59 protein-coding genes and 11 tRNA genes (1 of these 70 running past the window's edge) are annotated in these 56,396 nt (G+C 40.8%); 18 read left to right on the plus strand and 52 right to left on the minus strand.

The annotated features are described in order from the left end of the window. The first annotated feature begins 515 nt into the window (after positions 1-515). Complete coding sequence (locus AC2HW8_RS06270) at positions 516-1,148, plus strand: cytidylate kinase-like family protein (protein ID WP_021883264.1); 633 nt, start codon at positions 516-518, stop codon at positions 1,146-1,148. A gap of 292 nt (positions 1,149-1,440) precedes the next feature. On the opposite strand, the gene AC2HW8_RS06275 is transcribed toward AC2HW8_RS06270, so the two are convergent. From AC2HW8_RS06275 to AC2HW8_RS06315, 9 genes are all read right to left on the minus strand, one after another. Continuing rightward, entirely contained in the window at positions 1,441-2,169 is a 729-nt protein-coding gene (locus AC2HW8_RS06275; protein WP_021883263.1) for a M23 family metallopeptidase, read from the minus strand. A gap of 120 nt (positions 2,170-2,289) precedes the next feature. Beyond that, positions 2,290-2,706 (minus strand): hypothetical protein, encoded by a 417-nt coding sequence (locus AC2HW8_RS06280; protein ID WP_015522772.1) that lies wholly within the window; start codon positions 2,704-2,706, stop codon positions 2,290-2,292. Positions 2,707-2,741: 35 nt separating this feature from the next. Further along, positions 2,742-4,079 carry a glucose-6-phosphate isomerase gene (locus AC2HW8_RS06285; RefSeq protein ID WP_101069533.1) on the minus strand — a complete coding sequence of 446 codons (1,338 nt, stop codon included), beginning with the start codon at positions 4,077-4,079 and terminating at the stop codon, positions 2,742-2,744. A gap of 181 nt (positions 4,080-4,260) precedes the next feature. Next, on the minus strand, positions 4,261-5,409 hold the full coding sequence (locus AC2HW8_RS06290) for a serine hydrolase (protein ID WP_313710025.1): 1,149 nt from the start codon (positions 5,407-5,409) through the stop codon (positions 4,261-4,263). An 81-nt stretch (positions 5,410-5,490) separates the two neighbouring features. After that, positions 5,491-5,964 (minus strand): 2-C-methyl-D-erythritol 2,4-cyclodiphosphate synthase, encoded by a 474-nt coding sequence (gene ispF, locus AC2HW8_RS06295; protein WP_015522769.1) that lies wholly within the window; start codon positions 5,962-5,964, stop codon positions 5,491-5,493. Between the two features lie 19 nt (positions 5,965-5,983). Continuing rightward, positions 5,984-6,682, minus strand: a complete 699-nt coding sequence (ispD, locus tag AC2HW8_RS06300) for a 2-C-methyl-D-erythritol 4-phosphate cytidylyltransferase (protein ID WP_293639470.1) — start codon at positions 6,680-6,682, stop codon at positions 5,984-5,986. A 57-nt stretch (positions 6,683-6,739) separates the two neighbouring features. Beyond that, entirely contained in the window at positions 6,740-8,011 is a 1,272-nt protein-coding gene (locus tag AC2HW8_RS06305) for an O-acetylhomoserine aminocarboxypropyltransferase/cysteine synthase family protein (protein WP_288201714.1), read from the minus strand. 64 nt (positions 8,012-8,075) lie between these two features. Continuing rightward, positions 8,076-8,606 carry a hypothetical protein gene (locus tag AC2HW8_RS06310; protein WP_484327310.1) on the minus strand — a complete coding sequence of 177 codons (531 nt, stop codon included), beginning with the start codon at positions 8,604-8,606 and terminating at the stop codon, positions 8,076-8,078. Between the two features lie 412 nt (positions 8,607-9,018). Next, complete coding sequence (locus AC2HW8_RS06315; RefSeq protein ID WP_484327311.1) at positions 9,019-10,434, minus strand: hypothetical protein; 1,416 nt, start codon at positions 10,432-10,434, stop codon at positions 9,019-9,021. 185 nt (positions 10,435-10,619) lie between these two features. Between AC2HW8_RS06315 and AC2HW8_RS06320 the strand changes: the two genes are divergently transcribed. Next, entirely contained in the window at positions 10,620-10,844 is a 225-nt protein-coding gene (locus AC2HW8_RS06320; protein ID WP_117520626.1) for a helix-turn-helix domain-containing protein, read from the plus strand. A gap of 349 nt (positions 10,845-11,193) precedes the next feature. Beyond that, positions 11,194-11,403, plus strand: coding sequence for a helix-turn-helix domain-containing protein (locus tag AC2HW8_RS06325; RefSeq protein WP_021883256.1), 210 nt, complete (start codon positions 11,194-11,196; stop codon positions 11,401-11,403). Positions 11,404-11,467: 64 nt separating this feature from the next. On the opposite strand, the gene AC2HW8_RS06330 is transcribed toward AC2HW8_RS06325, so the two are convergent. The 8 genes from AC2HW8_RS06330 to AC2HW8_RS06365 all read right to left on the minus strand — a co-directional run bounded on the left by AC2HW8_RS06330 (position 11,468) and on the right by AC2HW8_RS06365 (position 16,620). Next, entirely contained in the window at positions 11,468-13,117 is a 1,650-nt protein-coding gene (locus AC2HW8_RS06330; protein ID WP_484327312.1) for a leucine-rich repeat protein, read from the minus strand. 119 nt (positions 13,118-13,236) lie between these two features. Continuing rightward, positions 13,237-13,809, minus strand: a complete 573-nt coding sequence (locus tag AC2HW8_RS06335) for a dipicolinate synthase subunit B (protein WP_021883254.1) — start codon at positions 13,807-13,809, stop codon at positions 13,237-13,239. After that, the gene (gene dpsA / locus AC2HW8_RS06340) at positions 13,806-14,681 is read right to left on the minus strand and encodes a dipicolinate synthase subunit DpsA (protein WP_484327313.1); all 876 of its coding nucleotides are present in this window, start codon (positions 14,679-14,681) and stop codon (positions 13,806-13,808) included. Before dpsA ends, AC2HW8_RS06335 begins: the two co-directional genes overlap by 4 nt. A 127-nt stretch (positions 14,682-14,808) precedes the next feature. Further along, positions 14,809-14,979: a hypothetical protein gene (locus AC2HW8_RS06345; RefSeq protein ID WP_021883252.1), complete on the minus strand. Its 171-nt coding sequence runs from the start codon at positions 14,977-14,979 to the stop codon at positions 14,809-14,811. 148 nt (positions 14,980-15,127) lie between these two features. Then, positions 15,128-15,928, minus strand: coding sequence for an SDR family NAD(P)-dependent oxidoreductase (locus tag AC2HW8_RS06350; RefSeq protein ID WP_015522760.1), 801 nt, complete (start codon positions 15,926-15,928; stop codon positions 15,128-15,130). A gap of 104 nt (positions 15,929-16,032) precedes the next feature. Further along, positions 16,033-16,185 (minus strand): hypothetical protein, encoded by a 153-nt coding sequence (locus AC2HW8_RS06355; RefSeq protein WP_181979504.1) that lies wholly within the window; start codon positions 16,183-16,185, stop codon positions 16,033-16,035. A 225-nt stretch (positions 16,186-16,410) separates the two neighbouring features. Next, positions 16,411-16,500, minus strand: a tRNA-Ser gene (locus tag AC2HW8_RS06360). 31 nt (positions 16,501-16,531) lie between these two features. Next, a tRNA-Ser gene (locus tag AC2HW8_RS06365) sits at positions 16,532-16,620 on the minus strand. Between the two features lie 162 nt (positions 16,621-16,782). On the opposite strand from AC2HW8_RS06365, the gene AC2HW8_RS06370 reads away from it, so the two are divergent. Then, a tRNA-Arg gene (locus AC2HW8_RS06370) sits at positions 16,783-16,859 on the plus strand. Between the two features lie 223 nt (positions 16,860-17,082). On the opposite strand, the gene AC2HW8_RS06375 is transcribed toward AC2HW8_RS06370, so the two are convergent. From AC2HW8_RS06375 to AC2HW8_RS06400, 6 genes are all read right to left on the minus strand, one after another. Further along, entirely contained in the window at positions 17,083-17,784 is a 702-nt protein-coding gene (locus tag AC2HW8_RS06375; RefSeq protein ID WP_015522721.1) for a response regulator, read from the minus strand. After that, the gene (locus AC2HW8_RS06380; RefSeq protein WP_303793181.1) at positions 17,777-19,753 is read right to left on the minus strand and encodes an ATP-binding protein; all 1,977 of its coding nucleotides are present in this window, start codon (positions 19,751-19,753) and stop codon (positions 17,777-17,779) included. The genes AC2HW8_RS06375 and AC2HW8_RS06380 overlap by 8 nt, the downstream gene beginning before the upstream one ends. Positions 19,754-19,821: 68 nt before the next feature. Next, positions 19,822-20,076 carry a hypothetical protein gene (locus AC2HW8_RS06385; RefSeq protein WP_046433723.1) on the minus strand — a complete coding sequence of 85 codons (255 nt, stop codon included), beginning with the start codon at positions 20,074-20,076 and terminating at the stop codon, positions 19,822-19,824. Between the two features lie 15 nt (positions 20,077-20,091). Then, positions 20,092-20,739 carry a potassium channel family protein gene (locus AC2HW8_RS06390; protein WP_021882969.1) on the minus strand — a complete coding sequence of 216 codons (648 nt, stop codon included), beginning with the start codon at positions 20,737-20,739 and terminating at the stop codon, positions 20,092-20,094. A 15-nt stretch (positions 20,740-20,754) separates the two neighbouring features. Beyond that, positions 20,755-22,092, minus strand: coding sequence for a TrkH family potassium uptake protein (locus AC2HW8_RS06395; RefSeq protein ID WP_484327314.1), 1,338 nt, complete (start codon positions 22,090-22,092; stop codon positions 20,755-20,757). A 602-nt stretch (positions 22,093-22,694) separates the two neighbouring features. Further along, entirely contained in the window at positions 22,695-23,228 is a 534-nt protein-coding gene (locus AC2HW8_RS06400; RefSeq protein WP_117951154.1) for a histidine phosphatase family protein, read from the minus strand. Between the two features lie 155 nt (positions 23,229-23,383). Here AC2HW8_RS06400 and AC2HW8_RS06405 point away from each other — a divergent pair, with 155 nt between their 5' ends. Continuing rightward, on the plus strand, positions 23,384-23,884 hold the full coding sequence (locus AC2HW8_RS06405; protein ID WP_117521252.1) for a cysteine hydrolase family protein: 501 nt from the start codon (positions 23,384-23,386) through the stop codon (positions 23,882-23,884). A 427-nt stretch (positions 23,885-24,311) separates the two neighbouring features. Here the strand turns inward: AC2HW8_RS06405 and AC2HW8_RS06410 are convergent, their stop codons facing one another. Together AC2HW8_RS06410 and AC2HW8_RS06415 are read right to left on the minus strand one after the other, a co-directional pair. Beyond that, positions 24,312-25,412 (minus strand): LEM-3-like GIY-YIG domain-containing protein, encoded by a 1,101-nt coding sequence (locus AC2HW8_RS06410; protein ID WP_304017089.1) that lies wholly within the window; start codon positions 25,410-25,412, stop codon positions 24,312-24,314. A 159-nt stretch (positions 25,413-25,571) separates the two neighbouring features. Then, a complete protein-coding gene (locus AC2HW8_RS06415) occupies positions 25,572-26,114 on the minus strand; it encodes a stage V sporulation T C-terminal domain-containing protein (protein ID WP_015522712.1) in 543 nt (180 codons plus the stop codon). A gap of 283 nt (positions 26,115-26,397) precedes the next feature. Between AC2HW8_RS06415 and AC2HW8_RS06420 the strand changes: the two genes are divergently transcribed. Then, positions 26,398-27,801, plus strand: coding sequence for an ATP-binding protein (locus tag AC2HW8_RS06420; RefSeq protein ID WP_484327315.1), 1,404 nt, complete (start codon positions 26,398-26,400; stop codon positions 27,799-27,801). 198 nt (positions 27,802-27,999) lie between these two features. Next, complete coding sequence (locus tag AC2HW8_RS06425) at positions 28,000-28,371, plus strand: TnpV protein (RefSeq protein WP_278867880.1); 372 nt, start codon at positions 28,000-28,002, stop codon at positions 28,369-28,371. 131 nt (positions 28,372-28,502) lie between these two features. On the opposite strand, the gene AC2HW8_RS06430 is transcribed toward AC2HW8_RS06425, so the two are convergent. From AC2HW8_RS06430 to AC2HW8_RS06465, 8 genes are all read right to left on the minus strand, one after another. Next, positions 28,503-29,168 carry a DUF4405 domain-containing protein gene (locus AC2HW8_RS06430; RefSeq protein ID WP_418517421.1) on the minus strand — a complete coding sequence of 222 codons (666 nt, stop codon included), beginning with the start codon at positions 29,166-29,168 and terminating at the stop codon, positions 28,503-28,505. 8 nt (positions 29,169-29,176) lie between these two features. After that, on the minus strand, positions 29,177-29,626 hold the full coding sequence (locus tag AC2HW8_RS06435) for a flavodoxin family protein (protein ID WP_418517420.1): 450 nt from the start codon (positions 29,624-29,626) through the stop codon (positions 29,177-29,179). 102 nt (positions 29,627-29,728) lie between these two features. Further along, positions 29,729-30,388, minus strand: coding sequence for a flavodoxin (locus AC2HW8_RS06440; protein ID WP_484327316.1), 660 nt, complete (start codon positions 30,386-30,388; stop codon positions 29,729-29,731). 23 nt (positions 30,389-30,411) lie between these two features. Then, positions 30,412-31,257: an aldo/keto reductase gene (locus AC2HW8_RS06445; protein WP_484327317.1), complete on the minus strand. Its 846-nt coding sequence runs from the start codon at positions 31,255-31,257 to the stop codon at positions 30,412-30,414. Between the two features lie 66 nt (positions 31,258-31,323). Then, a complete protein-coding gene (locus tag AC2HW8_RS06450; protein WP_418517416.1) occupies positions 31,324-32,493 on the minus strand; it encodes an iron-containing alcohol dehydrogenase in 1,170 nt (389 codons plus the stop codon). After that, a complete protein-coding gene (locus AC2HW8_RS06455; RefSeq protein WP_418517415.1) occupies positions 32,486-33,262 on the minus strand; it encodes an EFR1 family ferrodoxin in 777 nt (258 codons plus the stop codon). Before AC2HW8_RS06455 ends, AC2HW8_RS06450 begins: the two co-directional genes overlap by 8 nt. 15 nt (positions 33,263-33,277) lie before the next feature. Next, the gene (locus AC2HW8_RS06460) at positions 33,278-33,904 is read right to left on the minus strand and encodes a flavodoxin family protein (protein ID WP_484327318.1); all 627 of its coding nucleotides are present in this window, start codon (positions 33,902-33,904) and stop codon (positions 33,278-33,280) included. Positions 33,905-34,009: 105 nt separating this feature from the next. After that, the gene (locus tag AC2HW8_RS06465) at positions 34,010-34,906 is read right to left on the minus strand and encodes a LysR family transcriptional regulator (RefSeq protein WP_418517423.1); all 897 of its coding nucleotides are present in this window, start codon (positions 34,904-34,906) and stop codon (positions 34,010-34,012) included. Between the two features lie 488 nt (positions 34,907-35,394). Here AC2HW8_RS06465 and AC2HW8_RS06470 point away from each other — a divergent pair, with 488 nt between their 5' ends. The 5 genes from AC2HW8_RS06470 (at position 35,395) to AC2HW8_RS06490 (ending at position 38,912) form a co-directional block, all read left to right on the plus strand. Then, a complete protein-coding gene (locus AC2HW8_RS06470) occupies positions 35,395-35,604 on the plus strand; it encodes a hypothetical protein (protein WP_484327319.1) in 210 nt (69 codons plus the stop codon). Between the two features lie 96 nt (positions 35,605-35,700). Beyond that, on the plus strand, positions 35,701-36,036 hold the full coding sequence (locus AC2HW8_RS06475) for a replication initiator protein A (protein WP_227143464.1): 336 nt from the start codon (positions 35,701-35,703) through the stop codon (positions 36,034-36,036). A 96-nt stretch (positions 36,037-36,132) separates the two neighbouring features. Continuing rightward, entirely contained in the window at positions 36,133-36,966 is an 834-nt protein-coding gene (locus tag AC2HW8_RS06480) for a ParB/RepB/Spo0J family partition protein (protein WP_484327320.1), read from the plus strand. Continuing rightward, positions 36,963-37,136 carry a transposon-encoded TnpW family protein gene (locus AC2HW8_RS06485; RefSeq protein WP_178573970.1) on the plus strand — a complete coding sequence of 58 codons (174 nt, stop codon included), beginning with the start codon at positions 36,963-36,965 and terminating at the stop codon, positions 37,134-37,136. The genes AC2HW8_RS06480 and AC2HW8_RS06485 overlap by 4 nt, the downstream gene beginning before the upstream one ends. An 87-nt stretch (positions 37,137-37,223) precedes the next feature. Then, entirely contained in the window at positions 37,224-38,912 is a 1,689-nt protein-coding gene (locus AC2HW8_RS06490) for a recombinase family protein (protein ID WP_484327321.1), read from the plus strand. A gap of 113 nt (positions 38,913-39,025) precedes the next feature. On the opposite strand, the gene cytX is transcribed toward AC2HW8_RS06490, so the two are convergent. The 5 genes from cytX to thiM are packed head-to-tail and all read right to left on the minus strand — an operon-like array spanning position 39,026 to position 43,171. After that, positions 39,026-40,222 carry a putative hydroxymethylpyrimidine transporter CytX gene (gene cytX / locus AC2HW8_RS06495; protein ID WP_118101844.1) on the minus strand — a complete coding sequence of 399 codons (1,197 nt, stop codon included), beginning with the start codon at positions 40,220-40,222 and terminating at the stop codon, positions 39,026-39,028. Beyond that, complete coding sequence (gene thiD / locus AC2HW8_RS06500; protein WP_021882611.1) at positions 40,219-41,037, minus strand: bifunctional hydroxymethylpyrimidine kinase/phosphomethylpyrimidine kinase; 819 nt, start codon at positions 41,035-41,037, stop codon at positions 40,219-40,221. Before thiD ends, cytX begins: the two co-directional genes overlap by 4 nt. A 26-nt stretch (positions 41,038-41,063) precedes the next feature. Then, positions 41,064-41,726 carry an HAD family hydrolase gene (locus AC2HW8_RS06505; protein ID WP_117951149.1) on the minus strand — a complete coding sequence of 221 codons (663 nt, stop codon included), beginning with the start codon at positions 41,724-41,726 and terminating at the stop codon, positions 41,064-41,066. Beyond that, positions 41,719-42,363 (minus strand): thiamine phosphate synthase, encoded by a 645-nt coding sequence (thiE, locus tag AC2HW8_RS06510; protein WP_444446913.1) that lies wholly within the window; start codon positions 42,361-42,363, stop codon positions 41,719-41,721. Before thiE ends, AC2HW8_RS06505 begins: the two co-directional genes overlap by 8 nt. Then, positions 42,350-43,171, minus strand: coding sequence for a hydroxyethylthiazole kinase (gene thiM / locus AC2HW8_RS06515; RefSeq protein ID WP_015522707.1), 822 nt, complete (start codon positions 43,169-43,171; stop codon positions 42,350-42,352). Before thiM ends, thiE begins: the two co-directional genes overlap by 14 nt. A 410-nt stretch (positions 43,172-43,581) precedes the next feature. Here thiM and AC2HW8_RS06520 point away from each other — a divergent pair, with 410 nt between their 5' ends. Next, positions 43,582-44,418, plus strand: coding sequence for a zinc ribbon domain-containing protein (locus tag AC2HW8_RS06520; protein ID WP_117968115.1), 837 nt, complete (start codon positions 43,582-43,584; stop codon positions 44,416-44,418). A gap of 244 nt (positions 44,419-44,662) precedes the next feature. On the opposite strand, the gene AC2HW8_RS06525 is transcribed toward AC2HW8_RS06520, so the two are convergent. The 12 genes from AC2HW8_RS06525 to sigG all read right to left on the minus strand — a co-directional run bounded on the left by AC2HW8_RS06525 (position 44,663) and on the right by sigG (position 49,130). Further along, positions 44,663-44,738 (minus strand) — tRNA-Gly (locus AC2HW8_RS06525). Positions 44,739-44,745: 7 nt separating this feature from the next. Then, positions 44,746-44,821, minus strand: a tRNA-Phe gene (locus AC2HW8_RS06530). Positions 44,822-44,827: 6 nt separating this feature from the next. Beyond that, positions 44,828-44,904: transfer RNA gene (locus AC2HW8_RS06535), tRNA-Asp, on the minus strand. A gap of 5 nt (positions 44,905-44,909) precedes the next feature. Next, positions 44,910-44,985: transfer RNA gene (locus AC2HW8_RS06540), tRNA-Val, on the minus strand. 697 nt (positions 44,986-45,682) lie between these two features. Further along, positions 45,683-45,758 (minus strand) — tRNA-Gly (locus AC2HW8_RS06545). A 7-nt stretch (positions 45,759-45,765) separates the two neighbouring features. After that, positions 45,766-45,841 (minus strand) — tRNA-Phe (locus AC2HW8_RS06550). A 6-nt stretch (positions 45,842-45,847) separates the two neighbouring features. Further along, positions 45,848-45,924, minus strand: a tRNA-Asp gene (locus AC2HW8_RS06555). Between the two features lie 5 nt (positions 45,925-45,929). Continuing rightward, a tRNA-Val gene (locus AC2HW8_RS06560) sits at positions 45,930-46,005 on the minus strand. 163 nt (positions 46,006-46,168) lie between these two features. Further along, a complete protein-coding gene (gene hslO / locus AC2HW8_RS06565; RefSeq protein ID WP_015522705.1) occupies positions 46,169-47,059 on the minus strand; it encodes an Hsp33 family molecular chaperone HslO in 891 nt (296 codons plus the stop codon). Positions 47,060-47,064: 5 nt separating this feature from the next. Continuing rightward, complete coding sequence (locus AC2HW8_RS06570; RefSeq protein WP_117967679.1) at positions 47,065-47,841, minus strand: class I SAM-dependent DNA methyltransferase; 777 nt, start codon at positions 47,839-47,841, stop codon at positions 47,065-47,067. Beyond that, entirely contained in the window at positions 47,841-48,143 is a 303-nt protein-coding gene (locus tag AC2HW8_RS06575; protein ID WP_021883585.1) for a YerC/YecD family TrpR-related protein, read from the minus strand. Before AC2HW8_RS06575 ends, AC2HW8_RS06570 begins: the two co-directional genes overlap by 1 nt. A 204-nt stretch (positions 48,144-48,347) precedes the next feature. Continuing rightward, a complete protein-coding gene (gene sigG / locus AC2HW8_RS06580; protein ID WP_021883584.1) occupies positions 48,348-49,130 on the minus strand; it encodes an RNA polymerase sporulation sigma factor SigG in 783 nt (260 codons plus the stop codon). Positions 49,131-49,342: 212 nt separating this feature from the next. Between sigG and AC2HW8_RS06585 the strand changes: the two genes are divergently transcribed. From AC2HW8_RS06585 to AC2HW8_RS06600, 4 genes are read left to right on the plus strand one after another with little or no spacing between them, the layout of a single operon-like run. Beyond that, on the plus strand, positions 49,343-49,720 hold the full coding sequence (locus AC2HW8_RS06585; protein ID WP_021883583.1) for a GntR family transcriptional regulator: 378 nt from the start codon (positions 49,343-49,345) through the stop codon (positions 49,718-49,720). Further along, entirely contained in the window at positions 49,713-50,609 is an 897-nt protein-coding gene (locus tag AC2HW8_RS06590; protein WP_293640043.1) for an ABC transporter ATP-binding protein, read from the plus strand. The genes AC2HW8_RS06585 and AC2HW8_RS06590 overlap by 8 nt, the downstream gene beginning before the upstream one ends. Next, the gene (locus tag AC2HW8_RS06595; protein ID WP_484327322.1) at positions 50,587-52,764 is read left to right on the plus strand and encodes a hypothetical protein; all 2,178 of its coding nucleotides are present in this window, start codon (positions 50,587-50,589) and stop codon (positions 52,762-52,764) included. The genes AC2HW8_RS06590 and AC2HW8_RS06595 overlap by 23 nt, the downstream gene beginning before the upstream one ends. Before the next feature lie 35 nt (positions 52,765-52,799). Further along, positions 52,800-53,345: a prolyl-tRNA synthetase associated domain-containing protein gene (locus AC2HW8_RS06600; protein WP_101070726.1), complete on the plus strand. Its 546-nt coding sequence runs from the start codon at positions 52,800-52,802 to the stop codon at positions 53,343-53,345. Between the two features lie 149 nt (positions 53,346-53,494). On the opposite strand, the gene AC2HW8_RS06605 is transcribed toward AC2HW8_RS06600, so the two are convergent. After that, entirely contained in the window at positions 53,495-54,634 is a 1,140-nt protein-coding gene (locus AC2HW8_RS06605) for a hypothetical protein (protein WP_118101850.1), read from the minus strand. Between the two features lie 327 nt (positions 54,635-54,961). Here AC2HW8_RS06605 and AC2HW8_RS06610 point away from each other — a divergent pair, with 327 nt between their 5' ends. Next, on the plus strand, positions 54,962-55,159 hold the full coding sequence (locus AC2HW8_RS06610) for a hypothetical protein (protein ID WP_046433500.1): 198 nt from the start codon (positions 54,962-54,964) through the stop codon (positions 55,157-55,159). An 82-nt stretch (positions 55,160-55,241) separates the two neighbouring features. Here the strand turns inward: AC2HW8_RS06610 and AC2HW8_RS06615 are convergent, their stop codons facing one another. Beyond that, positions 55,242-56,396, minus strand: the 3' portion of a protein-coding gene (locus AC2HW8_RS06615) for a sensor histidine kinase (protein ID WP_484327323.1). Its footprint extends 558 nt past the window's final position; the window shows 1,155 of its 1,713 coding nt (coding positions 559-1,713); the start codon falls outside the window, past its right edge — the gene reads right to left on this strand; its stop codon occupies positions 55,242-55,244.

Genomic DNA, 56,396 nt, shown 5'->3' on the forward strand with positions numbered 1-56,396 from the left:
TTGACTCTCCACTTCCGTGCGTTCTACACTCTTTCACCGTTCGTGTTTTCTCTTGTCTGCCTCGCCTCTCAGCGCAACAGTTGATATTATATCAGCACTTCTTCCTTTTGTAAACCCCTTTTTGACAATTTTTTTATCTTTTTTACATTATCGGCAAATCTTCTACATTATTTGACTATCGGAATGATTTTTGATATCTTTTTACCATTACTTACCTTTGTCTTAACATATACTGCTCTTTATCCCCCTATATATACATATGTATGTAATAAATAAAGAAATTGATTTTTTATTTCATGGCTCTGAGCCTTGGCTCTTCTATCGTCTTTTTATATAACTTAGAACGCCCGTATTTATTCATATTGTACAAATTTCATAAAGTTTGTGTTTAAAGACTGGACTTTTCGCAAAAATGTGTTATTATAGTATATGTAAAGCGGTATAGTTTTGACATTTAGCTACTTAATGTTGCTGCTGTACAACTTTACAAATTGCAAATACCGGGAGGTTTAGTTATGAGTTTTGATAAAATTATCGCCATTACAAGACAGTATGGTTCAGGCGGACACGATATCGGTAAAGCACTTGCCGAGAAGCTTGGTATATCGTTTTATGATAAGGAGCTCATTTCTATTGCCGCTAAAGAGAGCGGTGTATCTCCCGAGGTATTCAAGCATGCTGATGAAAGAGCTACCAACAGTCTTTTGTATTCATTGTCTGTGGGACTGTACAATTACGGTAACAACTTTTCTTCAGTGGGTGACCTGCCGGTTAATGACCGTCTTTATATTTTACAGCACAAGATTATCAAGCAGCTTGCTGAAAAGGAAAATTTCGTTGTTGTCGGTAGATGCGCCGACTATGTTCTTAAAGATAATCCGAAGCTTGTGAAGGTATATATTTATGCTGATCTTGATAAGAGAATTAAAAGAGCTGTTGACAGACAGGACATTGACCCTGCCAGAGCCAAACAGGCAGTTTTGAAGGCAGACAAGAACAGAGCAAATTACTATAGTTTTTATTCAGGGAAAAAATGGGGTCTTGCAGACAACTATGATTTGTGCCTTAACAGCACTAACATTACAGTTGATCAGGCCGTTGACATTATTATAAGTTACATCAATATTTGTGACTCAAATAAAAAATAACACTCATATTCGAGCATTTCCTGAATATACTATATTGTTTTATTAAGGAGGTGTACTATATGAAATTTGTCATTATGGATCTTGATGATTTTATCTTTGGTAACGAAGAATGGCATGAAAGCGAAAGATAATCGCTTTTCGGACAGAATTTTAATTTATTTACCGTGATTTTTTATCATTGACATAAAATCAAAAAAAGAGGCGGATACTCAATCAAAAGTATCCGCCTTTTTTGTTGCCCCTTAAAACGAAACGAGGGCTTGCATTAATATTGTATGCGCCAAAATCGCAATTATTCATTGTTATTTATAAAAGAAAGCGGATCGGCGTACTTGCCATCAATCTTCACTTCAATGTGTATATGGTTTTCGTCCCCTGCCTCAAAGGGGACTGCGCCGATTGTACCGACCTTCTTCCCAACATCGATTGAATCACCCTTGTTTACATCGACCGAGCCAAGTCCGCAATATCTGCATATGACATTGTCGGTTGAAATTTCAACGATTTTGCCGAGCATTTTATCTTCACAAACATTAGTAACTACTCCGCCAGTCATTGCGGTTACATCATCGCCGAGTTTGCCGCCGAAATCAACTCCCGTGTGCGGTTTCCATACATTCAAAGTTTTGAAATAAACACTTTTTTCGCTGTACTCACGAACAACATTGTTTGAATTAAGCGGATAGTTCAGGCTCAAATCTGTTGAAAGCATTGTTTCAAGAGCGTTTTTTGAACTTTCTGTCGGATTTGTTGACGGTTCTTCGGTTGCCGCAATGGTAGGAACTTCGACATCAAGCTTAACCTCGGGCAAGGTTTGGGTTACACCCGTGACATTTTCATTAACCTTAACCTCATTGCTTTGAGTTGCGGCAGGAGTTTTTGCACTTGGCACTGATAATGTATTGTAGGTTGAGTACACCGCCATGCAAACGGCAATCAGACAAATTGAGCAAGCCGTGTAAAATCCGATTTTTTCACGGCGACTGCGTTTTTTCTTTCTGTTGTTATAATAATCGCTCATAAAAAAGCACCTCCGTTTCTATTATTGACTGAGGTGCTAAATTTATACAGTTGTATATACAAAAATCCCTCCCGAAAAACGAGAGGGATAAGTTTGTTTTTAAGTATCAATTAGTATCAATTATACTTTTCTGCAAACAGCATTGATTGACTCCGGAATTTCGCTTTCGTCAGCAGAAATAAGGAGAACAATGTTAGTTGATGCAGTTTCGGCAAGATCCTGAAGCTTCTTTGTGAAGGTTTCAAGGCCTGCAAGAGCCTCCGGGCAAATCTTGAATGTTGAGTCAACGAGAATGTCAGTAACATCATAGTTGCCTGCGCAGATACCGCTGATAAAACCGAAAAGCATATCATAACCGCTGATGAGATACTGCTCTGTATCAATAAGTCTTGCCTTATGTGTAACATCATATGTGAGCTTTGAGCCTTTTTCAATTACAACAACATTGCCTGTTGAAGCGGCAACAGCCTCGTTAGCAAGAGAGATGAGCTTTTTAGTTTTGCCTGTTCCTTTTTTACCGATAAGTAAAGTAACCATAATTAGTTCCTCCGTTGTTATACTTTATTAAGAAATTATCCGAGTCTTGCCTCAAGAGCAGCCTTCTGATCCTCATAGCCCGGCTTGCCGAGAAGAGCGAACATATTCTTCTTGTAGCTTTCAACACCCGGCTGGTTAAACGGATTAACACCGAGCATATAACCTGAAATAGCACAAGCCTTTTCAAAGAAGTAGATGAGATAGCCAAGCTCTGATTCGTTCATTTCGGGAACATTAAGAACAATGTTCGGTACACCGCCGTCATTATGAGCGAGAACTGTACCCTCGAAAGCCTTCTGATTTACGAATCCCATTGTCTTGCCCGAAAGGAAGTTAAGACCGTCAACATTTGTCGGGTCTGTACCGAGAGTAACTTCTTTTTTACATTTATCAAAGAGAACAACAGTTTCAAACATTGTGCGTCTGCCGTCCTGAATGTACTGACCGAGTGAATGAAGGTCTGTTGAGAAGATAACGCTTGCGGGGAAAATACCCTTGTTATCCTTGCCTTCACTCTCTGCAAAGAGCTGCTTGAACCACTCTGACATCATTGTGTAAGCCGGCTCATAAGAAACCATAACTTCCATAGTTTTGCCCTTGCGGTAAAGCATATTTCTGATTGCAGCATATTTGTAACAATCGTTTGTCTTTAAATCATCGTTGTCAAATTCTTTCTGAGCTGTTGCGGCACCCTGCATAAGAGCATCAATATCAGCACCCGAAACTGCGATAGGAAGAAGACCTACTGCTGTGAGAACCGAGAAACGGCCGCCTACATCGTCCGGAACAACAAATGTTTCGTAACCTTCTTCGTCTGCAAGAGCCTTGAGTGTACCCTTAGCCTTGTCAGTTGTACAGTAAATACGCTCTCTTGCGCCCTCTTTACCGTACTTCTTTTCGAGCATTTCACGGAACACACGGAAAGCGATGGCAGGCTCGGTTGTTGTACCTGACTTGGAAATCATATTTACGGAAACATCCTTGCCCTCGCAAAGCTCCATGATTTCTGCAAGTGCAGATGAACTGATTGAGTTACCTGTGAAGAAAATCTGCGGTGTGTCCTTGCAGGTAAGGTTGTAGTTCTGTGATGAAAGAAATTCAATAGCCGCTCTTGCGCCGAGGTAAGAACCGCCGATACCGATTACAACGAATACATCAGTATCTTTCTTGATTTTCTCTGCACACTTCTTGATGCGTGCGAACTCTTCCTTGTCATAATCTGTAGGAAGATTGAGCCAACCCAAAAAGTCATTGCCGAGGCCGCTGCCATCATGCAACACCTTGTGAGCTGCTTTAACTTCGGCAGCAACACCGTCATATTCGTGTTCGCCGATAAAATCACTTAAATACTTGTCATTTAACTTTGTTGCCATTTATAAATTCCTCCAAAATTCCTATAGCGAAAATAGAATCGCAATAAGTATCTTTGTTGTTTTATTATACTATAATATGAGCGTTTTTGCAAGGTCAATTTGTGAATTTTTAAAATAAACCCGCATTGTTTTTTGCACTGCTTTTAATAACAATGCACAAAAGCCTGATTTTCCGACAAAATCAAAGCGAAATCAGCGAGGCGAACACATATTCAAGCAATGCGCCGAAGCTTGTTTTTTGAACAGAATCGCCTGCACAAATATCAAAGCTCTGCACCTTTTTTGAATTGACAAGATATGTAAGCGTACCTATCTTTCTATTCTTTTCAACGGGAGCGTCAATCTTGTCAGGCAGGTCGATTTCGGTTGTAATTTTAGCACCACTGCCCTTATCAACCACTATTTTTGAAGAGACCTTACATTCAAGCTTTACGCTGTCGGTCATACCGCCGTTTACTTCAATGCTTTTTGGCATATCTTCGGGAAGTGTTAATTCTTTTACAGAAACATTTGCAAAGCCGTAATCAAGAAGTGCCGCCGCATCTGCAAATCGCTCTTTGCCGGTTTTACAGCCGAGAACAACACTTATCAGCGAAACATCTCCCCTTGTTGCGGTTGCAGACATACAGCAACCCGCATCGTTGGTTGTGCCTGTTTTCAATCCCGTAATTCCGTTATAGGTTTTCAACAGCTTGTTCGTGTTGACAATCTGAGTTTTACCGCCACGAAGATTGTCGAGCCAAATTGATGTGTAGTCAAAAATTTTCTCGTGTTTTGTAAGCTCTCTTGACATAAGCGCAACATCATAGGCAGAGGTTATATGCCCCTCCTCATCAAGTCCGTTACAGTTTTTGAAAACGGTGTCGTTCATTCCAAGTTCTTTGGCACGGCTGTTCATTTTTTCAACAAAAGCGTCCTCGCTTCCGCTGATATGCTCCGCAAGCGCAACCGCCGCATCGTTGGCAGATACAACAACCGTTGCCTTTATCATATCATCCGCACTCATGGTTTCGCCTTTTTCAAGCCAAATGTCACTTCCGCCCATTCCTGCGGCGTGTTCTGATGCAGTAATTTCATCGTCAAGGCTTAATTTTCCGCTGTCAACAGCCTCAAAGACGAGCAAAAGCGTCATTATCTTTGTTACGGACGCACACGGTCTTTGTTCATGCGGATTTTTCTCAAAAAGGACTTTGCCTGTTGACGATTCCATTAGCACGGCAGACGGAGCGGATATGCTGTCCGCACTGAGAGCATTCACTTTTAATCCGACAAACGGCGACAATAAAAACACTGCACACAATGTTATTGAAACAAATGCCTTTCTTAACATAAAAAACACCTCGTTCATTAATATGAACAAGGTGTCGAATGTATGTAATAAAATATGTGCATTTTTTGAAGCTGTAACTTTTTAATACTTCTCAATAAGACAAACTGCGTGAGCGGAAATGCCCTCAAGTCTGCCTGTAAAGCCGAGCTTTTCCTCGGTAGTAGCCTTAACGCTGACGAGAGAAACATCAATTCCGCAGGCATTGGCGATATTTTTTCTCATTTCGTCAATATGCGGTTTCAGCTTTGGCTGTTGAGCAATAACGGTTGAGTCGATATTGACAATTCTGTAGTTGTACTCGGCAAGCACACGGCACACCTCTTTCAAAAGAAGAATACTGTCTGCGCCCTTATACTTTTCATCCGTATCGGGAAACAGCTTTCCGATATCACCGAGAGCCGCTGCACCGAGAAGTGCGTCCATAATTGCGTGAACAAGCACATCGGCATCCGAATGACCGAGAAGTCCGAGTTCAAAGGGAATCTCTGTACCGCCGATTATCAGCTTTCTGTTCTCGGCAAATTTATGCACATCATATCCGTGACCGATTCTCATATAAATCTCCTTTGCACAATCAACCCTGTTGTCTTGACTTGAGAATACTCTCGGCAATGACAATATCAATCGGGGTTGTCAGTTTAATATTTTCCTCATTGCCCTTTACAACAAGAACCTCGCCGCCCATGTTTTCAATCAGCGAGCAATCGTCTGTAAAGTTGATGAGATTATCGCCGGCATTTTCAAGAGCAAAGCGGTACAGATCACGCTCAAAAACCTGCGGAGTCTGAACTGCACGGAGCTGTGAACGGATAGGAGTGCTTTCTATATTATTGAAACCGTCAACAACCTTGATTGTATCTTTTACGGAAGTTCCGAGAGTTGCCGCACCCGTATCAAAAGCCGCCTCAACAACACGCTCGATTTCTTCAACGGTAATAAGCGGTCTTGCACCGTCGTGAATAGCATAGTATTTGGCATTTTCACTGCACGCACCGATTCCGTTACGCACGCTGTCAGCACGGCTGTCACCGCCCTTGACAAGTTTTGAAACCTTGCTGAAACCGTTAAGCTCGATAATTTTATTGATTCTGTCGTTATCCTGTTCACGGCAGACAATTACAATTTCTTTGATAAGGTGACATTTTTGGAATGCCTTCAGGGTGTATTCAATTGCAGGTCGTGACAAAAGCGGAATAAACTGCTTGCTGTCGGCAATTCCCATTCTCACAGAACCGCCTGCCGCAACAATAACCGCAGATACAAAAGCTGACATATTCAACCCTCCGTAAATTTATTTTGCAATTTTATATATAATTTCTTTTGAAGAAAATTAAATCTTATCAAGAGCCTGACTGATGTCGGCAATAAGATCATCAACATTTTCAAGACCTACCGAAAGTCTGATAAGGTCGGGTGCAACACCTGCTTCAATAAGCTGTTCATCCGTCATCTGACGGTGGGTGTGGCTTGCGGGATGAAGAATACAGGTCTTTGCGTCTGCAACATGAGTTTCAATGTCGCAAAGCTTTAAGCTGTCCATAAATTTAACCGCACAATCTCTTCCGCCCTTAACCGCAAAAGAAAGTACACCGCATGAGCCGTTCGGAAGATACTTTTCAGCAAGTGCGTGATATTTGTCATCTTCAAGGTCGGGATAATCAACCCACGCAACCTTGTCATTAGCCTTGAGGAATTTTGCAATTTCAAGAGCATTTTTGCAATGTCTTTCCATTCTCACATGAAGACTTTCAAGACCGTTCATAACATAAAAAGCATTCTGCGGTGACTGGATTGAACCGAGGTCACGCATAAGCTGAGAAGTAGCCTTTGTAATGTAGCCGAGCTTGCCGAATTTTTCGGCATAAACAATGCCGTGATATGAATCATCGGGAGTTGTAAGTCCCGGATATTTGTCGGCATATTTCAGCCAGTCAAAGTTGCCGCTGTCAACAATTGCACCGCCGACAGAAACACCGTGACCGTCCATATATTTTGTGGTTGAGTGAGTAACAATGTCAGCACCCCACTTAATCGGCTGACAATTGACAGGGGTTGCAAAAGTGTTGTCAACAATAAGCGGAACACCGTGTGAGTGAGCAAGTCTTGCAAACTTTTCAATATCAAGGACAGACACGGTCGGGTTGGTAATTGTTTCACCGAACATTGCCCTTGTGTTTGGTCTGAATGCCTTTGCAAGCTCTTCTTCGGGAAGATTCTGATCGACAAAAGTAACATCAATGCCCATTTTCTTCATTGTAACACCGAGCAGATTATATGTACCGCCGTAGATTGCAGACGATGCAACAATGTGACTGCCTGTTTCGCAGATGTTAAAAAGTGCAAAGAAGTTCGCCGCCTGACCGCTTGATGTGAGCATTGCGGCAACACCGCCCTCAAGGTCGGCAATTTTTGCGGCAGTCATATCATTTGACGGGTTCTGCAGACGGGTATAAAAATATCCGCTGTCCTCAAGGTCAAAAAGTCTGCCCATTGCGTCACTTGAATCATACTTAAAGGTGGTGCTTTGATAAATGGGCATCTGTCTGGGTTCTCCGTTCTTAGGCACATAGCCGGAATGCAAACACTTTGTTTCCTGTTTCATTGTAAAAAATCCTCCGTAATTTCATTCATTTTAACTAAATATTAACTCAAAATCGGATACCGAATTATCCGAAAAATTCTTTAATAAAATTCATTATTGCATCTGTTCCGAACACAACGCCTGCAACTATAAGCAAAAGCAGTAATGCGCTGACAATTCTTACGGTTGTACGCTTTGCGCCCGTCATTTTTTCAAACTGCTCGTCAAGCGTTTCACCGTCATTCTCGGTGTATTCAACATCTTCGTCAAGAATTTCTTCGCCCTCAAGCTTGATTGCGCCGATTCCGACACAGGTGTCGAACGCCTTTTCATAAGCCGAATACGGAACATAGACATCATAGGTCAAATCATCATAACCCGTGTATGCCTTAATGCTTTTGCTGTACTTGTTTTCCATACATTTTTTGATTGTAGCGTCACACGGAACGGTGCTGTCCTCAAGTGCGGCTTTAACTCTCTGCAATTCAAAGCCCGATGCCGTGAGCAGATACACGGGAGTGTTTTCATCGGTTATTGTTTTAAGCTGAGCCTTGCAACTTTTGCAGACTGTTTCCTCATCGTTATGCAAACGCTTGCATTTTGAACAATATTTCATAGACAAATCCTTCGTTATTTCATTTTGTTATCTACAATTTTAACACAAAAAGACAGCATGAGCAATACCCCACGCTGTCTTTATCCATAAATTTTTGTGCAGTTTTGTTATAAATTTAATTTTGTAGCGACGGTCAATGACCGCTAAAAAGTAAAAATGCAAACATTACGGTAATACAAACCTTATAAAAGGAACAAAAATAATACCATTCTGTAGGGGCGTCCCATTGGGCGCCCGCGAGTAACGGCACAGAATTTATGATAAATACGATTATATAAATACCGCAAAGATAATGCCATTCTGTAGCGGCGAACCGCAATATTCATCATACAGAAAAAACACCCGATCATACAATCGAGTGTTTCCTCTAAGTTAAATACCCATAAACATAAAATGGAAGTATTAGACTAAATTAAAATGTATGTTTTCTTTTGAGAACAAACATAACCGCTGCCGCCAAAATCATAACTGTGGCAATAATTGCAGGAGTTGCAAAGTCGCCTGTTGCAACAACGCCGTTGTTAGCTGTGCCGTTTGTGCTGTTGTTATTGTTTGCATTGTCATTTGTTGCAACATCACTTGTTGCGGAAGAAGTGTTGTCGCTTGGCTTTGCAGGCTTTACAGGAGTGTCTTCTGTGCTTACAGGCTTAATTGACGGGTTAGGATTGTCAACTGATTTTGCTGTGTAAATCATTTCAGTATCAGAAGAACCCAAAGATACCGAAAATTTGTAATCACCTAAGTCGTATACCTGCATATCTAAAATGTTTCCGTATTCATCAAAATTCTCTAATGTGTAGTTTACAAGGTAGTTGAATATATGATTTTTTTTAAAATCAGCAATAGCAAAAGTACCACACTTTTCGCCGTTAGCGTAATATAGGGTCGCTTCCATACCTTCACAATTGTGAGAAATAGAATTGTTTATATCAAGAGAATCAAGCCATTTATAATATTCTCCCGGCAAATAATCAGGCTCACCTGTCCAAAACGGTGCTGTAAACACCTTATCGGGGAGCTTTGTAACTTCAACTCTTGTAATAGAGTGCGGATCTGCTACTTCCTTGACAGAATACTCAGCTGAAATAGTATTTCTCTCCCATCTGTCGTCTTCGGAAGAGGCATAACAATAATCTACAGTAAAATCGACAGTATCTCCTATACAATAGTAACGAACAGTTATATTGCCAGCATAACCGCAAATCTCGGCAATCGGCGGAACAATACCGTCTTCACTGTCAGCGCCGTCACAGTTTACATCATATTCTTCACCGTTGCTGTAAACGATATGAAGTACAACATTGCTCCAAAAAGTGCTGTCGGTAATTCGACCATTATTAACAGTAACGCTTTCGGGGGCTTTAACAACTTCCATTGAAACAGGTTGCATTACGTCAACAGAAAATATCGCTGTAATATAATACTCATAACCGTAACAATATTCTACCGTAAAATTGGCAGTACCATCTTCACGATAATAACCGACAGTTATATCGCCTGTATAACTGTCAATCTCGGCAATCGGCGGAAGAATACCTCTCTCGCTGTCAATACCGTCACAGTTCACATCAAATTCCCTGCCATCGCTGTAAACAATGTGCAACACAACATTGCTCCAGAAATTACTATCGAGTTCTTCACCCTCAAGGAAATTAACAGTTTTTGGAGCTTTAACAACTTCCATTGAAACAGGACGCAAGCCGTCTGTAGGTTCGTCAGGTGTTGCTGAGTTTTCGGTTGCAAATGCCTGAACAAATACTGTCTGCACAAGGCATACCGCCAACAAAGCAGACAGCAAAATCGTAATAAATTTTGAATGTTTTCTCATAATTTCCTCCATCATTTTATTGTTTTATTTGATATGCAAGATTAATATTTTTGTTTTAAACACCATTCCCCTCTGAATAATTATTTAAAAATTAACCCAAAATACCATTGCTGTTTTACTGCATTTTGCGGTATATTGCAATACAACAATCTGCGGTATGCTATACTGTATGCGAGGTGAATTCTGTGTATAAAAGAATCAGGGAACTGAGGGAAGATGCCGACCTTACGCAAAAAGAAGTTAGCAAAATTCTGCATTGTTCACAACAGGTTTACAGCAATTATGAACTTGGTCAGCGTGACATCCCCACAGCTGTTTTGATTTGCCTCGCAAAACATTATCACACAAGTACTGACTATATTTTGGGATTGACTGACAACAAAGACTTACCGAATTATACGCACAATTAAATCGGCAAGCTATTCGTCCCGAAGATGTTCTTCGGGATTTTTATGACATTAGTTTACTGCATTTTGCGGTATTTGTCAATATATATACAGATAAAATATTATTTTTATTTAAGCAACGCTCTTATTTAAGGTGAATTAAATTTTTCAAAGTAATCATCAACTCGTATTTGCGGTTCATTGGACACTTGTGCAAATAATAATACACAATTTATGATAAATACGATTATATGAGTACCGCAAAGATAATGCCGTTTGTTTTCTCATTTTTCAGGCAATTATATTTTAGGACAATTTGTCCTAAAAGTCAATAGGTTACTATGTACTATTTTATAATTTATTCGGTGATGAAATGAAACTGAGAATAAAAGATTTGCGTGAGGACAATGACCTTACGCAAAAAGAAGTTGCAAAGGTTCTTATGTGCGACCAGTCGCTGTACTCAAAATATGAACGGGGCGAAAGAGAAATTCCCCTCTCCCTGCTCATTAAACTTGCCGACTGCTACGGCACAAGCCTTGATTATCTGACCTGTCGCACAGACAATCCAAACATAAAATAACAGCCGTTTTGAAAATTTGCATTTCAAGACGGCTGTTGTTTTTATTTATTAAATTGTTTAATTATCAAAGTGACTCCACAAGTCTTACGAGATACTTTTGAATAAGCGTTGCATCTACAACATTGATAATGCCGTCACCGTTTACATCTGCGGCATACACATCTTCCGCATTGTTGACATCAATAAACTTATTTCCATTTTCATCTGTAAGATTAACAACATATTTCTGAATATCGGTAGCGTCAACTACATTAATAATACCATTATTGTCAACATCGCCTTTAAGTCTTGTGGTTTCTGATGAATTAAACTTGTAGCCGTACTTTTTGGCAAAGGTTTCTGCTGTTGAGCCAATCTTACCGTTAATTACAAGAGCATTGCAATTGCCGAATGAATCACAGCAAATTGCCTTTACATTTTCCCCGATTGTCACCGATTGAAGATTTTGGCAGTTATAAAAGGCATAGTATGAAATAAATTCAAGATTTTTGCCGAATTTCAGATTTTTAAGTGAAGTACATTCCTCAAATGAACTGTCGCAAATGCTGATAATACTGTCGGAAAAGCTCACCGATGAAAGGTTTGTGCAACCTGAAAAAGCAGATGTGAGAATAGATTCAAGTCCGCTGTTCAAAGTAAGCTTTTCGATTTTACTTCCTGCAAAAGCATAATTGCCTATTGCCTTAACCGTTTCGGGAATTGTAACAGTTTTCAGCGTTGATGCTGACGGGAACGATATCACAACCGAGCCGTACGGAGCATAAGATGTGTAGCTTCTTGATTCCGTAGAAGGTGCATCAGGATCAGTAATATCTTTTGTCACTGAATACATATGATTCTTGGCGATAAGTAAATCGTTTTGAACATAGAAGTTTGTGTTTCCGCTTTGAACCGTAATGCTTGAAAGCTGTGAACAGTACGCAAATGGATTATAACCCATTGAGCTTACACTTTTCGGAATTGTCACAGTTTTGAGATTAGTGTATGAAAACGCCTGTTCACCGATTGAAACAAGGCTTGACGGAAGTGTGACTGATGTAAGCTTTTGGTCCGTAAAGGCATAATCGGCTATTGAAACAGTTCCGCTTTTTATCGTAACAGAGCTGTTATCCGCAAGCTTACCCTTGTACTTATACGCAACTTTTCCTGCGTAAACAATTCCGTTAGATTGATTTGTGTACCAAAGGCAATTGTCAAATGCGTTATCACCTATCGAAACAACGCTTGACGGAATTGAAAGTGTCGAAAGGCTTGTACAATTTTTAAATGCCCAAAAATTTATTTTTGTCAGTGTACTCGGCAGGCTTACACTTGTAAGTGCGGTACAGCCGAGAAATGCACTTGAACCAATTTCAGCAATGCCCTTGGGAACAATAATTGTTTTCAAAGTTTTGTTAAACGAAAAACAATTGTTGTCGATGCCGACCATATCACAATCACCGACTGACGCAGGAACATTGACGCTTGCAGACTTACCGGAATAAGATTCAATCCATGCGTTAAATCTTCCGTTTGATTTCTGACCCACAATGCGATATTTGTATCCGCCATATGTATAGCTTTTATAAAGCTCATGTTTTGGAATTGCCTCCGCACTTACCTCGCTTGCCGTTGATACAACCGCATTTGCCGACATCGGCAATGCTGTAAACACACCGAACGCAAGAGTTGCCGATAGTGCAACAGAAATAATTTTGTTTACTCTTTTTCTCATTAAATACCCACTCCTGTTCAGCAGAAATACTATACTTTAAGTTATCACACTATTTTTTAATTGTCAACTCAAATAACAGCCGTTTTGAAAATTTGCATTTCAAGACGGCTGTTGTTCTGTTATAAAAAAATCGGCTGATGTTGTTTTCCCTGCAATGCAAGGGTTACGCAATCTTCAAGCTTATCAAAATCAGCCACAAGCGAATTTGGTTTCTTGATGCAATCGTCCTGTTTTAAAGGAACGAAGTAAATATTTTTCGTGTTGAGAAGTCTGCCGATGTTCTGTGCCGACGCACCGAGAGCGTCATTTGTTGCAACGCACAACAGCACAGGTCTTAAAATTCTCAGATGCGACTTTGCCGCCATTGTTACCGCCGTGTCGGTAATTCCGAGCGACAGCTTTGCAAGCGTGTTGCCCGTACACGGTGCAATCACAAGCAAGTCGCACATTTTTTTAGGTCCTATCGGTTCTGTCTGCACAACCGAGTGCAGAACAGCTTTGCCCGTTATTTCTTCTGCCCTCTTTACCGTTTCCTCCGCTTTTCCGAAACGAGTTGATGTTGAAAAGGCATTTTGCGACATTATCGGAATAACATCATAGCCTGAGTCAACAAGCCTCTGCATTTGCGTAAAAGCCTTTGAAAAGGTGCAAAAGGAACCGCACATTGCAAATCCTATGGTTGCTTTTGTCACCTGTAAACCTCCTTGATGATGTCAAATACAGTAGTTTTTATAATTTCTCCTGCCGTTTTCGGAGCACATTTTCCGGGGAGCGACAATGCCCTAACGGCATAAATTCCGAGTTTTTCTGCGGTATCAAAATCAACCCCTCCCGGCAGGGACGCAAGGTCTATAATAAGGGTGTTTGTGTCGGTATTCATAAGAAGTTCCCTGTCAAAAATTAACCTCGGAATTGTGTTGAAAACAATGTCAAACCGCTTTACCGTTCTTAGATTTTCCGTATTAAGTGCATTGTAGCCGAGTGCTTTTACATATGCAAGGTCTGACTGCTTTCTTGCACTCACGGTAACATTTGCTCCGAGTAAAACAAGCTTGTGAGCAAGAATTTTTCCGATTCTGCCGAATCCCGTCACAAGACACTTACTGCCCGAAATCGTTCCCTCATATTCTCTCATTGCACATTCAATTGCACCCTCTGCTGTAGGCAATGCGTTGAGAATAGCAAAATCATCTCTTGCTCCGTAATCAAAAATTTCACCGTCGGAAAGCCTTGGATATGCCTTTAAAAATCTGCTTTTCATCGTAGTAAAAACAGGCTTTTTAAGGATAATTTCAATATCGTCACCGTCAAGCAAAATGTTCTCGTTTGAAAACGGAGTGTTAAGACTTCCGTCTGTCCTTATTGACGGCAACGGAAAAATCAATGCGTCACTTTCCGAAATTGCCTTTTTAACATTGCAAAGGCTCAATGAACCGTAGCTTTCAAGACTGTCAAATCCGCCGAGCAAAACATCGTAACAACTGTCAGAAATTGATTTTGCAAGAAAAAGCTGTCGCTTGTCACCGCCGATTATGCCAAATGTTCTTATGTCGCTCTTTTTCATACACAACACCCGTAAATCAAGTTATTCTCTACACCCTCATATTATGCCGAGTGTCCTTGTGTGTGAACAACACATAAAAGCGACCGCAAAGTATATCACTCTGCGGTCGCTGTTTGTAACTTATTATTTATTTATTTTTCTTTAAATAATCCCAAAAATTATTTTCATCAGACTCATCAAATGACTCTCCGTTTTCGTCCTTTGTACATTCATTAAAAATGTTATACTCAAGCCATGCGTTTGCAGAGTCATAATCCTTGCTGAAAATATCTGTGTTCTTTATATCAAAAATTCCCATACAATCACCTCAAAGTAATTTTTGTATGTACTCCGTAACTTGATATTACATCATATGAACAAAAAATTCAATACTCATATTAGTATGTTTTATATTTTATTTAATGATTTACCGAATAACGGAACAAAAGAATTTTTTAAAAATAAAGTTACGGTCTGAGTCCCATTCCGCCCTCAAGGGTGATGGTTTCGCCGCTCATATACTTGAAATCAGGTGATGCAAGTGCAACACAGGCACGGCCGATTTCTTTTTCGACATCACCAAAATGTCCCATTGGCGGCACTTTTACATTCGCCTTGAATGCGTCGGGATAAGCCTGCTCAAATTTTTCAAGCTGAGCAGTCCATGCAAGCGGACAGACAATGTTGACATTTATTCCGTCCTTGCCCCACTCGTTGGCGGCAACTCTTGTAAGACCTCTTATTCCCTCTTTTGCGGCTGCATATGCACACTGACCGAAGTTTCCGAAAAGTCCGGCACCCGAAGCAAAGTTTATAACCGTTCCCTTTGACTTTTTAAGGTACGGATAGCAAGCCTTCATATAATAGAAGGTTGCGTACAATCCCGAATAAACAGCAAGGTCAAATTGCTCTGTTGTATGATCAGCAAGCGTAATACCCGACGCAGAAGCCTGAGCGTTGTTAATCAAGACATCAATTCCGCCGAATGTTTCAACAGCTCTGTCAACAACATTCCGAACAACCTTTTCGTTATCACCGTCCTTGCTGACATCAGCCTGAACAGGCAACACATTTACTCCGTAAAGTCTTTCGAGCTCTTCTTTGGCATCCTCAAGCTTTTTGACATTTCTGCCTGTAATAACAAGGTTTGCACCCTCTTTTGCATAAGCAACAGCAATGCCGTAGCCGATTGAACCGCAACCTCCGTCGCTGAGAACAGCCCTTCCTCCGCCTGTAATAACAGCGGTCTTTCCTAATAAAAATCCCATTAATCCATCCTCCTTTTGGTAAAAAAATATGCTGCAAGAATACAAATATTCTCACAGCCTTATATTACCAGTTATTAAGTTTGGTGTCAATCGGGGTAATGCTATTATACGGAAATATTGGGTTTTGATTTTGAATTAATCTTTTCCTTTTGTAAATTTTCTTTTGCAGTATTAATAGATGCAACCAATATTCTGCGAATAGTGCCGCACCGGTTATATAAATCAATTGATAATTCTCTAAGCTTTGATTCAGCCATACGAACCTCTTTTAATTTATAACAAGTGAAATATACTTCGTATGTGAAATAATACTATTTATTGTGAAATTTTCTGCTTACGCAGAAAGTGAAATAAAATAAATCCTTTCACGCCGTCAGGCACTTCACATGGAAAATCCATATTTCACACCGATAGGTATTTCACAAATCCTTTTGGATTTATTTCACTGAAAAAAGCACTTGCAAAAGCAAGTGCTTTTTTCTTGGCGGAGGACAAGGGATTTGAACCCTCGCGCCGCGTTAGCGACCTACTCCCTTAGCAGGGGAGCCTCTTCACCACTTGAGTAATCCTCCGTGTGAAGTTTAAATTCACTATAAAATAAAATGGCGGAGAGGAAGGGATTCGAACCCTTGGTCCCTCGCGGGATCACTAGTTTTCAAGACTAGCTCCTTAAACCACTCGGACACCTCTCCGTATGCTCATCTTGCCTTTCAGCATTTCAGCAAGATTTATTCTAACACAAGTTTCTCCATTTGTCAACACTTATTTTTAATTTTTTTGAATATTCAGTAAAATAAGAAAATTTCCCAATTTCTTGACAAATCGCAAGCCATCATATACAATAGTTATGTTATGTGCCAATAGCTCAGTTGGATAGAGCGTTCGCCTCCTAAGCGAAAGGTCGGGGGTTCGAATCCCTTTTGGCACGCCAAAAACTCCGCCGGAAAACCCAGCAAAAGGCAGGCTCACATAAGGATACTTTCAAAAAGTGACCGATGAGAGCAGCACAACGCCACAGAGTTTTAAAACTCTGTGGCGTTGTGCTTTTTTATAGCTAACAGGAAAATGAGTCCGTACCAAGCGATATTCAGCCCTTCAATTCCGAAAAGATTTTCTATTGCATATCGGTTCAAATCCTTGTTTCCTCGCTTTTCTCAGTCTACCCGCAGCATACGGTAACCGACGCCGATATGAGTCTGAATGTATTGCGGACAGTCCCTTTGTGGCTCCAGCTTTTTGCGCAGTGTCGCCATAAACACCCGCAGAGAAGCAATATCGTTTTCCCAGCTGCTGCCCCAAATCTGCTGCGTGATATAGGTGTGCGTCAGCACCTTTCCGACATTATGAGAGAGCAGACACAAAAGCTTGTATTCAATCGGGGTCAGGTGCAATTCCTCCCCATTTAGATAAGCGCAGCCGGCGGCATAATCGATTTTAAGCTTGCCGTTTTGGAAAACGGGTGAGTCGGCGTCGCCGCTTGCCTGAAGCAGCAGCAGCCGTCTTTGCGTGACCCGAAGGCGTGCCAAAAGCTCCTCTATGGAAAAGGGCTTTGTCAGATAGTCGTCCGCCCCGGCATCCAGCGCCGTGATTTTGTCTTTATCCTCGCTGCGCGCACTGATCACAATAATGGGCATATTTGACCATGAGCGGATGCTTTCGATCACCTGTGTGCCGTCGATATCCGGCAGTCCCAGATCCAGCAGAACGATATCCGGGTTATGGGAGGTCGCTTCTATAATAGCGCTGTGTCCGTTCTCCGCGGTCAGGTAGTGGTAATCGTGAGCCTTTAGCGTTGTTACGATCAGATTGCGGATGGGGCGGTCGTCCTCCACGACGAGTACAAGGGGTTTATTCATTCAAAGTCACCTCGCTGAGCGGTAAAGTAAAGGTAAATATGCAGCCGTGCGGTACGTTATCCGTAAGCGTCAGCGTTCCGCCGTGCAGCTCTACGATAGATTTACACAGGGTAAGCCCGATTCCGAAGCTTCTGCGGCTGTCTGCGACGGTATTTTTTCCGGTGTAAAACATCTCAAAAATATGCGGTTTCATATCGTCTGCAATTCCGTTTCCGTCATCGGTGACTCGGATCACGGCATCCCCGCCCTGTTTTTCCGCACTTACGCAGATCTCGGAGCCTTGTTCGGTATATTTCAAAGCATTATCAATAAGGTTGACAATGACCTGCACGATAAGCTGTGCGTCCATACGGGCAAGGATCAGATCGTCGCACCTTACCGTCACCTTGTGTCCAACGGATTTTTTCTTCAAATGCGAAACGGCTTCGTTGACCACTTCGTCCACAAGCTGGTCGGTAAGCTCCAGCTTCAGGCGTCCGTCATTCAGCCGTGTAACATACAGCAGATTTTCCACCACGCCGATAAGCCATTCGGAATCGTCATAAATATCTTTATAGATCTGCTGCTTGGTTGCTTCGTCCAGGCAGTTTCCGTTATGCAAAAGCGTGTCCGCATTACCCGAAACGGAGCAAAGCGGCGTGCGCAGATCGTGTGAGATCGACCGCAAAAGGTCGGCGCGCAGCTGCTCGCTTTTTGCAAGATCTGCCGCCCGTTCCTTTTCGGCGGCGTTGTGAGCATTATCCATTGCCAGCGCACATTCGTTCACAACCGACAGTACGATGCTGCTCTCAAATGAATCGGGCTTTTCGGGTTTCATCGGTATCCCAATTACACCGTAGACTCTGCCGCCTGCACGGATCGCAAGATAAAGACATTCGGATTTTCCAAACTGTGCTGTCGCTGCTCCTGCACGGTGACCGTTTTTAAGCACCCATTCTGCGGTCTGCCGCTCTGCATCGCTTAGCAGCTTTTCGGCGTGTGTATCCTTTTTTTCGGCATACAGCCGCCCGGACAACATTCCGTTTTCGCCTTTCGTATAGGCAACAATACTGCGGTCAAGCAGCCGCGAGAGCTGCATACAGGTCACGCTTAAAACATCATCGTTGCTTTTTGCTTTTTGCAGCAGACGGTCAGTGTCAAACAGCACCTGCACACGGAACGCGGAGCGAGCCGAGAGCCTTGCATGATCTTTCAGCTTCGAGGCAAGCGTGCCGGTGAGAACGGAAGACGCCAGCATAACTGCAAAGGTAACGGGATAGCCTACGGCATAGGTCTGAAAGGACAACCTGGGTTCGGTAAGAAAAAATCCGAACAATGCAACACTTAGAAGTGAGCCTGCTATACTGCAAATGTATCCTTTGGTCAAAACGGAGATCATCAGCACACCTAGGATGTATACCGTAACGATATTGGAATCGGGAAAGCCGAGATGGTCGAACAGAAACCCGATCGCCGTACATACGGCAAGCGCCAGGACGGTCACGGCAATATCCCGCAGCGACGGTATCTCTGCACCAAAGAACAGACGGCGTCTGTGCGACTTTGTGTAGTTCAGTGCGTCGGGAATAATATGAATGTCAACATCGGGGGCGGAGGAGATCAGCTTTTCGGTGAGAGTCGGTCTTCCGAACAGTCCTCTGCGTCTGGCACTGCTTTGCCCGATCACGATTTTTGTGACATCGGAAAGCCTGACATATTCCGAGATCTGCAGCGCTACATTCTCGCCGTGCGTCATAACGATCTCGGCGCCGAGTCTTTGCGCGAGCTGTATGTTCTGCGAAAGCCGGGACTGATCCTCATCATTTATGACCGTATCCGTCTGCACATAGATGGCGGTAAATCTTGCATGAAGGACCTTAGCCATCTTTGCGGCGGTGTGTATAATCCTTGCATTGGACGGCGAAGAGGATAGGCAGACAAGAATATGCTCGTCTGTATCAAATTTTGACTGTTCGGTTTGTACTTTCATCGGTTTCACCGCCCTTTTTATTTTATTTTATTATTATACAGTAAAACTGTAAAAAAATCTACCGCAACCTAAAAATCATTCTTCTGCCCATCGGAAAGAATAATATCGACATTTCCGTGCGTTTCACGAAAACGGCGGATCTCACATAATATTTCACTTTCGGACAGTCCATGCGGCAGCAGGACTTTGGAAGGCTCGCAGGATTCGTTTTCCTTTAACAGTGCCTTTCTGTTTTCTTCAAGAAATCGATCCAGCCTGCTCATAAGATAAAATCCGAAAACAAATACGGCAAGCAGGCTGACAATCAGCAATAGCTCAGCCATCCTCATTCACCTCTGTTAAATGCGAAAACACTTTTGCAGTTCTTTGTAAGCACCGAGAACCAAAAGAGTGATCTTGTCCGTAAAAACGGTTTCCGGTGAAACTGCCATATTGATTTTTCCGTTCTCCTTGGTTGCCATAATATTGATGCTGTATTTTCTGCGGATATCCAGTTCTCCGACGGTTTTGCCGATCCATCCCTTCGGCACCTCTACCTCAAAAATGGCATGACCCTCATCAACCTCAATGTAATCCCGAATGTGGTCGGCGGTGTACCGAATAGCAGCCCAATTTGCTACCTGTTTTTCCGGGTAAATGACCTCGTCCGCTCCGTTCCGCAGAAGGAATTTTTCCTGCACATCACGCTCGGCACGGGATACAACTAATTTTGCGCCGAGTTCTTTCAGCAAAGAAGTGGTTTCCAGCGAGTTTTGAAAATTTCCGCCGATGGTGACAATGCACACATCAAAGTTTCCGATGCCGAGCGACCTTAAAAACTCCGTGTTTGTGCTGTCGCCAATCTGTGCATTGGTGACGATCGGCAGACTTTCATTGACTCTTTCTTCGTTGATGTCTACCGCCATCACCTCGTGTCCGAGCTTATTCAGCTGCAAAGCAATATGCCTACCGAATCTGCCGAGACCTATTAACAATATGTTTTTCATAATATAGTAACTCCTTTATCCGACTGTGATTTTTTCGAGTGGCAGCTTTGCTCCGCTCTGATTTTTGTTGGAAACCGCCGCGTAAATCAGGGTAAGTCCGCCGACTCTGCCGAGATACATCAAGACGATCAAAATAAGCTGAGAAAGAACACCGAGTTGCGGTGTGATTCCAAGGGTAAGCCCGACCGTTCCGACAGCGGACGCCGTTTCGTAAAGGCAGGTGCTAAGCGGCAGACCTTCTGCCGTGCTGATAACAATGCCGCCGACAAAAAACAGCAGGAAATACATTACGGCAACGGCTGCGGCGTTTTTCACTGCCGAACCGTCAATGCGCCTGCCGCAGACTTCTGCATCGTCCTTTTTGCGACAGACGGAGAATGCACTCAGAATCAGAACGGCAAGCGTGGTCGTTTTCATACCGCCTGCCGTGGAGCCGGGCGAGCCGCCGACGAGCATGAGCAGGGTCATAATTGCCTTGGAAGAACCGGTCATAGCGGGAAGATCAGCGGTATTGAAACCGGCGGTTCTCGGTGTGACAGACTGAAAAAGCGATGCAAGAATCCTTTCGGCGAGCGGCAGCCCCGTAAAATCGCAGAAGAAAAAGAATACTGCGGGAGCGATAATGAGGATTGCCGTTGTTACCAATATGACCTTACTTTGCATACGGTATTTTTTGAAATGCCACTTGTTTGTGTAAATATCGTCCCAGGTCAAAAATCCAATACCGCCCACAATAATTAAAAGCATAATTGTAATGTTTATCGCCGGATTTCCTATGTATCCCGTAAGTGACGGGTATTTGTTTTCGGCGGTGCCGAGTATGTCAAAACCGGCGTTGCAAAAGGCGGAAACCGAATGAAACGCCGCCATCCAAATTCCCTTAAAACCGTAGTTTCCGCAAAATGTCGGCAGCATGACGATCATCCCGATAAGCTCGATCAAAAAAGTTCCCCGCACAATAAAACGAGTCAGGCGGACGATCCCGCCGACCTTAGGGGCAGAGATGGCATCCTGCATGGTACTGCGCTGCATCAGCGATATTTTTCTGCCGGACAGCATAGCGAAAAGTGCCGCAACTGTCACAACACCGAGCCCGCCTATCTGAATCAGCAGCAGTATTACCGTCTGCCCGAAAGCGGACCAATAACTGCCCGTATCCTGCACGACCAGCCCCGTAACGCAAACGGCGGAGGTCGATGTGAACAGCGCCTCGTGAAACGGCGTAACAACTCCGGCAGTCGATGAAAACGGCAGCATCAATATCAGCGCTCCAAGCACTATGACGCCGGCAAAGCCCAAAACGATCAGCTTAAAGGATGACAGCCGCTTTTTTCTATGTGTAATTTTAGGCATATATACTTCTCCTGTTTCTACTTGTTTACAAAGAGTATACCGTGAAATATAAAAAAACGGTGTAATGATTCGGCACTCTGTATTAAGATTGCATTAAGGCGCTCATTCTTTAAATAAACAGCGCAGAACATAGCAAACGGCACAGACAAAGGCGGATCGTTTGTAACCGTTGTGCGGCTTGAAACAAAGCTCAGAGCCACTCTCACAGAACAACAAAAGGCTCTGTTCGAACAAATTAACAAACGGATGTAGAAATTACGACCGGAATGAGCTACAAGCGTTCACAAACGGATTTCGATTTGCATCGCGGCTAGCGTTTCAGGCTTTTCTCCAGCAGTATCAAAGCAACTCATAAATAGCTATATATAAATGTAAAAGGATGTTCCGTTTGGAGCGTCCTAATTTTTCCTTGCCTATGTTTTATATTTGTGTTTTGTTTTTCTTGGGATTGTCGGGCATATCAGTCATTTTTGACATTCTCACAAGCATTTCTTCTATGCCTTTTCTTCCTCTGTCTCTGTCGTCAATATTCATAACAACACTAAAATATGAGTGTCACAATGCGTGGTACTCCTTGATTTTATGCGGATATTTAGAAATACTTAAAAATCGTAACGCAGAATTTCACAGTTTTTAACACCGAAATCTGCATACTCCTCATTTGTCATATCGTTAAAATATGAGTTGACAACTCTTGCAATGCCGTTGTGAGCAACTAAAACACAAACCTTTCCGCTTGCTTTCACATCATCAAGCAGATTGTAAATTCTTTGTGCAAGGTGCAGCATAGACTCTCCGCCGTCATAACGGCTGACGAAATCTCTTTTGGCAATGCGAAACTCTTCGCCGTTTCTTGGCGTTCCCTCATATTTTCCAAAGTTTTGCTCGGTTAATCTCGGCTCTGCTTTTGCAGGAATTCCCGTGATTTCCGAAATGTGCTTTGCGGTTTTTTCGGCTCTCATAAGCGGAGAATAGAGGATGATATCTGCTTTTATATTCTCTGAAAGAATTTTCTTGCCCGTTTCAACAGCCTGTTCATGACCTTTTTCCGTGAGGTCAATATCCGTTGAACCGCAGATTTTATTTTCAACATTCCACACGGTCTGTCCGTGTCTGACAAAATACATATGTCCCATAAGCGTTCTCCTTGCAGTTTTTCTAAACACTATTTTAATTGAGCCGACAACGAAAATCAAGTTACAAAACAAATTTTTGCAAATAAATTGACAGCGGCAAAGTCAGCTGATATATTTGATATGTACAGTTCAAAATTAAAAACGGAGTGATTTGTATGAAGAAAACTTTGATTGTAATAGATATGCAGAATGATTTTATTGACGGCAGTCTCGGTACTGATGAGGCTGTGAAAATTGTGCCTAATGTACGCAAAAAGATTGAAGAATACCGTTCAAACGGTGATGAAATTATTTTTACAAGGGATACTCACGGTGAAGATTACCTAAACACTCCCGAGGGCAAAAAACTGCCCGTTGTACATTGCGTAAAAAATACTCACGGCTGGCAGATTGCAGACGGACTTGATGTTCCCGACGCAATTCATATTGACAAGCCGTCATTCGGCTATACTCATTGGGATAAATTCTGCTTTGAAAGAATCGAGCTTGTAGGACTTTGCACCGATATCTGCGTTGTGTCAAATGCGTTGATTCTAAAGGCACTTTTCCCGAACGCTGAAATCAGCGTTGATTCGGCTTGCTGTGCCGGCGTAACCCCCGAAACCCACAATTCCGCCCTCGAAACAATGAAAATGTGCCAGATTGATGTGGTGTGATTTAATAATAAAATATATTGTGATTTTAAGTTCGTGATATTGAATATATTAAAATACTTTGCGATAATTACTTGGTAAGGAAACGGTGGCGGCTGTTTCGACTCCCTTATCAGAGAGGGGGGTGATTGCGTGGAATACATAGCTGTGATAATCATCTTCACATTTTTTATTGTGTTCACCATAAAGAAACAACCGCCCTGTGTCGTGAACAGAGCGGTTAATCTTTAATTAATTTTTATTGTTCAAACTTACGAAACAGCTAAAGCCGTTTCCTTACTTGTATATTATCATTGATGAACAATTATGTCAATAAAAAACTTCAATTTCGGTTGACAAGAGATTGAAGTTTTATTTTTTGTATGTGCAAGTTTTTTAGAAAATTGAAGATTATTCAAAATTAATCAATTGTAAAATTTTTTGTATGAAGCTACTCGGAAAGTTCAAATATTCTTTCTATAACAGCTTTGAAAAATGGTAAATCTTTTTCCTGCTGATAATCCATATAACTCCAATGTGTGATATATCTCCATTTTGAAATCAACAATGATGTGGCTGTGCTGTAATCCGTATGTTTCAGCATTTTTTTAAGCTGATTGTAATCGGTAATATTTAAAATGTTTTTGTTATTATATTCATATTTTGAATCATTGAAACTGCCTAATTTAAATCCCATTTTTACCAAATCATTACCGAAATTCATTTCAAAATCATGAATATCCATAGAATTATTGATGAATTTTTCGTAGTATGGTTTTAGCACCTTAGCGGTATTTTTTCTTCCGTTTATGTATGAAATAGGATTTTGCGTCATATTTACTAAATCGGCAATGTTTTTGTTTATGTAAATATTCGGCTTATTAACTGCTTGACAGGTGCAGTATTTGCGATTTGACCTTGAAAGATTTTCTTTGCACAATCGTGGATAGAATGGAGTTTCCACACCTGAAGAATACCACTTCATATTTTCATAAACTCCGACAATCAGTCCGTGATTTACAGCAATAAGATAGTCGCAATTTTCTGCTCGTTTGGTGTCGATTATCCAATGACCTCTCGCACATTCCATAACTTGGCTGTCTGACATATCGTATTTATAAAGCGAATTTATTTTAACAATTAAAAGATTGCGGAAAATATCTTCTTTTGAAAGAATTTCAGCACCGTAAATTTTTTCAAAATCTTCAGCTGTAATAACAGGTGCTGTGTGGTGTCCCGAAACCACATTAGTCAGTGATTGAGAGTCAATGTAGTTCATTATATTTATCAAAGTCGATTCGGCAACGAATGCCTCTTTTTCCGAAAGACCATATGATATAATTAGTTTTTTGATTTTGTTACCCGATGAGAGTATTTCTTTTATACGATTCGACTTATTTGAGTTATCGAGTTTTTCTTCGTGTTGAAAAATACGGTTGTTAATTCCTTTGCCTATGTAAAATATTTTGTTATCTCTTGGATCTGCAAGGGCATAAACATAGTAACCTAATTTTTGTTTTACCTTATCGGAAAAGCCATTCATAAGAAACATACCTTTCAGCTTAATTTATTTAATGATACCATAAATGTTAAATACGGTAAAGCGTTGTTTTGTGTATTTGATTTATACAAATACGGTCGGGAAAATTCGGTGTATTGTTTTACACCTGTCTTCCCGACCGCATTTTTTATTATTACCTATTTTTAAAAATCATTCTTCCATTTGCTTGCCGAGGAATGCGGCGGCTGTTTGTGCAAGCTTGATTTCGGCATTTGTCGGGATTTTGGTCTGTTCGCCTGTGAGCATAACTACCGCACCCGAAACATCTCCGGCGGCGATAATCGGATAGATTACCGATGCATAGTGTTCAATGCCCTCAATCGGCTGAATATCGCCGAGCGTCTGCTGTGTTGCCGAATAGGTTTTGCGATTTTCCATATATCCCTCAAGCACGGTTGTTACCCTGCGCTCAAGAAATTCACGCTTTGAAACTCCTGCGGCAGCGATTACATGGTCACGGTCTGTTATGATTGTCGGCATTGAGCTGATTTTGGCAAGCACATCTGCGTATTGTGACGCAAACTCCGCAAGCTCTCCGACAGGCGAATATTTTTTAAAAATAACCTCGCCGTCCGTTGCGGTATAAATTTCGAGCGGATCTCCCTCACGAATACGAAGCGTCCGCCTGATTTCTTTCGGTATAACCACTCTGCCGAGATCGTCGATTCTTCTGACGATTCCTGTTGCTTTCATATTAAAAACTCCCTTCGGACAATTTTGCCCTTTGTCTGATACATATTCAGCAAATTATTTGCAGTAATATTGTTTGATTCATACAGTTTTTTATACCGAAATTTTCTTTGGTGACATATTTTTACAACATATAAAAAATATAACTTTATCACGATTTAGTTAATCGTAACCAACTAAATTGCAAAATAATCTTGACTTAGTAAAAACAGTGGTTTATAATTTAGTTAATCGTAAATAACTAAATCGTAAATGAGTAATTTGCAAACGGTCAGAGGTGAGAATTTTGTTTATAGGCAGAAAGAATGAGCTTTTACAGCTTAACAGATTGTATAACAGCGGAAAATTTGAATTTGCCGTCATATACGGTCGCCGCCGTGTAGGAAAAACGGCTATCATAAACGAGTTTGTCAAGGATAAAAACGCAATTTGTTTCACAGGAGTTGAAACAAATGCAAAGCAAAATCTTGAAAATTTGAGCGAGTGTATTCTTGAATTTTCAACAGGAATGAAAACGGATACTGCTTTTTCAAACTTTCAGTCGGCACTTGAATATGTTTTTAAATTGTCAGAGAACAAAAGAATCGTCCTTTGCCTTGACGAATATCCGTATGTAGCAAGGGCATCAAGAAGTCTTGCATCAACACTGCAAATGTTAATTGACAAATATAAAGACAGTTCAAAGTTGTTTCTTATTCTCTGCGGTTCATCAATGTCATATATTGAGGACCATGTGCTTGCATACAAAGCTCCTTTGTATGGCAGAAGAACGGCTCAGTTTAAGATTTTGCCGTTTGAATTTTGTGAGGCTTGTGAGTATTTTAACGGGATGTCACCTGAAGATAAGGCGCTTGCCTACGGGCTTGTGGGAGGTACACCGCAATATCTCTTGCAGATTAACAACAAAATTTCAATAGAGGATAATATAAAAAATATTTTTCTGAATCCTGTATCGGCTCTGTATGAAGAACCTAACAATCTTTTGAAACAAGAGGTAAGAGAGCCGGCTATTTATAATGCCGTGATTACGGCAATTGCTACAGGTGCATCTAAAATATCCGAAATTTCAACAAAGGTTGGAGAAACCTCAAGCACTTGTGTTGCTTATGTCAAGAATCTTGTTGCTCTCGGAATTGTGAGAAAAGAAGTGCCGTACGGTGAAAAATCCACAAAGAAAACAATTTATTCTATCGAGGATAATATGTTCAGATTTTGGTATCGTTTTGTGCCGGAAAATTCTTCGATAATTTCAAGAGGTGCGGTTGAACTTGCGTACAGTCGAATTGCACCGTATTTGTCGGATTATATGGGTGCTGTGTTTGAAGAAATCTGCAAGCAGTATTTGTGGAAAAGGTTGCTGAACGGTGATTCCGAAATTGATTTTACAGATATCGGCAGATGGTGGGGAACAAATCCAAAAACAAGACAACAGGAAGAAATTGATATAATCGGCTCGGCAGATAAAAATACGGCTCTTTTTGCTGAATGTAAGTGGCGTAATGAAAGTGTTGACCTCGGTGTTCTTGAAACACTTATTGAACGCAGTAAGCTTTTTAATTTCGACAAAAAGCATTTTTATATTTTTTCAAAATCCGGTTTTACAAAGGGTTGCATTGATAAGGCAAATGAACTCGGAAATGTCAGCCTGATTGCTTATGATGATATTTTAAAATATAATAACGAAAATTAAATGTAAAAATCCCCGTCGGAGAATGCTGAGGTTTGATAAGGCAGTATGATAAAACTTAATAAAACTAAGGCATTGCAATGGCAGATGAGGCTTTGACTGTAAAAGGTCAGAGCCTTTTTCTGTTTCTTAAATCCACACATTTGTCTTTTCGTTTTGTATTCAGCATAATGAAGTTACCAAATCCAAGGAGGCTTCAATATGAAAACAAATTTTGAAAATATAGGCGGTAGTTATTCGCAACAAGGCGATTATCTTTTGCCAACTCTTACGCTACCTGATGAAAACCAAAGGCAAATCAGTGTGTGGGCAATGAGGCACAGACGCTATTTGAAATCAAGTCATCGAGTGCTTTATTACAATCTTCTTACATCGGGTAAGCTTTACAATTACCTTGCCGATGTTGAGCTTCAGGCAGAGAATTTGTTTGAACAGACAATAAAATCACTTGCTGAGCAGGAACAAGTTACGGAAAAACTCAAAGCCGAAAATATGATGCTGTGGGTGCAAAAAATGAATAATATTCGCAACAGAGCAACAGAAATCGTTAATGAACAAGTGATTTATAAATGAGAAAAAGGCACAACTTACGGAGAAAATTTCCGTAGGCTGTGCCTTAAATTTTATTTGCCAAGTTGCAATGCATAATCTTAGCGAGCAGACCATTTGGTTATCCAAACGGTAATTTTCTCGTTAGGGACACCCTAAGACCCGCTTTTTGTATTCGACTTTAATATTGAAAAAGCAAAGTGGCTCAATGTTGCAAAGAAAAACATTATTGACATATAGTCAAAGAGATAAAGCAGAAGGTGTTCGTTATCGCCAAGGAGGAAAAACTGATTTTTAAGGAACAGGTAAGATGCTATATCTCGTTTGAAAAATGCGTAAATTCCGTATGCAAAAATGAGTATGAATATTATTTTGAAAGCAGTCTTCACTTTTGGTGAGAGTTGCTTTTTCTTTTTTATCATTAGCAAAATCATATTGAAATGAAGTCCGAGGTGGAGCGACATAAATATAAATTCCCAATATGCAGAAAGCATATGGATTCTGTTCGCTGCATAGGTTGATTTTATATTCAAAAATGCAAACAGATGCCTTGAAACAATTACCCCGCTGACGATTGAGCCGACAAATGATATAAGCACAAGCAAAACAAGAATATTTTGAAAAATTCTTATAGGTGTTTGCCTGCCTTTCGCTAAATGCTTTGCCCAATTTATATTGAGTGCGTGATGAACAACAAAAAGCACAAACATAGCAACGCCGACTACCTCGTGTGCAGTTGAGCCTAAAAGCTCGTAGGACATCAAAAGAAGCAGAGCAAATGTCATTAAAATATCAATTATCGGCTTTAACTTCAATTTCATTTTAGAGTTCATATGTTTTTGCTTAAATCTTTAGCCTCTTTAATATTCGTTGCCATTCCCATATATTTCATACCGTAAAGTGCGGCAAAGCGTTTCATTGTGTATTCGCCTGCGTCAAGCATCCACTTTTCGGGTGCCGCACCTTGGAATACAAAATATAGCTTTCTGCCTAAGAGCTCGCTCTCGTCAACCTTGCCGTAAAAACGGTCTAAAACATTACGAACAGAGCCGCAAATATTGTGCCAATAAAGCGGAGAACCGATAACGATTGTGTCAGCCTCTTTCATTTTTTCAATCACTCTGTCAAGTCCGTCATGAGGTAAAGTTTGACCGTATGAGCCGATTGTGAAGTCAGTTAAATTAAGTGTTTCGTATTCCTTGCCGTTCAAAAGAATTGAGGCAAGATTAGCAGTATTTCCGTTTTTGTTCGGACTGCCGTTAATAAAAAGAATTTTCATAATATTACCTCTCTTAATAATTTAATGTTCGCCGAAAAGCCAAGACATAATGGTATCACCGTAACAGTAACCGCCAAAAGCACAGCTATAGATTTGATAAACTTATTTAAGGTCAAGACCGTTTACCCAAGATTCGACCTTGCTTGATGAGGCACCTGAAGAAAATCTTTCGCCGTCCTGCCAATTGCCTGTGCCTGCCATATCTGCTAAAAGGTCACCGCTTTGACCTAAACCCGAAGAAGATGAGGTGCAAAACGGAATAACGGTTTTGCCGCTGAAATCATTGCCCTTAACAAAATTGTTTACAGGCCAAGCAGCAATGCCCCACCAAATCGGATAGCCGATAAATACTGTATCATAATCTGCCCAATTATCAGGCGTAGTCTTTGTAAGTGGTACATCACGCTTGCTTTCGTCGTTGTGCTCAACACTTACACGGCTGTTGTCATCAGTCCAGTTAAGGTCATCACTTGTGTAAGGGTCAACAGGTGTAATCTCAAACAAATCTGCTCCGGAAGTGTCGGCTATAGTTTCTGCAACAGCTTTTGTGCTACCTGTTGCAGAATAATAAACAACTAATATTTTTGAACTTGTATTAGAATTTTGGATATTTTCATCGGTGGATTTTGAAGTATCTGCCGGAGCATTCGCAGTTTGTGAAGTGCTTGAGGTTGTATTTGAATTGTCGCTCGAATTATTAGAGCAAGCTGCGAAAGAAAACACAAGCACAAGTGCCAAAAGAATTGAGGTTAATTTTTTCATAATCTTAATCTCCTTTAGTTTAATTATTTTTGTTCGTCAACAGGCGGTATCATCTCGACATACTTTTTAAGCATTTCCGGTGTTGAGGTATAATATCTTACGCCCTTATCAAGTAATGATATTTTTGCCATTTCTTCATCAGTGAGTGAAAAATCAAAAATATCAAAATTAGCCTTGATATGGTCGCTGTTCTTTGAACCCGGAATAATAATGTTGCCCTCCTGAATATGCCAACGAAGAATGATTTGAGCTGTCGACTTACCGTATTTTTTCGCAAGGCTCTTAAAGAGCGGCTCATTGAGAAGCGCATTATCACCGTGACCCAGCGGATACCAAGCCTGAATTTTAATATCCTCGTGAGAAAGGAATTTTTTTAGCTCATTTTCCTGATAATACGGGTGCACTTCGGTTTGAAGAACAGACGGCTTAACCTCGCAGATATTTAGGATTTCGCAAATCTGCTCTTCGTTAAAGTTTGAAAGACCGATTGCACGAACCTTGCCGTCCTTGTATGCCTTTTCCATTTGCTTATATCCTGCAATGTAGTTTCCGGCAGGCTGATGAATTAAAAGCAAATCGATATAATCTGTTTGAAGTCTTTCAAGAGTTTTGTCTACTGCATTGTCCTGCTCATAAAATGACGGCCAAAGCTTTGTTTCAAGAAAAATATTTTTACGGTCAATGCCAGCGTTTTTCATTGCTCTGCCTACTGCTTTTTCGTTGCAATAAGCATTTGCTGTATCTATAAGCTGACATCCGTTTTTGAGAGCGTAGGTTGCAGATGCCTCTGCCTCGTCAGGTGTGAGCAAAAATGTTCCGATACCCTGCATTGACATTTGAACACCGTTATTTAATTTTGTAAATTCCATAATAGTTACTCCTTTTCTGCTTGATAATTAAATTTTAATATCTAAAGTTTACTTTAGGTCAAGGGTTTACTTACATTCTTCAAAAATTTGAAGAATTTCTTCGTGTGTCATCTTTTTGTATGCACCCGGTACAATGCCGCATGAGTCTGCAATTTCTTTAAGGTTGATATTTTCATCAATTCCAAGTTCTTTAAAGGTTGTCGGCATACCGATTTCCTTAATAAAATCTGCCAGGGCCTCAACACCTGCTTTTGCAAGCTCTTCGTCTGTTTTGCCGTCCTTTGAAATACCCCAAACATTAACTGCAAACTGAGCAAATTTCTTTTCGCCTGCCTTGCAAATATGTCTGTAATAAACAGGATGAAGAACGGCAAGACCTGCACCGTGGTTGCAGTTAGTGTATGCGCCGAGCTGGTGCTCCATTTGGTGACATTCAAAATCCGTCTTTTTGCCAAGTTTGATGATACGGTTTTCTGCCATTGTTGCGTCCCACATCAGGTTACTTCTTGCTGTGTAGTCCTCGGGATTTTTGATAGCGGCACGCAAATTGGTGATAACATTTTTCATAAGAGCCTCGGATATATCGTCCGATACATTGCTTTCATTCGGCTCGCTGAAATAGATTTCCATAATGTGTGAAAGAGTATCAAAAGCACCCGATACCATTTGAAATTCAGGAACGCTGTAAGTATATGTCGGGTCAAGCATAACGAATTTTGCGTTAAGCTGAGGATAATCTTTGCCCGTTTTGATTTTAAGTTCTTCATTTGTGATTACGGCACCGCCGTTACATTCACTGCCCGTGCCTGAAACAGTGACGATCATACCAAGCGGCAACGGTTCAAAATCAATCACACCCGGTCTTGCCCAAAAGTCAGCCCAAATATCACCGTCATATTTTGCACCGAGTGAAATTGCCTTACAGCAGTCCATAACACTTCCGCCGCCTACTGCAAGAATCAAATCGGCGTTGCTTTCTTTAGCAAGCTTAACCCCCTCAAGCACCTTGCTGTATGTCGGGTTTGACGGAATACCGCTAAACTCAACAACTGCCTTGTTTTCTTTTTTGAGTACGGTTATAACCTCGTCATAAATGCCATTTTTCTTAATCGAGCCACCGCCGTAGCAGAGCATAACCGTGTCGCCGTAAGCTGAAAGAATATTTGAAAGATATTCCTTTACACAGCCTTCGCCAAAATATACCTTTGACGAATTTTCAAAAATAAAATTATTCATAGCTTTCTCTCCTATCCTGAAAATTTGATTTTATTATTTCATCGAGTGATACATTTTCATTCCTGTATCGCTCGTTTTTGTTTTTCTCGTGCTTAATGATAATTGCCTTTTGAGGGCAAGCGTGAACGCAGGCAAGGCAGTATTCGCATTTTTTGCTTCGCCTTTGTGCGTAATCCGTCAGCACAATTATATTGCCTGTCGGGCAAACCTTTTCGCACACTTTACAGCCGATACATTTATCGGTTATTTTAATCATCTTGCCGTTATTAAATGACGGAATGATTTTATTCAGCGTTGCCACTTGCTTGTGGAGTTTCCTGTCTGCGTCTGTTGCAGTTGGAACACCTTTTTTCATTAGTCTGATATTCTTGATTATATGTGCAATTTGAGCATCTGTATCTTTGTCAATTTTCTTTTCTTCTGCCATATCAAAAACAGGCAGGTAATTATCAACGCAGTGAACGGTATCTATATAATCAAAGTTGATACCGAGAGCCTTAAACTCGTTATATGTAAACTCGGGGCAGTCGCTTGCACTGTTGCCATAGGTTAAAATGAGATACATATATTTTGTTTCAAACTTCGATTTTTTCAAAAACTCTTTTACCGTATTCGGTATTTCGCCGCAATAAACAGGGCAAACAATACCGATTTGGTTGTCTGAATAGATTGATGAATTTTTTATAGCCTGCGGTATGCTGACAGGATATTCTTCAATACACTTTGCAACATAAAGGCTGTTGCCCGTTGCGGTGAAATAAAATACCATAATTACTCCTTGCTTTTAATGATGAAAGCTTGTAAATGTAATTTGTTCTTTTTCGGGAAGCCCAAATTGCTCCTTGCCCAGTGCAATGCTCTTGGCCATAAAAGCAATGTTTCTGCCGAGCGTTCTCATAGTCTGCAAGCCCTCTTTGTCCTGTAAAACTTCATCTGCCTGACCGCCGTAAACCATATTCCAATACTGACTTGTGGCAATCGGCATAGAGCTGATTGAAAAATATTTGTTGAGCACATCGTATGATGCTGTGTTACCGCCTCTGCGACAGGTTGTAACAGCCGCACCGACCTTCATTGTCTTATCAAAATTCGTACTGAAAAATAATCTGTCAAGAAATGCGATTGCTCCGCCGACAGGAGATGCGTAATAAACAGGTGCTCCGATAACAAAAGCGTCTGCCTCGTTAAATTTAGGTGCAACCTCATTTACAATGTCATCAAATACGCACTTGCCGATTTCCTTGCATTTTCTGCAAGCGATACAACCGTGCACATCCTTGTGCCCTACATGGATAAGTTCAACATCCATACCTTCTTGCTCCAATGTGTTTTTGAGTTCGGTCAATGCCGTGTAAGTACAGCCCTTTGCTCTCGGACTGCCGTTTATAAGCAATGCTTTTAATTTTTTCATTTCTACCACTCCTTAGTTTTTCTTTTCAACTATATTATAAGAAAAACGAGACCTCAAATGAAGTCTCGTTTTGTTGTTCAGTATATACCTTTGGATTATAACTGCTTATTTAGTTTTAACTATATTCTTAGCCGCATCTAAAACCCGTCGAACATTTTCGCTTGGAGTCATCGAATGTAAAAGACCGTACGGAATACTGTATTCCCACTCAACAGGAATAACTTTCAGCAAAGGATGAACATTTGCCCAACCCGGTATCGCAAGCAAAACATCGTTCGTGTTTTCGCATCTGTTAAATATGCTCATATTGTAAAAATCGAAATCAACAATATGTATCTGCGTATGATTTTGCCAAATATCGTCACGCAATCGGTCAACATAATTGCTCCAGCCACGGTGCATAAGCATTAAATTTTCGCCGTATAAATCGCTGATTTGAAGTTTATCCTTTTGTGCAAGCTTGTGGTGAATGGATACTGCACAGCAAAACGGCTCACGGGATAATTGCAAGCCCTCGCATTTTCTGAGTTTAAGCATTGTGTCGTCAAATATTCCGCCGATAATATCAATGTTCTTTCCCAAATTCGCAAGTATTTCTTTTGCGTTTTCGGGTGTGTTCTCAAATGGAACAATTTCAAATTTTATATCCGGGCATTGCTCTTGAATTTTCGGCCACATTTGCATAAGTAATTGGGCAGGAGTTGTAGGTGACGAGCCGATACGAATAATATTTTCGCCCTCGCTCATTGCATTTTTCGCCCTGACAACACTGTCCTTGCAATAGCCGATAATGTACTTAGCGTCTTGATAAAGCGACTTGCCTGCGTTAGTCAGTATCAACCCACGGTGCGTACGCTCAAACAAAACCAAGTCAAGCGAGCTTTCAAGCAAATTGATTTGCTTAATAACGGCAGTCGGCGTGATATACAATTCATCTGCCGCTTTGTTAAAACTTCCTGCGTCCGCAACCTTTATAAATGTTTCTATCTGTGGATTATACATCATCCCACCACCTACATAACAAAATTAAATCACAATCTGTTGTATATCAAAATGATAAATATTTTTCTTAATTATACTTTAAAACTCTCAAAAAATCAAATTGACTAATAAATAGCCGTCTGAACACACAGGCGGCTATTTTAATTTTTTAACTTTTCCATCTTATGGTGGTACAAAACGCTTCCCCCTGTTCAAACAAGTAAGGGGGTAAATAAAAATGTTTTGCAAATCAAGAAAATGGGTGTGCATTTTGACACCTCTTGTCCAAATGAATAGAGAGGTAAATATTAAAAAATATAAATTTTTCAAAAACACCCCCCAAAAAAGCGTTCTCAGTTCTAACAAGTGAAGGGGTAATAAAAAAATATTTGTCAGAGGGTTAATTTTTGACCGTTTTCGTTGCCTACCAAGTGAGAGGGAAAATTTATTTGCAAATAGGGGGTGCAAAATGCCTCTCCCGGTTCAAACAAGTGAAAGGAGTTTTTACAATGCCGAGATTATCAAAGAAGGCAAAGCGAGAATGGGATTTTTTCATAAATCCCAAAACAGGCAGACGAATATATAACAGCCTTTGTCTTAAATGCAAAAACAAATGCAAGCAGAGCCACAAGACAATCGTTGTTTTCTGCCCGAAGTACAAATCCAAAAGAGGTGCAAAAAGCGTTAAAAATTGCCGTGAATATGATGACAGCGGTTAATTTGATGTAGAGATACTTGTTTTCAATAAATAGCCGATACAAAAGAAAAAATTACCGATTTTGGCACCAAATCAATACAGAAACAGAGGTGATACAGTGAACAAATATTTCAAAACATCGGACGCCAAAAATTTTGCTTTCTACAAAGTACCGAAAGCGTTATTTGAAGAAAAGTACAAATCGGTTTCAACCGATGCAAAAATGCTGTACGGACTTTTGCTTGACCGAATGTATTTGTCCGTCAAAAACGGCTGGATAGATAAACAAGGCAGAGTATATCAATATTTCACAATAAAATCCGCTCAGGAAAAACTGCATTTCGGTCACGAAAAGATATGCAAGTTATTCTTCGAACTTGAAGTCGCAGATTTGATTATTCGCAAAAGACAAGGTCAGGGGAAGCCGAGCATTATCTATCTGAAACAATTCTGATTTTCGGTTTTCTTAATTTCCGAATAACGGAAGGTAATAAGACTTAGAAGATTAAGACTGTTACCGGCCGAGAAAAGAATATATATGGAGGTTAAAATGATAAAAAACATAAGTATAGATTTGCTTGTTCCCTTTGAAAATCATCCGTTTAAGAAAAGAAGCGGAATTGAGCAACAAGAATTAACAGAAAGCATAAAAGAAAACGGATTGCTTGAACCGATAATAGTTCGTTCTTTTCCGGCGGGTAAATATGAAATTATCAGCGGACACAGACGAGTTGAAGCCTGCAAAGCGTTAGGGATAACAAACATACCCATGATAATAAAAGAACTTACAAAAGACGAGGCAATTGTGCAAATGGTGGATTCAAACATACACCGTGAGCATATTTTACCGAGTGAAAAAGCTTTTGCCTACAAAATGAAATCAGAGGCTTTGAAATATCAAGGGAAAACTTCGTGCCAACTTGGCACAAAGTCAAGAACAGATGAAAAAATTGCAGAAACCGTCGATGACAGTGCAAGACAAATACAGCGATATATCCGCCTGACATACTTAATACCCGAATTACTTAAACTTGTTGATGAAGAAAGAATAGCCTTTACTCCTGCGGTGGAAATTTCATATCTGTCGGAATATGAACAGCAAATATTGCTTGAACAAATCGAATTTACCGACGCTACACCGTCATTATCGCAGGCACAGCGATTAAGAAAATTCAGTAAAGACGGCAACTTTTTCGTCGATACGGTTTTCGCCGTTCTCAATGAAGAAAAGCCAAATCAAAAAGAGCAAGTTAGATTTATGGAAGAGGATATACGCAAATATTTCCCGAAAAGCTACACCAAATCCGATATACAAAAGACAATCATTTCCCTGCTTGAAAAATGGCAGAAACAAAGAGAAAGAAACAGGAGGGACGAAAGATGACAGATAAAAACAAATCAATATATGCACCGTATTTTGAAAAGAATGATGAAGCGTTCTTTATGAAAATAGGCAACACAACTTATGAAGTCAGTACACATTTTAATCCTAACGGCAGAGAAAATGTGCTTCAACAATTTGAAGATTTACTTACAGAATTAAAGATAGCATAAGTTTGCACAATCGACACTGCGGCATTGCAAGTGTACAATACCTATACATTGCAATGCCCTGTTGTCACAGAAAGGAGCAGATAATTTATGGCAACAAACAAAAATATGCAAGGACAAGAAGAAAAAATCACCGCTCTGTATTGCCGCTTATCTCAAGACGACAATTTAGAGGGTGAGAGTAATTCAATATCAAATCAAAAGGAAATTCTTATGACTTATGCAAAGAAAAACGGATATTTACATCCGCAATTCTTTGTCGATGACGGTATCAGCGGAACAACATTTAACCGTCCCGGTTTTCAGGAAATGGAAAGCCTTATTGAAGCAGGTAAGGTATCAACCGTAATTGTAAAAGACTTATCCCGTTTTGGCAGAGAGCATTTGCTTTGCGGTCATTATACGGAAATTGTCTATCCGACCTTAGGTGTCAACTTCATAGCCATACAGGAAAATGTTGATACCACGAAAGGCATGGGAACGGAAATGATGCCGTTTCATAACATTTTTAACGAATGGTATGCTGCACAAACTTCAAAGAAAATCCGTGCCGTTAATGAAATGAAAGCCTCAAAGGGTATGAGGATTTCTTCAACAGTGCCTTATGGTTACAAGAAAATTGAATGTAACAAGGAACAATGGTACATAGATGATCCTGCGGCTGAAATTGTTAGAAAGATATTTAATCTTTGCATTTCGGGTAAAGGTCCGTCGCAAATTGCAAGACAACTTGAAGCCGAAAAAGTGCTTACGCCGACAGCATATTTCAATTCCGTAGGTAAGAAAACAAGCAATCCTATGCCTATTAATATCTATCATTGGAGAGAAAATTCTATTGTTCATATTCTTGAAAACAGACAATATACCGGCTGTACTGTAAACGGCAAAAGTACAACAGTCAGTTATAAAGTGCATAAGAAAATTGAGAAATTACAAGAGGATTATCAGATTATTCCAAACACACAAGAAGCAATTATCAGTGAAAACACTTGGCTGAGAGTGCAAGAACTCAGGAAGAATAAAAGGCGAAATACCGCAACAGGAAGAAGGAGTTTGTTCTCAGGTTTAGTATATTGTGCCGATTGCGGTTCTAAACTTCACTTTTGTGCTTCTAAAAGCTTAAAGAAAAATCAAGAGTTTTGGAGGTGTTCTTCCTACAAAGACGGTCGTGGTACTTGCACAATTCACTTTATACGAGATGTTGTACTTGAAGCAATCGTTAAAGAAGCCATATCCGAACTTGCGGATTTTGTTCGTTGCTACAACAGTGCATTTCTTTATCTTATCTCCGAAAAGAAAGGTGCAGAATCTATAAATCGAGAAAAATCTTTGCGAGCCAAAACCGAAAGTGCAAAGCAAAGAATATCCGATTTGGACAAACTATTTTCAAGAATTTATGAGGATAATATTCTCGGTAAGTTATCCGATGAGCGTTATTCCCGTATGGCAAATGAATACGAAGCTGAGCAAAAGCGACTTATATCAGAGGTTGAGGAAAATGAAAAAGTTCTCATTGAACTTCAAAAGCAAACTGTCGATATGAAGATGCTTTATCAGGGACTTATGGAATTTACAGAGATGAAACAACTTACTCCAACCGTTGTAAACAAACTTATTGAGCGTATAGAAATTCACAACAATGAGAAAAAGCATTCTCACAACAATGTTAAAGTGGATATTTACTTTACGGCAGCCGGATTATTTGACATTCCGACAGAGCAACAGCTTATTGATACAATGGAAAGAGTAAAACAGAAAAAAGCGGAGAAATCCGCTTAAATAATAAAGAAAAAGGTGTAACCCCCTTTATCGGGATTACACCATAATTCCTTAAATACTGCCTTATTAGCCAATGGCTAAATCTGACGGGGATTTGACTTTGTTGTAAGCGATTACGCTTTTTTGGATTTTGAGGTGATTTTATCTGCGATTTTGGTAACTATGATGCAGAGGATGATTGTGAAAACCATATCGGGCAAGGTGTTGCCGACTATGGTATCAACATTCAGCAAGAAGCGATATGCCGCAAAGCCTGCAAGCCATACTATGATGTTGCAGATGTCAACGGCTTTGTTTGCTCTGTCTTTTTTGAGAATGAAAAAGTCTGCAATCTGAATGGCAATCATCGGAGCAAATACCGAACCGATGAGATAGAGAAAATCGGTGATGTCATCCATAGGATAAACAATTGCGGCGATTACACCTACTATTGTTACTGCAACGGCAACATATTTTCCTTTGAGTTTTGAGAATATTGATTCGCTTGAAATGCCAGCCGAATAAGCGTCAAGGAAGGTTGTTGTAACTGTTGAAAGAATTACAATTATAAGACCTGCAATGCTGAGTCCTGATTTAAGCATGATTTTTGCAATATCGCTTTCGCCTGTAAGGATAGATGCACTCATACCGATTATGTACATCCAACAGCTTACCGCACCGTAAACAAGTGTGCTTGCGAGAGTTGCCTTGAACGGCTTTTCCGCCTCTCTTGTGTAGTCGCTGATGAGCGGTAACCATGAAAGCGGCATTGCTACCGAAAGCTCAACTGCCGCACCGAATGACATTGAGTCATCGCCTGCCGCACCCATACCGTTGCCGTTTCCGAAAATAAAGAAACACATCACGATTGTGAGAATGAACAGTGCCGCCATTGCGATTGTGTTGAGCTTGCCGAGGTTTGAAATGCCGACAAGAATCCAAAGTACAATCAATGCACCGATTACAATACAGGCAATCCACCTGCCTGTGTCGCCCATATTCAGAATACTGTTTACCGAAAGCGAACCGTCATAAATCATAATGGCTGTCCAGCCGACAAGCTGAATAACATTGAGGACAGAGAAAAGAAGTCCGCCCTTGTTGCCAAAGCTCATTTTTACGGTTTCCATTGAGCTTTTACGGCACTTACCGCCGATGAGTCCTGCACAAAAGAGCATTGCACATCCGATTATGTGACCGATGATTACGGCTAAAATACCCTTTTCAAAACCTAACGGAGCAAAGTATGTACCTGTGAGAATTTCGGCGATTGAAACGCCTGCTCCGAACCATATCAAACTGTTTTCAAATACACTTGTCTGCTTTTTCATTGCTCTGCCTCCGAATTTTCTTTTGTAAATTTACTTTGAATGTCAAAAGCGTGGTTCATGGGACCGCTGCCTTTGCCGAGGTCAAGCATTGCCGCAAGTGCGCCTGAAATATAATCCTTTGCACGCTTTACGGAAGCGTCAAGGTCAAAGCCTTTTGCAAGATTAGCGGCTATTGCACTTGAAAGTGTACAGCCTGTTCCGTGTGTGTTGGGATTGTTGATTCTTTTGCCGTTGTACCATGTGTAGGTGCCGTCTTTAAAGAGCAAATCGTTTGCATCGTTAATCTGATGTCCGCCCTTGCAGAGAACCGCACAACCGTACTTTTCGCTGATTATTTCAGCGGCTTTTATCATTTCTTCCTCATTTGAAATTTTCATTTCAGAGAGAACTTCCGCCTCCGGAATATTCGGTGTAAGAACTGTTGCAAGCGGAAAGAGATGCTCTTTGAGAGTGCTTACCGCCTCGTCGCTGATAAGCTTTGCTCCGCTTGTTGCCACCATAACCGGATCGACAACAATATTTTTTGCATCGTACTTTTTCAGCTTGTCCGAAATTGTTTTTATAAGGCTTGATGAAGAAACCATTCCGATTTTTACGGCATCGGGATAAATATCCGTAAAGATACTTTCAAGCTGTTCACCCAGAAATTCGGGTGTGGATTCCATAATTGCCGTAACGCCGGTTGTGTTCTGTGCGGTAAGTGCGGTGATTGCGCTCATGGCATAAACACCGTTTGTTATCATAGTTTTGATATCCGCTTGAATACCGGCGCCTCCGCTGCAGTCACTGCCAGCGATTGTTAATGCTGTTTTCATTTTAATCTCCTCTTTGCATTAATTTTTTACAGCGACAAAAGGTGGTGCCCCCAATCTGCCGCTTTTTCAAAGCTGTCTGCGTAGTAATCGCAAACGGCTTTTATTCTGTTTTTGTCATTCCTGCTCGATTCGTCATACACTCCCACCGTTTTGAAACCTGCCTTGTGAGCAGTTTCTGCGGCAAAAACAGCGTCCTCGAATACAAGCGTTTCACTCGGAGCTGTTCCGAGTTTATCTGCACAGGCAAGGTAAATGTCGGGGCTTGTTTTGCCTTTTCCGATTTGTGAACAGGTCACAATGTCCGTAAAATATTTTAGAATACCGAGCCTTTCAAATGCCTTTTTAATATGCGTTTTATCGCTTGATGTTGCAATAATCATTTTGATATTGTTCGATTCCAAAAACTGCAAAATTTCTTTTGCATTGTTTTTTAAACCGACCTCATAAAAGTAAAAATCTTCAATGATTTTCAGCACACCCGAAACTATTTCATCAGTTGAAAAGGAAAGAGCATACTGCTTTTTCATATACTCCGCACCTTCCGTCAGACTCATAGCACAGAGCTTTTCGGAAAGTCCGTTTTCGGCTGTTTTGCCGACAGACGAGAGGTAACGCTCTCCTGCGTCATCCCATATCTTCATTGAATCGAGAAGTGTGCCGTCAACATCAAATATTGCAGATTTAATCATTTGCAATCGTCTTTTCCGTAAGTGCTTTAAGCTCTGCTGTTGCCTTTGTAATATCGGGCTGAGCGAAAATAGCACTGATAACGGCAATGCCTACGATACCTCTGCCCTTGAGTTCCGTAACATTTTTAGAGCTGATTCCGCCGATTGCGATTACAGGAATGTCAACAGCCTCACAGATTTTCTGAAGTTCATCGTGTGAAACATCGTCTGCATCGTCCTTTGAGCCTGTTTTGAAAACTGCTCCGACTCCGAGATAATCTGCTCCGTGCTTCTGAGCAAGAAGAGCCTGTTCAACAGTCTGAGCCGAAACACCGATGATTTTGTCGTCACCGAGAATCTTGCGGACATTGCCTGCCTCCATATCACTCTGACCGACATGAACACCGTCAGCGTCAATTTCTTTTGCAATTTCTACATTGTCATTGATTACGAACGGAACATTGTACTTTTTGCAGAGTTTCTGAATTTCAAGAGCCTCTTCAAGAAAATGCTTTTGGTCAAGATTTTTTTCTCTTAACTGAATGAATGTTGCACCGCCTTTAATAGCCTTTTCAACCTGACTGCAAAGTGTTTCACCGTTAAGCCATGCCCTGTCGGTTACGGCATAGAGCAACAAATCTTTTTTATCGCAATTCATATTTTGCTCCTTTTTCAAGTGTTTCGGCATCCATATTATAGATAGCGTCAATAATTCGGTTGCGGTATGTTGAGTTGCCGTCTGTTTCTGCCATATTTGCAAAAGCGATTTCGCCTGCAAGTCCCATTGTACAAACTGCTGCGGCAGTTGCCTCAAGAACATTGTCGGGGTTTGCAACGATAAATGCAGTTGTCATACCCGAAAGCTGACAGCCTGTTCCTGTGATTTTGCTCATCTCGGGACGGCCGTTGCGAATTACATAGCACTTTTCGCCGTCACTTACAAGGTCAATAGCACCTGTGATTGCAATTACGCATCCCGACTTTTTGGCATAATCCTTTACAAATGCAACTGCGTTATCGAGATTTTCTTCTGTTACCGCATCCGATACATCGGCATCAACACCCTTTGTTGTGCCGCTTCCGAGTGCAAGAGTTTTGATTTCCGAGATGTTACCTCTGATAACATCAAATTTGATTTCTTTTGCAAGCTTAACCGCTGTGTCTGTGCGGAGCTTGCTTGCGCCTGCGCCGACAGGATCAAGTAGAATCTTGTGAGAAAGTTCATTAGCTTTTTTGCCTGCAATGAACATACCCTCAATTGAGTTTTTGTTAAGTGTACCGATGTTGATGTTAAGACCGCCGCAAATGCTTGTGATGTCGGCAACATCATCGGGTTCGTCTGACATAATCGGACTTCCTCCGCAAGCGAGAAGTACATTTGCAACATCATTTACTGTTACATAGTTTGTGATGTTGTGTACAAGCGGTACATTTTTTCTTACATTTTCAAGACAATTTCCAATCATAGCGGATTCTCCTTTATAAAAATAAAACGGACACACCAACAAAAGGTGTGTCCGTAAAGGCTCGCTGTTTCCCTCCGTTGGCATTATCCAAATCAGGTCATAGGTCGAGGCATTCAGCCTCCTCTCAGCCGACTAACTTGTCAGCTCCCTTACTTATAATATACAATTTGTGTCGTAATTTGTCAATGAAAACTTGACAAATAGTCACCGAGAATGATTATACGAATCTATCCTCAGTAAAATCTTCTGTATTCAGTATATCTTTTATGTAAAAAAACACTGATTTTTAAATATCAGTTGACTTGAAGAAGAAAAAACAGTACAATAAAAATAAACAGATAATATGGTTGAATTTGCTGTTGTAAAGGGGTTTTCCTCGAAATTATTTTTTGTTGAACAGGAGAAGAAGTATGTTTTGTAAAAATTGCGGAAGACAGTTATTGCCTAATGAAAAGTTTTGTGCCGATTGCGGAGCGCCTGTACCCGTACAGGAATCAGCTGTACAGAACGAACAGCCGATTGCAGAAAATCAGTCGGTTGAACAGACTGCCGATATGAATGTTCGGAATGAGCAGACACAGCCTGTTGAAAATCATCAGACTGACGCATATAATCAGATGCCTGCAAATGATTATTCCGCACCGCAGTATCAGACAGTTAATGCACAGGGCGGATATAATCAGTATCAGAACGGTCAGCAGGGCGGATATTCTTATGATTATAACAATCAGGGCGTTCAGCCACAGTATGCACAGCCGATTCCAAAGAAAAAGTCAAAGACACCGTTTATAATTACAGCGTGCGGCATTGCGGTTGCACTCGTTGTTGCAATTGCGGCATTCTTTATATTTAACGGACTTAACAAAGCCACTCCTCAGGGACAGATTCAGGGTACATGGATTGCCGAGGAGAACGGAGTAAGCCTACAACTTGAGTTCAAGCCTGACGGAACAATCGGTATTCCGAATGCAAAAGAACTCGGCGAACTTATTTCAAATTATGTTGGCAGCTCGGAATACAGCGACATTATTAACTATGATGAGATTTTTAATTTGATTGATATGAAGTACAGCATTGATGATGAAAAAACTCTTTCAATCAGCCTTGAGGTTTCTTTTGTAAATCAAAGTCAGTCGCAGTCACTCAAATGGTCTGACGATCCCGCAAACGGCGGTTCGGATACATGGGGAATCGACGGCGATACTCTCTACATAGCCGGCACAAAGCTGACAAGAATCAATAACTGATATAGTCTTAAAAAACAAGGTCACGGTTCAAAATCGTGACCTTTTGTTGTGTGGAATATACAGGCTCTGCCAAAGGGATTCCGTCGTTGTCCGATGAACGATACTGTATGACAATCATTTTGTGTTTTTAGATAATTCTATTTATTTTATCACAAAATTTGTGTGCTTACTTGCGGGCGGATAATATTCGCACCTACAGATTTGTACAAAAAGAAAAGACAGCACGATTCTGTACTGTCTTAGTTGGAGCGGATGACGGGGCTCGAACCCGCTACCTCCACCTTGGCAAGGTGGCGCTCTACCAGATGAGCTACATCCGCATTTTATTGGTGCCTCCGGGCGGAATCGAACCACCGACACGGGGATTTTCAGTCCCCTGCTCTACCGACTGAGCTACAGAGGCAAAAATTGGCGACCCGGAACGGGTTCGAACCGTCGACCTCTAGCGTGACAGGCTAGCGTTCTAACCAACTGAACTACCGGGCCAAATGTGGTGGGAACAACAGGGCTCGAACCTGTGACCCTCTGCTTGTAAGGCAGATGCTCTCCCAGCTGAGCTATGCTCCCACATGCCTATATCGCTCATCGAAGTTCTGTCGAATTTCGATTACATCTCAGCGACAGGTAATATAATACTATAAAATCAGTCGATTGTCAATACCGTTTTTGCAGTTTTTTAAAATTTATTTGCTAATTACAATTTCGTGATTATCGGCAATCAGAACATAGTCGCTGAAGTTATTAATACAAGTATGGTAAACTCCTTATTTCAAACAGTAAACAAGAGTTTCGCCCCGTGTTTTCACACGGTATTATTTGAAAGCGCAGTTCGCTGTTACAGTATAACAATTGTTTTGCGACATTTATAAAATCGGGTCTGTCAAAAGAATTCAGTAGTTACTTGCGGGCGGATGATATCCGCCCCTACGAGATTGTACAAAAAAGAAAAGACAGCACAATTTCTGTACTGTCTTAGTTGGAGCGGATGACGGGGATTGTTTAATGCAAAAAGTTCTACCTCGCCAACTGCTTGCGGTGCGTAACCCTAACTCTCATCAACGCTCTTAATTTTAAGGTTTACCGTCTGAAATACAGTCGCAATGCGTTGCACATAAATGTATTTCCTTTTGCTCCTTATTTCAGACAGTGCTTTGCTCCCTCTTTCCGCCACTGGCGGCGGTCGCAAGGCTACACCTTCGAGCCCCTTGTTTGGAAAAAAAATCTGTAAAATAAAAAAACCAGTACATCAACTGTACTGATTTAATGGAGCGGATGACGGGGCTCGAACCCGCTACCTCCACCTTGGCAAGGTGGCGCTCTACCAGATGAGCTACATCCGCATTTTATTGGTGCCTCCGGGCGGAATCGAACCACCGACACGGGGATTTTCAGTCCCCTGCTCTACCGACTGAGCTACAGAGGCAAAAATTGGCGACCCGGAACGGGTTCGAACCGTCGACCTCTAGCGTGACAGGCTAGCGTTCTAACCAACTGAACTACCGGGCCAAATGTGGTGGGAACAACAGGGCTCGAACCTGTGACCCTCTGCTTGTAAGGCAGATGCTCTCCCAGCTGAGCTATGCTCCCACATGCCTTTGTCGCTCTATCGAAGTTCTGTTGAATTTCGAATATCTCTCAGCGACAGATATTATCATACTACAACTTGTTCCAAATGTCAACACTTTTTTGAAATTTTTTTCATTTTTATGAGTGACATCACGAACATTTGCGACAAGGCCTTTAAAAATCTTTATTCTTTGCTGTTTTTCTCTGCAATCAGCTTTTCAAGGTCATCCTTTGTAAAGACATATTTCTTATTGCAGAAGTGACAGGTTGCAACGGCAACACCCTGTTCATTGACCATAGAACGGATATCGTCATCGCTGAGGGTACAAAAATAATTTTCAAGCTTTTCTTTTGAACAACCGCAAACATACTTAACAGGGTTTTCGTCAAGCACTTCAACCTCAAAGCCTTTGAGGGCTGTTTTGCAGATATCAAGAATACTCATACCCTTTGCAAGCATAGTTGTAACGGGTTCAAGCTCTGCAATATTCTTTTCCAGCTTGTCAATAACAGTATCGTCTGCACCCGGAAGAAGCTGAATAAGCAATCCGCCTGCAAGCAAAACCTCGCCGTCCTCTTTGTCAATCAGCACACCCAAGGCACAAACTGTGGGAATCTGTTCGCTTGTTGCGTAGTAGTTTGCAATATCCTCGGCAATTTCACCGCTGACAAGCTCAACCTGACCTATGTACGGATCGCCTGAACCGTAGTCACGCATAACATTTAGCATACCTGTTCTGCCGACTGCTTTTGCAACATTGATTTTGCCGTTTTCATAATATTCCGTCGGGCAGTCTGCATTGCCGACATAACCCTTTACATTGCCGCTGCTGTCGCCGACTGCGATAACGGGACCGAGTTCACCATCACCCATTACACGGAGGTTGACTGACGCATCTTTCTGTTTGAGCATATCGCCCATAATTGAGGTTGCACACAAAAGTCTGCCGAGTGCGGCTGTGGCACTGCGTGAAAGATGGTGAATCTTCTTTGCAGTAAAAACTATGTCAGAGGCATCAACGCAAGCCGCCATAATCGCACCGTCAGATGTAATACAACGAATTATTTTATCCATATCGGTTATCCTTTCGATTCATTAAACTCTTTGTTGCGTGATTTTTTCATCCTTGCAACATAAATTGCCCTCTGTTCATCCGCTTTCGGGCTTTCAAAGGTAAGGTCGCCGTAAACAGCCTCTACTTCAAAACCTGCATCCGTTAGCATTTTTTTGATTTCAGCATCTGTATAGGCTCTTTCCGAAAAGCTTTCGGACGAACGATAATACACACCGTTTTCTTCCTCAAAGAAATCAAGGTCGATTTTCACCTTGTTATCATCTTCGGGAGTGTTTTGCCATACGCAGAAAACGCTGTCGTTTTCATACACAAAGGTATTATCCGCAAGAATATTTTTATGCTTGTACACCGTGTTGACATCAAAAATAAACAGACCGTCATCGTCCATAAAAAGTCCCACACGGTCAAATGTCTTTGCAACATCTTCAATTTTTGTAAGATGATTTATGCTGTCGAGAGTACAAACACAGGTATTTATTGTACCATACAAGTCAATACTCTGCATCTTCTGCCTTAAAAACAGGATATCAAGCCCTTCTTCGGAGGCACTTTGCATTGCCTCGCTGAGCATTTCCATACTGTAATCAATTCCGAAAACATCCACGCCCCGCTTTTTCAAAAGTCGGGTAAGAGTTCCCGTTCCGCAGGCAAGGTCAAGCGTTATGCCCATATCATGACCGAAACTTTCGGCAAGCTTCAAAATATAGTCACAGCGTTTTTCATAGCAGGCGTCCTGCATAAGTCCGTCATAAAATCGGGCAAATGACAAATAGCTCGGCATTACTCTTTTTCTCCGTTTTTAATTCGGTCAAGCACAAGCGTGTAGCCGTATGTATCGTTGTCAAACAACGCTCTTTTCACTCGGCTGATAGTTGCGGTTGACGCACCTGTTTCCTTAACAATTTCGGTATATACTTTTTTTTCGGTAAGCATTTTTGCAACAACAAGACGCTGTGACATGGCTTTAAGCTCTGCACTTGTGCATAAATCTTCAAAAAAGCGATAGCAATCTTCCTCGTTTTCAAGAGAAAGAATTGCCTTGAATAAATAGTCGGTAGAATCATTTTTCAGCTTTGAATTCAAAACCGTTTCCTCCTTAATTTTGTTTCCGTAAATTTTGCAAGCAATATGTTTTCATACACTAAAATTTTAACACACAAAAGTACGAAAGTAAAGTAAAAACTGTTTTTTCGTCTTTTTTTACGAAATTTGCCTGTGATTTTTTACACATAAATTTATGCAAACACAAAACAGCCGTCCGACTGAACAGCTGTTTTGCACTTACGGTTAAATGTTTTTCTTTATAGTATCGAGAGCACCTTTTTCAATACGGCTGACCTGTGCCTGTGAAATTCCTATTTCAGCCGCAACCTCCATCTGAGTTTTGCCACGGAAAAACCTCATTGAAAGAATCCGCTTTTCCCTGTCCGAAAGATTTGTAATTGCCTCTTTTACGGCAATTTCTTCAAGCCATGTTGAATCGTCATTCTTATCGCCTATCTGATCCATTACATATATAGTATCGTTTCCGTCCGAAAACACGGGTTCATAAAGCGACACCGGCTCGACAATTGCCTCAAGCGCAAGCACCACCTGTTCCTTTGGCATCTCCATAATTTTGGCAATTTCTTCAACAGTCGGCTCACGGTTGTTTTTATTTGTGAGCTGTTCTTTTATCTGCATTGCACGGTAAGCCGTGTCCCTCATTGAGCGTGAAACCCTAACTGAGTTGTTGTCACGCAGAAACCGTCTGATTTCACCGATTATCATAGGCACTCCGTAGGTGCTGAATCTTACATCAAGCGTCGGATTAAAATTGTCAATCGCCTTGATAAGCCCGATTACACCCACCTGAAACAAATCATCGGGATTTTCGCCCCTGTTTGTAAATCTTTGAATTACGGACAGCACAAGCCGCAAATTTCCGTTAATCATCTTGTCTCTTGCCTTTTTCTTTTCGGCAGGAGAACCGTTTTTGATTATATTAAGCAGTTCCCGTTTTTCGCTTTCTTTAAGCAGTTTTAGCTGTGATGTGTTTACTCCGCAGATTTCAACTTTTCCGTATTGCAAAGAATTACCCCCGAATCTGAATTTTAATCGGTTTTGTCTTTACAATAGTTATTGACGGTTTTATTGCTTTTATACTTTGAGTAATTTTTTTAAAAAGTTTTCTAAACTTTAAAATTGTACATTGACAATGGTACAATCAAATGGTACAATTTAAGTGTAGAATTAGCCATGTTATACAAATTCGCATATAAATCATTAAAAGGAGGACGGCTATGTTTACAATTGATTTCACAAGCCGTGTGCCGATTTACGAGCAGATTTGCAACAATGTAATCAGACTTGCATCGGCGGGTGTGTTCAAATCGGGTGACAGACTGCCGCCTGTACGAACGGTTGCAAAAGAAATCGGAGTAAACCCGAATACCGTTGCAAAGGCATACCGCACGCTTGAAATTGACGGCTACATTTACTCAACTGTCGGCAGAGGAACATTTATGACCGACAAGCTGACAAAAGACACGGCATACAGAGATATGGCTCTGAAAGCATTCAGAGAAGCCACCAAAAATGCAGAACTGTACAGCGTTCCCCGCCAACAGCTTATTGACATTATTGACGCCATATACGAAGGAGGCGGTAAGAATGATTGAGGTTAATCACATAACAAAAAGGTTCGGTAAGGTAACTGCCGTTGATGATTTTACGCTCGACATAAACCGGGGCTCCGTACTCGGCATTGTCGGAAGCAACGGCGGCGGAAAATCAACACTTCTGAGAATTTTGTCAGGTGTGTTTGATGCTGACAGCGGTGAAGTTAAAATTAATGGTCAGAACATTTATAACAATCCGTCTGTTAAGGGCGAATGTTTTTTTATTCCCGATTTTCCGTATTTTTCAAACAGTGCAACACTCGAAAACACGGCATATCTTTACCGCAGTCTTTACCCGAATTGGAACGAGAACGCTTTCAGACAATTTTGCTCCGTGTTTCCTATTGACCCTGATGCAAAAATAATTGATATGTCAAAAGGTATGCAAAGACAGGCGGCTTTGATATTGGCGATTTCAACCTGTCCGAGATATCTTTTGCTTGATGAAATTTTTGACGGACTCGATCCGGTTGTCCGCCGTCTTGTAAAGAAAATTCTCATTGACAATGTTTCCGCAAACGATATGACCGTTGTCATTGCGTCACACAATCTGCGTGAGCTTGAAGAATTGTGCGACAGAATCTGCCTTATCCACAAGGGCAAGTTGCTTCTTGAGCGTGAAATTGACGAAATCAAGCTTGGACTCCGCAAGGTTCAGGTTGCGTTCACGGAAGTTCCCGATAATTCGTTCTTTGAAGAAATCAATGTTATCAATTTGTGGAGAAACGGAAATATATTCGACCTTACAATCAGAGGAACGGAAGATGAGTTTATGCCAAAGCTTGAGGAGCGTAAACCTCTTTACATTTCAGCCGTTCCGATGACATTGGAGGAAATTTTTATAAGTGAAATGGGGGCAGCAGGTTATGACGCAGAAAACATCATTTAAAAGCAGAATGAAACAGGCATTTTCATTCTTCCGCAGTGACCTGAGAGCCTGTACTCCGTTGCTTGTGGTATTCGGACTTATCTCGGCTGTAACGGTTGTAATCTGCTACACAATATGCGTTGTGCTTGGCGAGGACATGACCTTTACAGGTGCGTTGTTAAGCCTTAACTTTCTGGGAGTTACGAACTCAGGCACAGGCATAATCGAGATTTTCCAGTATTCATCGGCAAACCTCATTTATCTTATTTCAATAATATTTACAATCATCTACACGGTGCGAATTTATTCGTATCTGCACAATAAACGCAAGGCTGATTTGTACGGTTCTCTGCCGATTGGCAGGTCGACGCTGTTTGTCACAAAAACAGCGTCGGCATACCTCATGTCAATTATCCCGACATTATTCTTCCTCGGAGTGATTTCAATTATCACGGTCTGCACAGGAAATTCCGTAATAAGCGAGCTTAGTTCGATGTTCCTCAAAATATGCCTCGGAACACTTGCATCAATCTCGTTTTTCGGTCTTATTGCAATTTGTTGCGGAACAATGCTCAACTCCGTGCTTATGTTCATTGCGGTTTGCGTAGCTTATCCGCTTTCCGCAATCTTCATCAAAGGCATTGTTGTGGGTTGTTTTGACGGCTTTTATGTCGGAATTTTCAAAGACAGCATTATCATGAACGCACTCAATCCGCTTGCCGCATATGACGGAATCAACATTATTTACTGGCTGATTTTCTCGGTTGCTTGTATTGTTCTCGGTGCTTTTCTTGCAAAAAAGAGAAAAGCGGAAAGAGCACAGTCGGCATTTGCATTCCACCTTCCGTGCTACATAATCAAGGTGCTTGTTTCATTCCTTGCAGGCATGTTCCTCGGTGTGCTTTTCGGCTCGGTAAATGTTCTGGGCGGATATGCAGGCTTTGTTTTCGGATTTATTCTTGCAAGCGTTCCCGTTTACATCATCGTTCATCTTATTTTATACAGAGGCTTTTCAAAGCTTATCAAAACTTCGATTCCGCTCGGTGCGTTAATTATTGTAAGCTGTGTCGGTGTTGCTCTCTGCTGTTTTGACGCATTCGGCTACAACAGTTATGTACCGAAAACTCAGGATATCAAGAGTGCCGGATTCTATGACGCAAATTCAAACTATCAGGCAAAAGGCAGTGCTGTCGGCAAAAATCTTAAAGATATGGCTGACGATATTACAGACAAAGACACAATCGCAAATATCCTGAAGGCACATTTCCAACTTGTTGACAACCGCAATTATTCGGTAAAGAACAAGTTCAAGAACACTTGGATTTCAATGTTCAAGGACAATGTTCCTGTATTCAGCGAGATTTCAAAAAATCCCGATTACGCATTTGCATACACGCTTAATAACGGTCATATTGTCACAAGAGCATACAGTTCAACATCGGCTTTTGAAGAAACTGAGAGCTATCTTTCAAGCACTTATAACGAACTTGACACATCCGACATCATTTATTCAAAGGGCTATATCAAGGCATACAGTCCGCTTGTAAAAGCTGATTACAAGGATATTAACACATTTATCGTTGCAGGCTTTGACGGCAAAGCAACTGACGATAAGCATCCTGATTTTGTATCAAGCAAAATCATTTATACTGATGATGACGGAACAGTAAATTATTCTAAAAATTACAAAAATACAGCCGAAAAAATTAAAGAGGCTTTTCTCAAAGACCTTGATAATTGCAGTGACGAGGACTTTGCGAAAATAGGTCAAATGACCGAGTATGCAGATCATGCGCTTGATGTTGCCTATGTCAATTACGGTTCATACGAAAGCTTTATAGAATCCGAACCCGATGCTGTATGTGTGATTGCGATTGCAACAGGTGATGTTAATTCGTATTACGATGGAATAAGAAATATGGATTCTTACAACGGCAATACTGCCGCAAGAGCACAGGTTGTTTATACTGTTCCCAAAAGCTTTAAAAACACTATAAAAGCGTTGCAGGAGCTTGGTATTCTGAACAGCAAGCTGTATATGGACAAGGATTATCTGCCGGGTGATTCAACATCTTATAAGGAATACGCAGGCGAATATTACTACGATGATTACACCTCCTCATCCGATTTGTATGACTATACAGATGATTCTTATATTGACGACAGCGAATATTGATACAGGCATTACACTACAGGAAAGCAGGATTTTAAATGGAACTTTACAACGGACGACCAACCGACTTAACAGGCAGAGAAGACCGTGAAATCAGAGTATATGACCTTCTCGACAGCCTTGGAATTGAATATCAGCGAACCGACCACGGACATGCTGACACAATGGAGGCTTGCAACGAGATTGACGCTGTGCTTGATGTTCTGATTTGCAAGAATCTTTTTCTGTGCAACAGGCAGAAAACCGACTTCTATCTTCTTATGATGCCGGGTGACAAACCTTTTAAAACAAAGGAGCTGTCAAAGCAAATCGGAAGTGCAAGACTTTCGTTTGCGACTCCCGATTTTATGCTCGAATTTCTCGACATCAAGCCGGGTGCGGTGAGCGTTATGGGGCTTATGAATGACAAGGACAACCGAGTAAGACTTCTTGTTGACGAGGATGTTCTCAAGGGCGAATATGTCGGCTGTCATCCGTGTGTAAACACCTCAAGTTTAAAAATCAAAACAGCCGATGTTTTCGGAAAGTATCTTGATGCGGTTCACCACACCGCAACAACCGTAAAGCTTATCGGTGAAGATTAAGTGTTGAAATCATTAAAGTATTAAACGGCAACGGGATAAATTTTCCCGTTGCCGTTTCGTTTTTCACAGAACATAACTGCCCCCGAACCTTTGAAAGATTCGGGGGCAGTTGTCTGAATATTAAGAAAAATGAGTGTCAATTATTTGATTTACTTTTCAATCTTTCTTCTGTAGCAAACGAACATTGCACCGCTTGCAACGAGCATTACAAGTGCAACCGAAACAGCAGTCATCGGGTTGCCTGTCTGAACTGCACCGTTGCCGCCTGTTGCAGATTTTGTTACTGTATCCTTTGTTGCAGTATCTTTTGTTGAAGAAGTTACGGCAGACTTTGATACATTGTATTTTACTACAAACGAAAAATCAACATCTGTCATATATTCTTCATCCTCGTCAAGGCCAAGGAGTTCATTTACATCAATTTGGCAACCAACTTTAAACTTCTGATCCTTATCATCCGGGAAGTCAACACATACATCATCAACATAGATATCTTCTGTACCGTCAAATTTGATTGTATAAGTTTTGCCTGTTACGATATCCTTAACAACAACTTCCATACCCTTGTAGTCAGGAGTAAAACCGTAAATCGGCTCATCATCATAATCGTAATCAGCCAAATCTACGATATCAGCCTTTGTGTAGTTCACCTTTTCGGGTGCTTTTACAGAAACCACTTCGTAACGGTCATTGTCATCGGGTAAATCGGGATTAAACGGATCGTCAAGATATTCAAGCATAATCTTATAGTTTGTCTGTGCATCCTGATATGATACATTTACAGTATACTCTCTGTAAATCATATCAACTAAAACTTTAAGAGCTTTTTCAAGGAGTTCATAAAACTCATCTTCGGTCATATCTTCTGTAAACTCAGGCATATTTTTCTCATATTCAATCAATGCCTTAATTACTTCGCCGTAATTAAACGGATCAGCAAGCTCAGCTTTGCAGTCCTTAGCATCAACCTTTTCGGTTGTACCGTCACTGTAAACAGCTTCAATTTCCATACCTGTAAGGTCAAGTTTGAGTTCAAGATTGAACTGACTGAAATACTTGATTAGACTTTCTTCTGTTGCATTTTCGTCTGCGATTTTTGATAAATCAATATCCGGTTCAATCACATCCTCTGATGTGTATGTAAGCTTGTCGGGGAGCTTTGTAATTTTAAGCTCTGTTACCTTTTTTGCCTCATCGGGTGACGCTGTGTCGTCTGTCTGTGCAAACGCTGTGAACACGCATGAAAATGCAAGCATCAAAACGATTGCAAGAGATAATACTCTTTTCATAAATTTTTCCTCCTGAAAACTAAAAATCATTGTATGATAAATGTATATACAATCACAACGCTATTGTAGCACACTATTTTGCAAAAATCAACTGTTTCAACAAATAATTGTCGCAAAAATTCTTCACTTGCTGTTTTTTATGAATTTTTTATATAGTATATTATTGCATTTGAGATTTAATTATAATTGTTCAAAATAAATTTGTATTTATTGCAAATTTTCTATTGTAAAATTCTGTCATTGCTGATATAATTGTAGACGGAATCAAAAGATTACCGAATACCCGAAAATCGGCATAAAATCTACCTAGCAAATATGGTGATTAAATTGAAAATTCTGCTTAATCCAGACAAAGAAATTGTAAAAGAAGTTCGCAAACAGCTTATACGCACGGGCGGTTATTGTCCGTATATGTTAATCAGAAGCCCTGCAACGCTGTGTATGTGTGAGGATTTCAGGGCAAAAATTGCCGATCCCGAATTTGAGGGATACTGCCATTGCCTGATGTATTATAAACAAAAATAGAATTTTATACATAACAAAATAAAAATAATCGGAACAGCCGTGATTGGGTTTACGGCTGTTCCGATTTTTTAGGCAGAAAAACTCAATCGAGTGAAGTAAATCTGAACTTAAATGTTATAATCCCGTTTTCAAATTCGGCTTTATATTTGAATCCATGCATTTCAAGGGCGGATTTTACTATTGAAAGTCCTATTCCGCTGCCGCTCTTATTATCTCCCTTTGCGGCTCTGAAATAAGGCTGCCACAATTTTGAGAGATTTTCCCTGTCAAATGACGAGCATTGATTGCTGATTGACAATACATCATCCGAAACATTAATTGTGATATCCGAACCGTAATCGGAATATTTTTCGGCATTGTCGATAAGATTTTCAAGCACCGTTTTAAGCATGGCAGGGTCAGCCTTTATTTTTGCCTTTGAGTTGTAAATGAAAATAATTTCGTGTTCTGTGTGAACATAATAATTTTCAAGAATTTTCTCAATAAACGGTTTAAAGTCAAAAACTTCGCAATTCAGCTTTAATGCGGGCGAATCGAATCGTGACAAATCGAGCATTCTGTGAATAAGAATGTCCATTTCCTCGGTCTGTTGCTGAATGATTTCTATGTTATGAAGTTTCTTTTCGGTATCTTCCTCATTTTTAAGATTTTCCGCAAAACCGCCTATGACAAACAAGGGGGTTTTGAGATTGTGCGCAATTGCATTTGTCATTTCAAGACGGGTTTCCTCCTGTGCGGTTCGCCTTTTAAAATCTTTCCACGAGAAAATTTCAACCGTAATCACCACCGCCATTATCGTAAACGCAACAGCAAATACCGTTATAAACTTCCATAGGCAATCATCAAGCAGATTTATTTCTTTTAAAGAAGTAATATGAAATACTCTTGTAACCTCTTTATATTCATTCGGCGAGTTGTTTATCATATGATTTTCGGTATAATAAAGGGAATCTCCCATTAATACATAATATTTAAAAATCCCGTCAGGAACTGCCCCAGTCTCATCATAGATGTCTGTAAACAGACTGTTGTCACTCAGGATGTCACTCAGGATTTTTTCAACATCTTTTTGGGAGTATTTCGGTTTGCTTTTTCCAAGGAAAAAGTCCTTATCAATTATATTACGGTGCATTTCGTCATTTTCAAACGGAGAAGCCTCTAATTCTTCTATGGTCAGATAATCATATTTGCTAAGGTCAAAGCTATATGTTTTAACAACTTCATCCTGAACATACCA

The organism is Ruminococcoides sp. (assembly GCF_057037865.1).

Coding starts and splice junctions, on each gene's coding strand:
- AC2HW8_RS06270 (WP_021883264.1), top strand. CDS start 516: ATGAGTTTTGATAAAATTATCGCCATTACAAGACAGTATGGTTCAGGC.
- AC2HW8_RS06275 (WP_021883263.1), bottom strand. CDS start 2,169: ATGAGCGATTATTATAACAACAGAAAGAAAAAACGCAGTCGCCGTGAA.
- AC2HW8_RS06280 (WP_015522772.1), bottom strand. CDS start 2,706: ATGGTTACTTTACTTATCGGTAAAAAAGGAACAGGCAAAACTAAAAAG.
- AC2HW8_RS06285 (WP_101069533.1), bottom strand. CDS start 4,079: ATGGCAACAAAGTTAAATGACAAGTATTTAAGTGATTTTATCGGCGAA.
- AC2HW8_RS06290 (WP_313710025.1), bottom strand. CDS start 5,409: ATGTTAAGAAAGGCATTTGTTTCAATAACATTGTGTGCAGTGTTTTTA.
- ispF (WP_015522769.1), bottom strand. CDS start 5,964: ATGAGAATCGGTCACGGATATGATGTGCATAAATTTGCCGAGAACAGA.
- ispD (WP_293639470.1), bottom strand. CDS start 6,682: ATGTCAGCTTTTGTATCTGCGGTTATTGTTGCGGCAGGCGGTTCTGTG.
- AC2HW8_RS06305 (WP_288201714.1), bottom strand. CDS start 8,011: ATGAAACAGGAAACAAAGTGTTTGCATTCCGGCTATGTGCCTAAGAAC.
- AC2HW8_RS06310 (WP_484327310.1), bottom strand. CDS start 8,606: ATGAAATATTGTTCAAAATGCAAGCGTTTGCATAACGATGAGGAAACA.
- AC2HW8_RS06315 (WP_484327311.1), bottom strand. CDS start 10,434: ATGAGAAAACATTCAAAATTTATTACGATTTTGCTGTCTGCTTTGTTG.
- AC2HW8_RS06325 (WP_021883256.1), top strand. CDS start 11,194: ATGAAACTGAGAATAAAAGATTTGCGTGAGGACAATGACCTTACGCAA.
- AC2HW8_RS06330 (WP_484327312.1), bottom strand. CDS start 13,117: ATGAGAAAAAGAGTAAACAAAATTATTTCTGTTGCACTATCGGCAACT.
- dpsA (WP_484327313.1), bottom strand. CDS start 14,681: ATGAAAAAGAGCGACATAAGAACATTTGGCATAATCGGCGGTGACAAG.
- AC2HW8_RS06345 (WP_021883252.1), bottom strand. CDS start 14,979: ATGGGAATTTTTGATATAAAGAACACAGATATTTTCAGCAAGGATTAT.
- AC2HW8_RS06350 (WP_015522760.1), bottom strand. CDS start 15,928: ATGGGATTTTTATTAGGAAAGACCGCTGTTATTACAGGCGGAGGAAGG.
- AC2HW8_RS06355 (WP_181979504.1), bottom strand. CDS start 16,185: ATGGCTGAATCAAAGCTTAGAGAATTATCAATTGATTTATATAACCGG.
- AC2HW8_RS06375 (WP_015522721.1), bottom strand. CDS start 17,784: ATGAATAAACCCCTTGTACTCGTCGTGGAGGACGACCGCCCCATCCGC.
- AC2HW8_RS06380 (WP_303793181.1), bottom strand. CDS start 19,753: ATGAAAGTACAAACCGAACAGTCAAAATTTGATACAGACGAGCATATT.
- AC2HW8_RS06385 (WP_046433723.1), bottom strand. CDS start 20,076: ATGGCTGAGCTATTGCTGATTGTCAGCCTGCTTGCCGTATTTGTTTTC.
- AC2HW8_RS06390 (WP_021882969.1), bottom strand. CDS start 20,739: ATGAAAAACATATTGTTAATAGGTCTCGGCAGATTCGGTAGGCATATT.
- AC2HW8_RS06395 (WP_484327314.1), bottom strand. CDS start 22,092: ATGCCTAAAATTACACATAGAAAAAAGCGGCTGTCATCCTTTAAGCTG.
- AC2HW8_RS06400 (WP_117951154.1), bottom strand. CDS start 23,228: ATGGGACATATGTATTTTGTCAGACACGGACAGACCGTGTGGAATGTT.
- AC2HW8_RS06405 (WP_117521252.1), top strand. CDS start 23,384: ATGAAGAAAACTTTGATTGTAATAGATATGCAGAATGATTTTATTGAC.
- AC2HW8_RS06410 (WP_304017089.1), bottom strand. CDS start 25,412: ATGTTTCTTATGAATGGCTTTTCCGATAAGGTAAAACAAAAATTAGGT.
- AC2HW8_RS06415 (WP_015522712.1), bottom strand. CDS start 26,114: ATGAAAGCAACAGGAATCGTCAGAAGAATCGACGATCTCGGCAGAGTG.
- AC2HW8_RS06425 (WP_278867880.1), top strand. CDS start 28,000: ATGAAAACAAATTTTGAAAATATAGGCGGTAGTTATTCGCAACAAGGC.
- AC2HW8_RS06430 (WP_418517421.1), bottom strand. CDS start 29,168: ATGAAATTGAAGTTAAAGCCGATAATTGATATTTTAATGACATTTGCT.
- AC2HW8_RS06435 (WP_418517420.1), bottom strand. CDS start 29,626: ATGAAAATTCTTTTTATTAACGGCAGTCCGAACAAAAACGGAAATACT.
- AC2HW8_RS06440 (WP_484327316.1), bottom strand. CDS start 30,388: ATGAAAAAATTAACCTCAATTCTTTTGGCACTTGTGCTTGTGTTTTCT.
- AC2HW8_RS06445 (WP_484327317.1), bottom strand. CDS start 31,257: ATGGAATTTACAAAATTAAATAACGGTGTTCAAATGTCAATGCAGGGT.
- AC2HW8_RS06450 (WP_418517416.1), bottom strand. CDS start 32,493: ATGAATAATTTTATTTTTGAAAATTCGTCAAAGGTATATTTTGGCGAA.
- AC2HW8_RS06455 (WP_418517415.1), bottom strand. CDS start 33,262: ATGGTATTTTATTTCACCGCAACGGGCAACAGCCTTTATGTTGCAAAG.
- AC2HW8_RS06460 (WP_484327318.1), bottom strand. CDS start 33,904: ATGAAAAAATTAAAAGCATTGCTTATAAACGGCAGTCCGAGAGCAAAG.
- AC2HW8_RS06465 (WP_418517423.1), bottom strand. CDS start 34,906: ATGTATAATCCACAGATAGAAACATTTATAAAGGTTGCGGACGCAGGA.
- AC2HW8_RS06470 (WP_484327319.1), top strand. CDS start 35,395: ATGCCGAGATTATCAAAGAAGGCAAAGCGAGAATGGGATTTTTTCATA.
- AC2HW8_RS06480 (WP_484327320.1), top strand. CDS start 36,133: ATGATAAAAAACATAAGTATAGATTTGCTTGTTCCCTTTGAAAATCAT.
- AC2HW8_RS06485 (WP_178573970.1), top strand. CDS start 36,963: ATGACAGATAAAAACAAATCAATATATGCACCGTATTTTGAAAAGAAT.
- AC2HW8_RS06490 (WP_484327321.1), top strand. CDS start 37,224: ATGGCAACAAACAAAAATATGCAAGGACAAGAAGAAAAAATCACCGCT.
- cytX (WP_118101844.1), bottom strand. CDS start 40,222: ATGAAAAAGCAGACAAGTGTATTTGAAAACAGTTTGATATGGTTCGGA.
- thiD (WP_021882611.1), bottom strand. CDS start 41,037: ATGAAAACAGCATTAACAATCGCTGGCAGTGACTGCAGCGGAGGCGCC.
- AC2HW8_RS06505 (WP_117951149.1), bottom strand. CDS start 41,726: ATGATTAAATCTGCAATATTTGATGTTGACGGCACACTTCTCGATTCA.
- thiE (WP_444446913.1), bottom strand. CDS start 42,363: ATGAATTGCGATAAAAAAGATTTGTTGCTCTATGCCGTAACCGACAGG.
- thiM (WP_015522707.1), bottom strand. CDS start 43,171: ATGATTGGAAATTGTCTTGAAAATGTAAGAAAAAATGTACCGCTTGTA.
- AC2HW8_RS06520 (WP_117968115.1), top strand. CDS start 43,582: ATGTTTTGTAAAAATTGCGGAAGACAGTTATTGCCTAATGAAAAGTTT.
- hslO (WP_015522705.1), bottom strand. CDS start 47,059: ATGGATAAAATAATTCGTTGTATTACATCTGACGGTGCGATTATGGCG.
- AC2HW8_RS06570 (WP_117967679.1), bottom strand. CDS start 47,841: ATGCCGAGCTATTTGTCATTTGCCCGATTTTATGACGGACTTATGCAG.
- AC2HW8_RS06585 (WP_021883583.1), top strand. CDS start 49,343: ATGTTTACAATTGATTTCACAAGCCGTGTGCCGATTTACGAGCAGATT.
- AC2HW8_RS06590 (WP_293640043.1), top strand. CDS start 49,713: ATGATTGAGGTTAATCACATAACAAAAAGGTTCGGTAAGGTAACTGCC.
- AC2HW8_RS06595 (WP_484327322.1), top strand. CDS start 50,587: ATGACGCAGAAAACATCATTTAAAAGCAGAATGAAACAGGCATTTTCA.
- AC2HW8_RS06600 (WP_101070726.1), top strand. CDS start 52,800: ATGGAACTTTACAACGGACGACCAACCGACTTAACAGGCAGAGAAGAC.
- AC2HW8_RS06605 (WP_118101850.1), bottom strand. CDS start 54,634: ATGAAAAGAGTATTATCTCTTGCAATCGTTTTGATGCTTGCATTTTCA.